General features: G+C 73.4%; 62 protein-coding genes (1 of these 62 cut by a window edge). 37 read left to right on the forward strand and 25 right to left on the reverse strand.

What is annotated here, in order from left to right; all coding sequences use genetic code 11:
• Window positions 1–51 precede the first annotated feature (51 nt).
• A complete protein-coding gene (locus AB0G28_RS33590) occupies window positions 52–1,257 on the reverse strand; it encodes an MFS transporter (RefSeq protein WP_361098418.1) in 1,206 nt (401 codons plus the stop codon).
• 81 nt (window positions 1,258–1,338) lie between these two features.
• On the opposite strand from AB0G28_RS33590, the gene AB0G28_RS33595 reads away from it, so the two are divergent.
• Window positions 1,339–2,754 carry a PLP-dependent aminotransferase family protein gene (locus tag AB0G28_RS33595; RefSeq protein WP_361098421.1) on the forward strand — a complete coding sequence of 472 codons (1,416 nt, stop codon included), beginning with the start codon at window positions 1,339–1,341 and terminating at the stop codon, window positions 2,752–2,754.
• Here AB0G28_RS33595 and AB0G28_RS33600 read toward each other — a convergent pair.
• Both AB0G28_RS33600 and AB0G28_RS33605 read right to left on the reverse strand, forming a co-directional pair.
• Window positions 2,682–4,115, reverse strand: a complete 1,434-nt coding sequence (locus AB0G28_RS33600; protein ID WP_361098425.1) for an MFS transporter — start codon at window positions 4,113–4,115, stop codon at window positions 2,682–2,684. The genes AB0G28_RS33595 and AB0G28_RS33600 overlap by 73 nt on opposite strands.
• Before the next feature lie 65 nt (window positions 4,116–4,180).
• Complete coding sequence (locus AB0G28_RS33605; RefSeq protein ID WP_361098428.1) at window positions 4,181–4,642, reverse strand: SRPBCC family protein; 462 nt, start codon at window positions 4,640–4,642, stop codon at window positions 4,181–4,183.
• A gap of 135 nt (window positions 4,643–4,777) precedes the next feature.
• Between AB0G28_RS33605 and AB0G28_RS33610 the strand changes: the two genes are divergently transcribed.
• Together AB0G28_RS33610 and AB0G28_RS33615 are read left to right on the forward strand one after the other, a co-directional pair.
• A complete protein-coding gene (locus AB0G28_RS33610; RefSeq protein ID WP_361098431.1) occupies window positions 4,778–5,293 on the forward strand; it encodes a bifunctional nuclease family protein in 516 nt (171 codons plus the stop codon).
• Window positions 5,294–5,364: 71 nt separating this feature from the next.
• Window positions 5,365–6,330 carry a sigma-70 family RNA polymerase sigma factor gene (locus AB0G28_RS33615; protein ID WP_361098434.1) on the forward strand — a complete coding sequence of 322 codons (966 nt, stop codon included), beginning with the start codon at window positions 5,365–5,367 and terminating at the stop codon, window positions 6,328–6,330.
• On the opposite strand, the gene AB0G28_RS33620 is transcribed toward AB0G28_RS33615, so the two are convergent.
• Entirely contained in the window at window positions 6,294–6,773 is a 480-nt protein-coding gene (locus tag AB0G28_RS33620; RefSeq protein WP_361098437.1) for a DUF2087 domain-containing protein, read from the reverse strand. The genes AB0G28_RS33615 and AB0G28_RS33620 overlap by 37 nt on opposite strands.
• Before the next feature lie 91 nt (window positions 6,774–6,864).
• Between AB0G28_RS33620 and AB0G28_RS33625 the strand changes: the two genes are divergently transcribed.
• The 5 genes from AB0G28_RS33625 to AB0G28_RS33645 are packed head-to-tail and all read left to right on the forward strand — an operon-like array spanning window position 6,865 to window position 12,492.
• Complete coding sequence (locus tag AB0G28_RS33625) at window positions 6,865–8,502, forward strand: fatty acyl-AMP ligase (protein WP_361098440.1); 1,638 nt, start codon at window positions 6,865–6,867, stop codon at window positions 8,500–8,502.
• Window positions 8,495–8,752, forward strand: coding sequence for an acyl carrier protein (locus AB0G28_RS33630; RefSeq protein WP_361098443.1), 258 nt, complete (start codon window positions 8,495–8,497; stop codon window positions 8,750–8,752). Before AB0G28_RS33625 ends, AB0G28_RS33630 begins: the two co-directional genes overlap by 8 nt.
• A gap of 1 nt (window position 8,753) precedes the next feature.
• Complete coding sequence (locus AB0G28_RS33635; RefSeq protein ID WP_361098446.1) at window positions 8,754–9,071, forward strand: hypothetical protein; 318 nt, start codon at window positions 8,754–8,756, stop codon at window positions 9,069–9,071.
• Window positions 9,071–12,124: a WXG100 family type VII secretion target gene (locus tag AB0G28_RS33640; protein ID WP_361098449.1), complete on the forward strand. Its 3,054-nt coding sequence runs from the start codon at window positions 9,071–9,073 to the stop codon at window positions 12,122–12,124. Before AB0G28_RS33635 ends, AB0G28_RS33640 begins: the two co-directional genes overlap by 1 nt.
• 8 nt (window positions 12,125–12,132) lie before the next feature.
• A complete protein-coding gene (locus AB0G28_RS33645; RefSeq protein WP_361098452.1) occupies window positions 12,133–12,492 on the forward strand; it encodes a hypothetical protein in 360 nt (119 codons plus the stop codon).
• 9 nt (window positions 12,493–12,501) lie between these two features.
• On the opposite strand, the gene AB0G28_RS33650 is transcribed toward AB0G28_RS33645, so the two are convergent.
• On the reverse strand, window positions 12,502–13,305 hold the full coding sequence (locus AB0G28_RS33650; protein ID WP_361098455.1) for a class I SAM-dependent methyltransferase: 804 nt from the start codon (window positions 13,303–13,305) through the stop codon (window positions 12,502–12,504).
• Window positions 13,306–13,331: 26 nt separating this feature from the next.
• Between AB0G28_RS33650 and AB0G28_RS33655 the strand changes: the two genes are divergently transcribed.
• From AB0G28_RS33655 to ligD (AB0G28_RS33680), 6 genes are all read left to right on the forward strand, one after another.
• A complete protein-coding gene (locus AB0G28_RS33655) occupies window positions 13,332–14,918 on the forward strand; it encodes a glycoside hydrolase family 13 protein (protein ID WP_361098459.1) in 1,587 nt (528 codons plus the stop codon).
• Between the two features lie 64 nt (window positions 14,919–14,982).
• Complete coding sequence (locus AB0G28_RS33660) at window positions 14,983–15,171, forward strand: hypothetical protein (protein ID WP_361098462.1); 189 nt, start codon at window positions 14,983–14,985, stop codon at window positions 15,169–15,171.
• Window positions 15,171–15,356, forward strand: coding sequence for a hypothetical protein (locus AB0G28_RS33665; protein WP_361098465.1), 186 nt, complete (start codon window positions 15,171–15,173; stop codon window positions 15,354–15,356). The genes AB0G28_RS33660 and AB0G28_RS33665 overlap by 1 nt, the downstream gene beginning before the upstream one ends.
• Before the next feature lie 58 nt (window positions 15,357–15,414).
• A complete protein-coding gene (locus AB0G28_RS33670; RefSeq protein ID WP_361098468.1) occupies window positions 15,415–15,969 on the forward strand; it encodes a hemerythrin domain-containing protein in 555 nt (184 codons plus the stop codon).
• A gap of 6 nt (window positions 15,970–15,975) precedes the next feature.
• The gene (locus AB0G28_RS33675; RefSeq protein WP_361098471.1) at window positions 15,976–16,113 is read left to right on the forward strand and encodes a hypothetical protein; all 138 of its coding nucleotides are present in this window, start codon (window positions 15,976–15,978) and stop codon (window positions 16,111–16,113) included.
• A 17-nt stretch (window positions 16,114–16,130) separates the two neighbouring features.
• Window positions 16,131–17,711: a non-homologous end-joining DNA ligase gene (gene ligD, locus AB0G28_RS33680; RefSeq protein ID WP_361098474.1), complete on the forward strand. Its 1,581-nt coding sequence runs from the start codon at window positions 16,131–16,133 to the stop codon at window positions 17,709–17,711.
• Window positions 17,712–17,714: 3 nt separating this feature from the next.
• Here ligD (AB0G28_RS33680) and AB0G28_RS33685 read toward each other — a convergent pair whose 3' ends face one another.
• Window positions 17,715–18,656, reverse strand: a complete 942-nt coding sequence (locus AB0G28_RS33685; RefSeq protein WP_361098478.1) for a PfkB family carbohydrate kinase — start codon at window positions 18,654–18,656, stop codon at window positions 17,715–17,717.
• A gap of 106 nt (window positions 18,657–18,762) precedes the next feature.
• Here AB0G28_RS33685 and AB0G28_RS33690 point away from each other — a divergent pair, with 106 nt between their 5' ends.
• The 3 genes from AB0G28_RS33690 (at window position 18,763) to AB0G28_RS33700 (ending at window position 21,797) form a co-directional block, all read left to right on the forward strand.
• Window positions 18,763–20,382 (forward strand): RecQ family ATP-dependent DNA helicase, encoded by a 1,620-nt coding sequence (locus tag AB0G28_RS33690; RefSeq protein WP_361098481.1) that lies wholly within the window; start codon window positions 18,763–18,765, stop codon window positions 20,380–20,382.
• 141 nt (window positions 20,383–20,523) lie between these two features.
• A complete protein-coding gene (locus AB0G28_RS33695; RefSeq protein ID WP_361098484.1) occupies window positions 20,524–21,444 on the forward strand; it encodes an ANTAR domain-containing protein in 921 nt (306 codons plus the stop codon).
• Complete coding sequence (locus AB0G28_RS33700) at window positions 21,402–21,797, forward strand: STAS domain-containing protein (protein ID WP_361098487.1); 396 nt, start codon at window positions 21,402–21,404, stop codon at window positions 21,795–21,797. Before AB0G28_RS33695 ends, AB0G28_RS33700 begins: the two co-directional genes overlap by 43 nt.
• A 206-nt stretch (window positions 21,798–22,003) precedes the next feature.
• Here AB0G28_RS33700 and AB0G28_RS33705 read toward each other — a convergent pair whose 3' ends face one another.
• Window positions 22,004–23,407 (reverse strand): PP2C family protein-serine/threonine phosphatase, encoded by a 1,404-nt coding sequence (locus AB0G28_RS33705; protein ID WP_361098490.1) that lies wholly within the window; start codon window positions 23,405–23,407, stop codon window positions 22,004–22,006.
• Between the two features lie 5 nt (window positions 23,408–23,412).
• Window positions 23,413–24,150: a GAF and ANTAR domain-containing protein gene (locus AB0G28_RS33710; protein WP_361098493.1), complete on the reverse strand. Its 738-nt coding sequence runs from the start codon at window positions 24,148–24,150 to the stop codon at window positions 23,413–23,415.
• 104 nt (window positions 24,151–24,254) lie between these two features.
• Here AB0G28_RS33710 and AB0G28_RS33715 point away from each other — a divergent pair, with 104 nt between their 5' ends.
• From AB0G28_RS33715 to AB0G28_RS33735, 5 genes are all read left to right on the forward strand, one after another.
• Window positions 24,255–25,001 (forward strand): GAF and ANTAR domain-containing protein, encoded by a 747-nt coding sequence (locus AB0G28_RS33715; RefSeq protein ID WP_361098496.1) that lies wholly within the window; start codon window positions 24,255–24,257, stop codon window positions 24,999–25,001.
• A gap of 9 nt (window positions 25,002–25,010) precedes the next feature.
• A complete protein-coding gene (ligD, locus tag AB0G28_RS33720) occupies window positions 25,011–25,931 on the forward strand; it encodes a non-homologous end-joining DNA ligase (protein WP_361098499.1) in 921 nt (306 codons plus the stop codon).
• Window positions 25,932–26,206: 275 nt separating this feature from the next.
• Window positions 26,207–26,626 (forward strand): DUF6292 family protein, encoded by a 420-nt coding sequence (locus AB0G28_RS33725; protein WP_361098502.1) that lies wholly within the window; start codon window positions 26,207–26,209, stop codon window positions 26,624–26,626.
• Window positions 26,627–26,673: 47 nt separating this feature from the next.
• Window positions 26,674–27,117 carry a hypothetical protein gene (locus AB0G28_RS33730; RefSeq protein WP_361098505.1) on the forward strand — a complete coding sequence of 148 codons (444 nt, stop codon included), beginning with the start codon at window positions 26,674–26,676 and terminating at the stop codon, window positions 27,115–27,117.
• A gap of 176 nt (window positions 27,118–27,293) precedes the next feature.
• Window positions 27,294–27,632: a DoxX family protein gene (locus AB0G28_RS33735; protein WP_361098508.1), complete on the forward strand. Its 339-nt coding sequence runs from the start codon at window positions 27,294–27,296 to the stop codon at window positions 27,630–27,632.
• Here AB0G28_RS33735 and AB0G28_RS33740 read toward each other — a convergent pair.
• Window positions 27,593–28,456, reverse strand: a complete 864-nt coding sequence (locus AB0G28_RS33740) for an alpha/beta hydrolase (RefSeq protein WP_361098511.1) — start codon at window positions 28,454–28,456, stop codon at window positions 27,593–27,595. The genes AB0G28_RS33735 and AB0G28_RS33740 overlap by 40 nt on opposite strands.
• A gap of 10 nt (window positions 28,457–28,466) precedes the next feature.
• Window positions 28,467–29,489 (reverse strand): alpha/beta hydrolase-fold protein, encoded by a 1,023-nt coding sequence (locus tag AB0G28_RS33745; RefSeq protein WP_361098514.1) that lies wholly within the window; start codon window positions 29,487–29,489, stop codon window positions 28,467–28,469.
• A gap of 76 nt (window positions 29,490–29,565) precedes the next feature.
• On the opposite strand from AB0G28_RS33745, the gene AB0G28_RS33750 reads away from it, so the two are divergent.
• Both AB0G28_RS33750 and AB0G28_RS33755 read left to right on the forward strand, forming a co-directional pair.
• Window positions 29,566–30,489 (forward strand): DUF3800 domain-containing protein, encoded by a 924-nt coding sequence (locus tag AB0G28_RS33750; protein ID WP_361098517.1) that lies wholly within the window; start codon window positions 29,566–29,568, stop codon window positions 30,487–30,489.
• Window positions 30,489–31,394: an NAD-dependent protein deacetylase gene (locus tag AB0G28_RS33755; RefSeq protein WP_361098520.1), complete on the forward strand. Its 906-nt coding sequence runs from the start codon at window positions 30,489–30,491 to the stop codon at window positions 31,392–31,394. Before AB0G28_RS33750 ends, AB0G28_RS33755 begins: the two co-directional genes overlap by 1 nt.
• Here the strand turns inward: AB0G28_RS33755 and AB0G28_RS33760 are convergent.
• From AB0G28_RS33760 to AB0G28_RS33770, 3 genes are all read right to left on the reverse strand, one after another.
• Window positions 31,366–31,932 (reverse strand): TIGR03086 family metal-binding protein, encoded by a 567-nt coding sequence (locus tag AB0G28_RS33760; protein WP_361098523.1) that lies wholly within the window; start codon window positions 31,930–31,932, stop codon window positions 31,366–31,368. The two genes, AB0G28_RS33755 and AB0G28_RS33760, sit on opposite strands and share 29 nt — an antisense overlap.
• A gap of 204 nt (window positions 31,933–32,136) precedes the next feature.
• Window positions 32,137–32,592 (reverse strand): group II truncated hemoglobin, encoded by a 456-nt coding sequence (locus tag AB0G28_RS33765; protein WP_361098526.1) that lies wholly within the window; start codon window positions 32,590–32,592, stop codon window positions 32,137–32,139.
• A gap of 32 nt (window positions 32,593–32,624) precedes the next feature.
• Window positions 32,625–33,563, reverse strand: coding sequence for an NAD(P)/FAD-dependent oxidoreductase (locus AB0G28_RS33770; RefSeq protein WP_361098529.1), 939 nt, complete (start codon window positions 33,561–33,563; stop codon window positions 32,625–32,627).
• Window positions 33,564–33,641: 78 nt separating this feature from the next.
• On the opposite strand from AB0G28_RS33770, the gene AB0G28_RS33775 reads away from it, so the two are divergent.
• Window positions 33,642–34,229 (forward strand): XRE family transcriptional regulator, encoded by a 588-nt coding sequence (locus AB0G28_RS33775; protein WP_361098534.1) that lies wholly within the window; start codon window positions 33,642–33,644, stop codon window positions 34,227–34,229.
• Here the strand turns inward: AB0G28_RS33775 and AB0G28_RS33780 are convergent.
• Window positions 34,226–34,819 (reverse strand): hypothetical protein, encoded by a 594-nt coding sequence (locus AB0G28_RS33780; RefSeq protein ID WP_361098537.1) that lies wholly within the window; start codon window positions 34,817–34,819, stop codon window positions 34,226–34,228. The genes AB0G28_RS33775 and AB0G28_RS33780 overlap by 4 nt on opposite strands.
• 31 nt (window positions 34,820–34,850) lie before the next feature.
• Complete coding sequence (locus AB0G28_RS33785) at window positions 34,851–35,339, reverse strand: N-acetyltransferase family protein (protein WP_361098540.1); 489 nt, start codon at window positions 35,337–35,339, stop codon at window positions 34,851–34,853.
• A gap of 18 nt (window positions 35,340–35,357) precedes the next feature.
• On the opposite strand from AB0G28_RS33785, the gene AB0G28_RS33790 reads away from it, so the two are divergent.
• The 6 genes from AB0G28_RS33790 (at window position 35,358) to dmpG (ending at window position 42,280) form a co-directional block, all read left to right on the forward strand.
• Complete coding sequence (locus tag AB0G28_RS33790; protein ID WP_361098543.1) at window positions 35,358–35,948, forward strand: cupin domain-containing protein; 591 nt, start codon at window positions 35,358–35,360, stop codon at window positions 35,946–35,948.
• Window positions 35,949–36,147: 199 nt separating this feature from the next.
• The gene (tuf, locus tag AB0G28_RS33795) at window positions 36,148–37,335 is read left to right on the forward strand and encodes an elongation factor Tu (RefSeq protein WP_361098546.1); all 1,188 of its coding nucleotides are present in this window, start codon (window positions 36,148–36,150) and stop codon (window positions 37,333–37,335) included.
• Window positions 37,336–37,544: 209 nt separating this feature from the next.
• Window positions 37,545–39,038 (forward strand): glycoside hydrolase family 28 protein, encoded by a 1,494-nt coding sequence (locus tag AB0G28_RS33800; RefSeq protein ID WP_361098676.1) that lies wholly within the window; start codon window positions 37,545–37,547, stop codon window positions 39,036–39,038.
• A gap of 140 nt (window positions 39,039–39,178) precedes the next feature.
• On the forward strand, window positions 39,179–40,321 hold the full coding sequence (locus AB0G28_RS33805; RefSeq protein WP_361098549.1) for an MFS transporter: 1,143 nt from the start codon (window positions 39,179–39,181) through the stop codon (window positions 40,319–40,321).
• A 37-nt stretch (window positions 40,322–40,358) separates the two neighbouring features.
• Window positions 40,359–41,258: an acetaldehyde dehydrogenase (acetylating) gene (locus tag AB0G28_RS33810; RefSeq protein WP_361098552.1), complete on the forward strand. Its 900-nt coding sequence runs from the start codon at window positions 40,359–40,361 to the stop codon at window positions 41,256–41,258.
• Complete coding sequence (dmpG, locus tag AB0G28_RS33815) at window positions 41,255–42,280, forward strand: 4-hydroxy-2-oxovalerate aldolase (protein ID WP_361098555.1); 1,026 nt, start codon at window positions 41,255–41,257, stop codon at window positions 42,278–42,280. The genes AB0G28_RS33810 and dmpG overlap by 4 nt, the downstream gene beginning before the upstream one ends.
• Here the strand turns inward: dmpG and pip are convergent.
• Together pip and AB0G28_RS33825 are read right to left on the reverse strand one after the other, a co-directional pair.
• Complete coding sequence (pip, locus tag AB0G28_RS33820; RefSeq protein ID WP_361098558.1) at window positions 42,243–43,226, reverse strand: prolyl aminopeptidase; 984 nt, start codon at window positions 43,224–43,226, stop codon at window positions 42,243–42,245. The two genes, dmpG and pip, sit on opposite strands and share 38 nt — an antisense overlap.
• A gap of 48 nt (window positions 43,227–43,274) precedes the next feature.
• Window positions 43,275–44,789, reverse strand: a complete 1,515-nt coding sequence (locus tag AB0G28_RS33825) for an FAD-dependent monooxygenase (protein ID WP_361098561.1) — start codon at window positions 44,787–44,789, stop codon at window positions 43,275–43,277.
• 63 nt (window positions 44,790–44,852) lie between these two features.
• Between AB0G28_RS33825 and AB0G28_RS33830 the strand changes: the two genes are divergently transcribed.
• Window positions 44,853–45,485 (forward strand): TetR/AcrR family transcriptional regulator, encoded by a 633-nt coding sequence (locus AB0G28_RS33830; protein WP_361098564.1) that lies wholly within the window; start codon window positions 44,853–44,855, stop codon window positions 45,483–45,485.
• Between the two features lie 424 nt (window positions 45,486–45,909).
• Here AB0G28_RS33830 and AB0G28_RS33835 read toward each other — a convergent pair whose 3' ends face one another.
• Window positions 45,910–46,797, reverse strand: coding sequence for a LysR family transcriptional regulator ArgP (locus AB0G28_RS33835; protein WP_361098567.1), 888 nt, complete (start codon window positions 46,795–46,797; stop codon window positions 45,910–45,912).
• A 67-nt stretch (window positions 46,798–46,864) separates the two neighbouring features.
• On the opposite strand from AB0G28_RS33835, the gene AB0G28_RS33840 reads away from it, so the two are divergent.
• Window positions 46,865–47,467, forward strand: coding sequence for a LysE family transporter (locus AB0G28_RS33840; RefSeq protein ID WP_361098570.1), 603 nt, complete (start codon window positions 46,865–46,867; stop codon window positions 47,465–47,467).
• A gap of 14 nt (window positions 47,468–47,481) precedes the next feature.
• Here AB0G28_RS33840 and AB0G28_RS33845 read toward each other — a convergent pair whose 3' ends face one another.
• From AB0G28_RS33845 to AB0G28_RS33875, 7 genes are read right to left on the reverse strand one after another with little or no spacing between them, the layout of a single operon-like run.
• Window positions 47,482–47,961 (reverse strand): methylated-DNA--[protein]-cysteine S-methyltransferase, encoded by a 480-nt coding sequence (locus AB0G28_RS33845; RefSeq protein ID WP_361098573.1) that lies wholly within the window; start codon window positions 47,959–47,961, stop codon window positions 47,482–47,484.
• On the reverse strand, window positions 47,961–48,350 hold the full coding sequence (locus AB0G28_RS33850) for a hypothetical protein (RefSeq protein ID WP_361098576.1): 390 nt from the start codon (window positions 48,348–48,350) through the stop codon (window positions 47,961–47,963). The genes AB0G28_RS33845 and AB0G28_RS33850 overlap by 1 nt, the downstream gene beginning before the upstream one ends.
• Complete coding sequence (locus AB0G28_RS33855) at window positions 48,347–49,060, reverse strand: 2OG-Fe(II) oxygenase (protein ID WP_361098579.1); 714 nt, start codon at window positions 49,058–49,060, stop codon at window positions 48,347–48,349. Before AB0G28_RS33855 ends, AB0G28_RS33850 begins: the two co-directional genes overlap by 4 nt.
• A complete protein-coding gene (locus tag AB0G28_RS33860) occupies window positions 49,057–49,650 on the reverse strand; it encodes a methylated-DNA--[protein]-cysteine S-methyltransferase (protein ID WP_361098582.1) in 594 nt (197 codons plus the stop codon). The genes AB0G28_RS33855 and AB0G28_RS33860 overlap by 4 nt, the downstream gene beginning before the upstream one ends.
• The gene (locus AB0G28_RS33865) at window positions 49,647–50,123 is read right to left on the reverse strand and encodes a sigma-70 family RNA polymerase sigma factor (RefSeq protein ID WP_361098585.1); all 477 of its coding nucleotides are present in this window, start codon (window positions 50,121–50,123) and stop codon (window positions 49,647–49,649) included. The genes AB0G28_RS33860 and AB0G28_RS33865 overlap by 4 nt, the downstream gene beginning before the upstream one ends.
• A gap of 35 nt (window positions 50,124–50,158) precedes the next feature.
• The gene (locus tag AB0G28_RS33870; RefSeq protein WP_361098679.1) at window positions 50,159–50,923 is read right to left on the reverse strand and encodes a putative protein N(5)-glutamine methyltransferase; all 765 of its coding nucleotides are present in this window, start codon (window positions 50,921–50,923) and stop codon (window positions 50,159–50,161) included.
• Between the two features lie 13 nt (window positions 50,924–50,936).
• Entirely contained in the window at window positions 50,937–51,437 is a 501-nt protein-coding gene (locus AB0G28_RS33875; RefSeq protein ID WP_361098588.1) for a L,D-transpeptidase, read from the reverse strand.
• A 134-nt stretch (window positions 51,438–51,571) separates the two neighbouring features.
• On the opposite strand from AB0G28_RS33875, the gene AB0G28_RS33880 reads away from it, so the two are divergent.
• From AB0G28_RS33880 to AB0G28_RS33895, 4 genes are all read left to right on the forward strand, one after another.
• A complete protein-coding gene (locus tag AB0G28_RS33880) occupies window positions 51,572–52,126 on the forward strand; it encodes a copper resistance CopC family protein (RefSeq protein WP_361098591.1) in 555 nt (184 codons plus the stop codon).
• Between the two features lie 149 nt (window positions 52,127–52,275).
• A complete protein-coding gene (locus AB0G28_RS33885; protein ID WP_361098594.1) occupies window positions 52,276–53,484 on the forward strand; it encodes a cytochrome P450 in 1,209 nt (402 codons plus the stop codon).
• A gap of 31 nt (window positions 53,485–53,515) precedes the next feature.
• Window positions 53,516–53,905: a hypothetical protein gene (locus tag AB0G28_RS33890; protein ID WP_361098597.1), complete on the forward strand. Its 390-nt coding sequence runs from the start codon at window positions 53,516–53,518 to the stop codon at window positions 53,903–53,905.
• Window positions 53,906–53,908: 3 nt separating this feature from the next.
• Window positions 53,909–54,016: the 5' end (the start) of a response regulator transcription factor gene (locus AB0G28_RS33895; RefSeq protein ID WP_361098600.1), read on the forward strand. Its footprint extends 549 nt past the window's final position; 108 of the gene's 657 nt are visible here — the first part of the coding sequence; it begins with the start codon at window positions 53,909–53,911; its stop codon lies beyond the right edge, outside the window.

Consider the following 54,016-nt stretch of genomic DNA (forward strand, 5'->3'; position numbering starts at 1 on the left):
GCCACATTGGGGCGCTTGAGAGCCGGGCCGGGCTGGGCGGGACGGGCCGGGTCAGCGGGTGGCGGCGGCCCAGCGGACCGCGGGCCCCATCGCCCAGCCGGCGACCGCGAAGACCGCGCCCATGAGCAGCCAGCCCGGTAGGCCCCAGCCGATCACCACCGTGCTCAGCAGCACCGGCCCGATCGCGCGGGCCACCGATGTCCCCGTTCCGAAAAAGCCCTGGTACTGGCCCTGCTTGTCCGCGGGCGCGAGGGCGAAGCCGATCTCCCACGAGCCCGCCGACTGCAGCATCTCGCCCAGCACCTGCACCAGCGCACCCACGACGAGCACCCCGAAAGCCGTCCACGGCGAAGTGCCGGACGCCGAAAGCGCGAAAGCCACACAGGACGCGAGCAACAGCACCCCCGAGCGGCGGACCATCCGCGCCGCCGCGCCGAGGCTCGCCAGCCGGCCCGCTACGCGGACCTGGACCAGTACCACCACGACCGTGTTCAGCACGAACAACGCCGACACCGTCCAGCCCGGCGCGGCCGTCCGCTCGACTATCCACAAGGGAATCGCCACGCTCAGCAACGGCATGCGCAGCAACAGGATCGCGTTGAGCAGCGTCACCAGTGCGTACGGCCGGTCGCGCAGCACCGCCAGTTTCGGCTCGCCGGCCGCCGCCGAGGAGGCCGGGACTGCCGGAAGCGCAGACAGCAGCGCCGCCGTCACCACGAAGCTCGCCGCGTCGAGCGCGAAGACCGTCAGGTACGCCGGTGCCGTGTCGGCCGCCAGTGCCAGGCCGCCCAGTCCGGCGCCGACGGCGAGACCCGCGTTGCCCGCGGACTGCAGGTGCGCCCTGACCCGCGTCCGCCGCTCCGGGTCGGCGAGCGCGGCCAGCAGGGCCTGGCGCGCGGCCGCCAGCCCGGTCTGGCAGCTGCCGTAGATGCACGCCGCCAGGACGAACAGCGGCGGCGACCGGACCAGGAGGAAGGCCAGGATCGACGCGCCGGTCGCCAAGGCCAGCAGCACCGCCGAACCGCGGGCGCCGTGGCGGTCGGCGAGGTGGCCCAGCGGCACCCCGGCGACCGAGCCGACCGCCCAGCCGAGCGTGAGGCCGAGCCCGACCTGCGCCGGCGTCAGCCCGGCGATCCGCGTGAAGAACAGCACCGAACACGTCAGGAACGCGCCGTCGCCGAGCGAGCCCGCCAGCTGGGCGGCGGCGAGCAGCCGGCCGGGGTGCCGGGTCGCCGGGCGTTCGAGAGTCACCGTCATACCGAGGACGTTAGGACGGAACTTGGCCCTGTCCCAGATCCAATTCCGACCAGTCGTATTGGGCCAATGTAGAGTCCCGGGATGGACTTCCACGTCAGCCTGGCCGGGCGTGGCGACCTCAGCCTCCGGATCTACCGGCAGTTGCGCGACGCCGTGCTGGACGGCCGGCTGCGCGCGGGCGAGCGGCTGCCGCCGACGCGGGAGCTGGCTCGGCGGCTGGCCGTTTCGCGCAACACCGTCGCGGTCGCCTACGACCGCCTGACCGCGGACGGCTTCCTGACCGGACGCGTCGGCGCCGGGACGTACGTCTCCGCCGAGCTTCCCGCGCCGAAGCCCCGCAAGACCGCGTCGGCGGCGGGGCCACGGCCGAAAGCCGTGTGGCGCTCGCTGCCGCCCCCGGTCGCCGCCGCGGCTCGCGCGCCGGTGTACGACTTCCGCGTCGGCATCCCCGACGCCGCGCTGTTCCCGCTGGAAACCTGGCGGCGCCTGCTCGCGCGGGAGCTGCGGGACGCCGCCGGGTTCGCCCACTACGCCGACCCGGGCGGGCACCCGGGCCTGCGCGCGGCGATCGCCCGGCACGTCGGCGTCTCCCGTTCGGTGCGCGCGGAGGCGGACGACGTGCTCGTCACCCAAGGCGCGCAGCAGGCCCTGGACCTGTTGTGCCGGGTGCTCCTCGAGCCCGGCGACCGGGTGGCCGTCGAGGAGCCGGGGTACCGGCTGGCGAAGCTGCTGTTCGCTTCGCACGGCGCCGAAGTCGTCGAAGTCCCGGTGGACGGCGAAGGCCTCGACGTCGCTTCGCTGCCCGCGCGGACGAAGCTGGTGTACGTCACGCCGTCGCACCAGTTCCCGCTCGGCACGCCGATGTCCCTCGCGCGGCGCACGGCGCTGCTGGAGTGGGCCGGACGCGTGGACGCGGTCGTCGTCGAGGACGACTACGACAGCGAGTTCCGGTTCTCCGACCGTCCCCTGGAACCGTTGCAGAGCCTGGACCGCGCCGGGCGGGTCGCCTACGTCGGGTCGTTCTCCAAGACGCTGCTTCCCATGCTGCGCCTGGGTTTCCTGGTCGCGCCGCCGTCGCTGCGGGACGCCTTGCGCCACGCGCGGCAGCTCTCCGACTGGCACGGCGATCTGCCCGCTCAGGCCGCACTCGCCCGGTTCGTCGACGAAGGCCTGTTCGCCCGTCACCTCCGCCGCGCGACGAAGGTGTACGCGGACCGCCACGAGCGGATCACGGCGACGCTGGAATGCGCCTTCGCGGGCCGGCTGCGGCTGGTGCCCTCGGCGGCGGGCCTGCACCTGTGCGCACTCGCGGAGGAGGACGTCGACCTGGAGCCGGTCGCCACCCGTGCGGCGGCCGCCGGCGCGGCGGTCCAGACGCTGTCCGACCTCTGCGGCGGCTTCCCGCGGCCGGGCCTGGTCCTCGGCTACGGCTCGATCGCCTCGGACAACATCGGCGCCGGGCTCGCGGTACTGGACCGGGCCTGGGGCTCGACGTAGTGGTCCGTGCGGCGGCGCGCCGCGATCAGCAGGCCGCCCGCGAACGTGGCCACCGCGGTGGCGAGGACGACGAGCCAGCCGCGCCGGAAGCCGGCCAGGTCGGGCGTCCCCGCGAAGACCGCGACCAGCACCGCCGTGCCCAGGACCGCCCCGATCTGCCGCATCGTGTTGACCATCGACGATCCCGCTCCCCAGCGCGCCGCCGGCAGGACCGTGCCGACCACGCCCGACAGGCTCGGCAGGATCAGCCCGACGCCGATGCCGGTCAGCAGCTGCCCGGGCAGCATCGCCCCGGCGTAGTCGGGTGTGGACCCCATGCGCAGCAACCAGATCAGCACGCCCGCCCCGAACGAGACGCCGCCGAGGGCGACCAGCGGGCCCGGGCCGACGCGGTGCGCGAACCGGCCGCCGAGGATCGACACCGGCACCACCATCAGCGGTCCCGGCGCCAGGGACAGCCCGGCGACGAGGATCGGATCGTGCCAGATCGAGGTCAGGAACAGCACGTTGCCGAACAGCATCGCCGCGAAGCCGGCCGCGAAGACGCCGGTGGTCAGGCAGGCCAGCCACAGCGTCGGGACGCGCAGCGCGGGCAGGTCCAGCACCGGCACCGCGTGCCTCGCCGAGCGCAGCGGCACCCACGCCAGCGCGACCACGGCGACCGCGAACGCCGGCAGGACTTCGACGGCGCCCCAGCCGTGGTCGGGCGCCTCCACCAGCGCGTAGGCCAGAGAACCCACGCCGATCAGCAGCCCGGCGGCGCCGAGCAGGTCCGGGACGCCGGTGGTGGTGTCCCGCGACTCGCGCAGCACCCGCGGACCGGCCAGCAGCGTCACCGCGCAGACCGGCAGGTTCACCAGGAACACCCAGCGCCAGGAGGCTTCGACGAGCAGGCCGCCGACGGGCGGCCCGAGCGCCGCGGCCGCCGCGCCCACCGACGCCCAGACGCCGACGGCCAGTGGCCGCCGGTGTGGCGGGAACGCCGTCAGCAGCAGCGCCAGTGACGTCGGCATGACGAGCGCGGCACCGACCGCCTGCAGCGCGCGGAAGGCGATCAGCACGCCGATGTCCGGGGCGGCCGCGCAGAGCGCCGAAGCGACCGTGAAGAGGGCGACCCCGAGCAGGAACAGCCGCTTGCGGCCGTACCGGTCGGCCAGCCGCCCGGCCGGGGCGAGGCAGGCGGCGAACAGCACCGTGTAGCCGTTGAGCACCCACGACAGCGTGGCGAGGCCGTCGCCGGGGAACGCGGCCCGGATGCCGGGGAAGGCGATCGTGACGATGAACGTGTCGAGGCTCGCGAGGAACGCGGCCGTCGAGACGACCAGCAGCACGAGCCCCGGCTTCGGCGCGGTGTCGGTCATGATCCTCCTAGGTTCGAAAAAGCAACCTAGCTGGAAATGAGCGTCTCAACAAGAGACTGACCAGCTCACGCCTCCGCGCGGGCCTTGAGTGCCGCCAGGGTGTGTTCGATCGACCGGGCGTTGTAGCCGGGCCGGTCGGCGCGGCCGGTCACGCGCGGGCCCATGAACTTCCGGACCACCCAGCTGCCGATCCGGTACCAGTTCTCGGTGACCAGGCAGCCGGCCGCGCTCGGTGCCAGCACGTACTCCCACCGCGAAACCCGCGATCCGAACGGCGTCCGCACGTCGAAGGCGAACCGGCGGTCCGGTTCGAACGCGACCACCCGCACCCTTGTCCACCAGTTCAGCTCGCCGTTGCGGTTGCGGCCGCGGAACCGCGCGCCGAGCGCCGGGCCGGTGCCGTCCAGCCAGCGGCCGCCGACGTTCTCCGGGCTCAGCTCGCCCATCCGCGGCAGGTCGGTGACCCACGACCACACCGCGGCGGGCTCGGCCGGCACGTCGATGCTGCGGGAAATCGTCGGCTTCACGTCGTGATGGTGACAGCGGCGCGCCCGGCGGGGCCAGGAATCCCGGAGCATCGGGCAGCCGGGGAGAACCCACAGGTTACGGCCGGGCCGTTCTGGGTACTTCGCGCGCGGAGGAGTCTCGACACGGAGGGTGCGGTGGTCAGCGTGATCCCGATCGAGGTCGTGGGCATGGCCGTTCCGGTGCCGGGTGAGGCACCGTTGATGCTCCTTCGCGAGCCCGAGGGCGCCCGCCGCTGGCTGGCGATCATGATCGGGTACGGCGAAGCCGAGGCCCTCGTCCGGGCGCGGGAGCAGATCACGCAGCCGCGTCCGGGCACGATCGAGCTGCTCGGCGACGTGCTCGCGGCGTTCGGCCAGGGCCTCGCCGCGGTCGAGCTGACCGAGGTGCGGGACGGGATCTTCTACGCCGAGCTCGTCCTCGCCTCCGGCACCCGCGTGTCGGCCCGCCCCAGCGACGCGGTCGCGCTCGGCCTGCGCCAGGGCGCGCCGATCAGCGTCGCCGAAGAGGTGCTCGACGTCGCGTCCGTGCAGCTCGAGGTCGAGCAGGAAGCCGAAGGGCCGGCCGCCGACGTGCTGGACGCCGACGCCGAGGTCGCCCGGTTCCGCGCCGAGCTCGACGAGCTGCGGCCGGAGGACTTCGGCGACCACTAGGAGTTCTCTCCCCGCCGATGAATCCCGGCCGCGGCGCCGGTACAACCATCGGGACGGCCGGAGGGAGAACGATGCAGGACTTCGCCGCGCGCACCGAGCCGCACCGGCGTGAGCTGCTGGCGCACTGCTACCGCATGCTGGGCTCGGTGCACGAGGCCGAGGACCTGGTGCAGGAGACCCTGGTGCGGGCCTGGAAGGCGTGGGCGGGCTACGACCCGGCCCGCGCCTCGGTGCGCACCTGGCTGTACCGGATCGCGACCAACGCGTGCCTGACGGCGCTGGAAGGGCGGGCGCGGCGGCCGTTGCCGTCCGGGCTCGGCGGCCCGGCGGGCGACCCGGGCGCGCCGCTGACGCCGTCGTTCGAAATCCCCTGGCTGCAGCCGTTCCCGGACGCCCGGCTGGACGACCCCGGCCTGCGCCTGGCCCGCCGCGGCACCCTGCGGCTGGCGTTGCTGGCGGCGATGCAGACGCTGCCGCCGAAGCAGCGCGCGGTGCTGATCCTGCGCGACGTCCTCGAGTTCAGCGCGGCGGAGGTGGCCGGATTCCTCGACACGACACCCGCGGCCGTCAACAGCGCCCTGCAGCGCGCCCGCGCCGGCCTCGGCGGCCTGTCGGCGGACGAAGTGGCCGAACCGGACGACACCGCGGTGGAAGCGGTCCTGGACCGGTACGTGCGGGCGTTCGAACGGGCCGACGTCGCGGGCCTGGTCGAGCTGCTGACCGACGACGTCGTGATGGAGATGCCGCCGGTGCCGCTGTGGTTCCGCGGCCGGGACGGCTACGGCCGGTTCCTGGAGCGCCTCTTCGCCCTGCGCGGCCCCGGCTGGCGGATGACGCGCACGGCGGCCAACGGCCAGCCCGCGCTGGTGGCGTACTGCCGCGACGACGCCGGGGTGCACCGGTTGCACACCCTCCAGGTGTTCACCGTGACGGGGTCGCGGGTCGCGCACAACGTCGTCTTCGCCGATCCCGCCGTGCTGGCGGCGTTCGACCTCCCGGCTCAGCCGGCGGCGCGGGCTTCCGACGGACGGCCGTAGGCGCCGCCGTCGTTGCTGCGCTGCAGCAGGCCTTCGTCGACGAGGTAGCGGCGCAGCGTCGCGTGGTCGTCGTGGACCATCGACAGCTTCTCCCGGACGTCCTGCTCGGTGTAGAGCCGGCCGGGCTCGAACCGCTCGGCGAGGTGGGCGAGCAGCAGCTGCCGCCGCTTGCCCGAGTGCGGGATCGTGACGAGCCTGCCGCGGCTGAACAACGCGTCGAGCGGGTCCACCGGCGCTTTGGCGAGCGCGTCGCGGAACACCTCGGGCACGGCCCGGTAGTGGTCGTCGTCCAGAGTGACGAGTCCCGCGTCGACCAGCCGTTTCGCGAGCTTGGCCGGGACATCGGCGGCCGGGAGCCCGGCGGGCGCGGCGCAGATGCGGGCGAACAGGTGCAGGCGATCGGCGTCCGCGAGGGCGGAGACCAGCGCTTCCGGTGCGGCCATGGTGCCCGACCGTACCGCTGGTGCTGCCCGGGGTGCACCCGGTTTCGCGCACCGGGCGAACGGTTCCCGGGCGGGCCGGTAGGTTGCCACCGTGCCTCGTCCGCCCGTGACCGTGCCCGAGGAGGTGCTGCGCGCCTCGATCGTGGAGCGGCTGTTCGCACGCGAGGACGACGAGCGTCCGCTGTTCACCCACCAGGACCACAGCCGCGGCGCCGAGCACACGGTGACGTGGGCCGGGTTCGCCGCCCGCGTCCGGGTCGTGGCGGGCAGCCTCCGCCGGATCGCGGAGCCGGGGGAGCGGATCGCGATCCTCGCGGGCCAGGAACTGGCGTATCCGCTGGCCTTCTTCGGCGCGCTGGCCGCCGGCCTCGTCGCGGTCCCGTTGATGGCGCCCGCGAACGCCGCGCAGGCCGAGCGGCTCACCGGCGTCCTCGCCGACTCGGGCGCGCGCGTGTGGCTGACGTCGTCGGCCGCGGCGGCGCGCGTCCGCGAGTTCGGCGACCCGCTGGTGGTCGAGGAGCTGACCGGCCCGGGCGTGGACCCGGTGCCGGTGTCGCCGGAAAGCCCGGCCTACCTCCAGTACACGTCGGGCTCGACCCGCGAACCGGCCGGCGCGGTGGTCCCGCACCGGGCGATCGTCGCGGCCTGCTGGCAGGGCAGCCGCGCCTACGCCGTCGACGAGGGCACGACCTGCGCGGGCTGGATCCCGTTCTTCCACGACATGGGCCTGATCCAGCTGCTGTGCCTGCCGGTCTTCGCCGGCGCGCGGTCGGTGTTCATGGCCCCGGCCGAGTTCGTGCACCGGCCGCACCGGTGGCTGCGGCAGCTGGCGGACCACCCCGCGGTGTTCACCGCCGCCCCGAACTTCGCCTACGACCTGGCGGCCGACGCCGGCCCCGGTGACGGCGACCTCGACCTCTCGGACGTGCGGGTCGCGCTCAACGGCAGCGAGCCCGTCCGGCCGCGGACGGTCGAGCGCTTCCAGGAAGTCTTCGGCCCGTACGGGTTCCGGCGCGAGGCCCACCGGCCGTCCTACGGCCTCGCCGAAGCCACCGTGTACGTCGCGAGCGCGGGGCCGGAAGGTCCGCGCAGTGCGGTGTTCGACCGCGACGCCCTCGCGCAGGGCCGCGCGGTCGAAGTGGCGGGCGGGCAGGAACTCGTTTCGGTGGGCCGTCCCGTCGGGCAGCTCGTGCGGATCGTCCACGACGGGCGGGAACAGCCCGAGGGCCTGGCCGGCGAGATCTGGGTGCACGGCCCGAACGTCGCGACCGGCTACTGGGGCCGCGGCGACGCCGGCGCGTTCGGCGCCACGCTCGACGGCCTCGGCGGGTGGCTGCGCACCGGTGACCTCGGCGTCGTGCACCGCGGCGACCTCTACGTCACCGGGCGGCTCAAGGACCTCATCGTCATCGACGGCCGCAACTTCCACCCGCAGGACATCGAAGCCGCGGCCGGGGAGGCCCACCCCGCGGTCCGCCGCGACCGCGTGGCCGCGTTCGGGGTCGCCGACGAACGCGGCGAGGGCGCGGTGGTGGTGGCCGAATGGGCGCGCGGAGCCGACGCCGACACCAAGGACGTCACGCGGGCGGTGCTGCGCGCGGTGTCGCGGGAACACGACCTCACGCTGCGTGCGGTACATCTGGTCCCTTCCGGCGGACTTCCGCGCACTTCGAGCGGCAAGGTCGCCCGGTCGGCCGCCAAGGCACGTTATGGTGGCGCCCGTGGGTGATCACCGTGCCGAGGTCACGAAGGTCGTCAGCGAGACCTTCCGGCTCGACCCGGCCCTCGTCGGGCCCGACGCCACCCTGGAAGAGCTGGGCATCGACTCGAAGGGCCGGATCCGCCTGCTGGCGGCACTGGAGATCTACTTCCGCGTGACGATCGACCTGGACGAGCTCGATCGGTTCACCGACGTGGCATCCGTGGCCGATGTGCTCGCGGACGCACTGGGAACCGGCGGATCCGAGGAGAGGCGCTGAGATGAGCAGCGGGGGGTACACCGCGACGACGGAAGCGTTGTCGACGGCGGCCAAGACCATCGGCGACCTGGCGGAGCACCTGCTGGACGACAACCCGGACCTGCAGAACTCCCAGGTGACGGCCGAGAAGTTCGGCCGGGCGCACACCGCGCACGGGGAAAAGTACGCCACGGGCGCGAAAGCGCTGTGGGCCGCGGTCTCCGCGTACAGCAGCACGCTGGGTTCGTTCGGCTCGAACGTCGGCACCGCCGGGAAGAGCTACGGCGCCAACGAAGACGACCAGGTCGGCGCGATCACGAACGCCGGGGGCTCGCTCTGATGGCCGAGAAGAAGAAGTGGTCCGACGTCAAGGCGATCCTGGACGACCCGAGCGTCCCCGCCGGGCAGAAGAGCGCGCTGATCAGCAGCTGGCTGCGGGAAAACCCGCCACCGCCGCCGTTCCTGGCCGACCAGGAACCGGACGACATCAAGCAGAAGCGGCAGGAAGCCGACAAGTACGCGCGCGCCTTCAACGCCAACCCGCTGTTCGCCGGCCAGTCCGTCGACGAGGCCTACGACAAGGCCAAGAAGAGCGGGGACCAGAACAGCTACAACGAGGACCAGGAAAAGAAGGCCGTCGACGAGGGCAAGGCCAAGCTCGACGGCACGCAGCCGCCGTCGGCGGAAGGCAGCACCGGGACCAAGACGTCCGACGAGATCTTCGACGCCGCCGCGCCCGCGTTGAAGCTGTTCGAGACGTTCGGGTCGCTGCTGGCGAAGATCCCGGCCGACTGCCGCGGCAACACCCGCGCGCTCGACCTCGACAAGGACATCCGCCAGCCGTTCGACGAGCAGCGCGGCATCAGCTTCAAGGACTTCGTCGACGACGCCGCGCACTTCAAGCGCGGATCGGAGACCGTGGACCGGACGGTCCAGGACACCGGATCCCAGCTGGGCAGCCTTTTCCGGACCTGGAGCGGCGCCGGTGCCGACGCGGCGTCCGACACCTACAACGAGAAGATCCAGCCGAAGGCGGCGAAGCTGTCGCAGACGCTCGGCAACGTGGGCGAAGCGACGCTGCACACCGCGACCACGGTGTTCGAGCTCTGCAAGGGCAAGGCCGACGCGGTCATCGGCATGTACACCGACCTGGTCGGCAAGGCCGACTACACGATGGCGCAGAAGGTCGTCGCCGTCGCCAACGGCGAGCACGGCAGCAAGGAGGACCTGGCCCAGATCGCGGGCTGGATGGACCTCAACTTCGGCACGAACCTGGTCAAGACCCTCAACGACCAAGGCTGCTGCGACGGCGACGAGATCGAGAAAGCCGGCCGGGACCTGGCCAAGCAGTGGGTGCAGAACCAGTTCAACCCCGACATGTGGGACCGGCTGTACCAGGGGTTCGCGAAGACCTGCAAGGACACGAAGGACCTCGTCGACCAGGCCTACGACGCGCTCGACAAGGTCATGGGCTCGGTGCGCAACGAGTTCGAGGGCGTGACGCTGCCGGGTGGCCCGGGCACGGGCGGCGCGGGTACCGGTGGTGCCGGCGGCGGGCCGGGTGCGGGTTCGCCCGGCGGCCCGGGTGCCGGTGGTGCGGGCGGTGGTGCGGGTGCGGGTGCGCCCGGTGGTCCGGGCACCGGTGCCGGCTCGGGTCCGGGTGCCGAGGGCGGTTCGGGTGCGGGCGGTGGTTCCGGGACCGGAGGTCCGGGAACCGGGGGTTCCGGTGCCGGGATTCCCGGTTCGGGTGCGGGTGGTGGCTCGGGTTCCGGTGGTACGCCGCCGCCGATTCCGGATGTGGACACGCCGTCGGGGGCGGGATCGGCGGGCGGTTCCGGCGCGGGTGGCGGTTCGGGTTCCGGTGGCGGTTCGGGTTCCGGTGGTACGCCGCCGCCGATTCCGGATGTGGACACTTCATCCGGGGCGGGAGCCTCGGGCGGTTCTTCGGGCGGCTCACCGGGTGGCGGTCAGGAAGCCGCGGAGGCCGAAGCGGCGAAACAGAAGGCCGCGGAGGAGGCCGAAGCCGCGAAGCAGAAGGCCGCGGACGCGTTGAAGTCGCTCGACGGTCCCCCGATCCAGACCGAGTCGGGCGCGGGTGCGGGTGGCGGCTCGAGTTCCGGCGGCGGCTCGATGCCGTCGATCCCGGACGTGGACACCCCGTCCGGTGCGGGGGCGGGACTCGGTGACGCGCCGTCGTCCGGGGGTGCCGGTTCCGGCGGCTCGGGTGACCAGGAAGCGGCGGCGGAGGCGGCGAAGCAGAAGGCGGCGGACGCGTTGGCGTCGCTCGACGGCGACCCGATCAAGACCGAATCCGGCGAGGGGCTCGGCGACACCGGCACCGACGACGGCAAGCAGGCCGCGGAGCACGCCGCCGAGGACGCCAAGAAGAAGGCCGAGGAGGCACTTCAGGGCCTCGACGGCGACAAGGACGGGAAGCCCGACGGCCTGCTCGGCGAGGACGGCGACGAACCCGACACGCTCAAGGTCAAGCAGGGCGACAAGACCTTCGAGATGACCGAGCCCGGCCACGACGGCAAGATGGACATCAAGGTCGGCGACGGGCCCGGCGACCCGAAGGACTTCAAGCTCGACTGGTCCGCCGACGGTCCACAAGGGACGGACGACGTCCACCACCCCGGGCCCGACGGCAAGATCCACATCGAAGACGGGGACCTGAAGATCACCGCCGAACGGCCGGACGGTCCGAACGGCCCGACGGTCGTGACCGTCGACGACGGCACCGGCACCCCGACGACCTACACCCTCGGCGAGGACGACAAGCCGTCGGACGTCCTCGGCGACACGCCCGGGAAGCGCGACGACGACCTGCCCACCCACCGCGGCACCCTCGAGGACCTCGGCACGGAGGGCTCGCACGACGGCGGCGATTCCGGATCGCACAGCGGCGAGAGCACGGGACGCCACAGCGGCGGCGAGGGTTCGCACGGTGGCGGCGAGGGTTCGCCCGGCGGAGGCAGTGGCGGGTCGCACCACGGCGGATCCGGCGCGAGCGGGTTCGGCGCGGCCGCGTTCGGCGGCGGTTCGCCCGGCGCCCCCACGGCAGTCGGGTTCGACCCGTCCGGTGCCGGGCTCGGGGACGCGCCGACGTCCGGCGGCGCCCACACCGGGGTCGGACTCGCCCAGCCGCAGCCGGCGGCCGCGTTCGCGCCCACCGGCGCGACCACCGGTCCGAGCGGCCAGCCGATGTCCGGGATGCCGGGCATGGGCGCCATGGGCGGGGGCGCGCACGGTGGCGGCGGGGGAGACACCGAACGCCGGTCCCCGGCCTACCGGATCGAAGGCGCGGTGTTCGACAACCTCGGCGAGCCCGGCCGCCGGATCATCGGCTCCCTGAACGACGACGAAGACCCGGCACCCACCCGGACCCGGTAGGAGGACGCATGACCGACATCGCCGGGATCAAGGCGGAGCTGGACGGCCTCGTCCGCGAACAGGCCGATCGCCGTGCCCTGCGGGAACACCAGGGCGAGGAGATCAAGGCCCGGTCGCACGAGTACATGACCAAGCAGGTCCAGGCGGCCGAACGCTACGTCATGCACCGCCGCGAACTCGCGCAGCGCAAGACCAAGTCCGGCTGGAGCACCGACCGGACGCACGCCGAGCCGCCGTCGGCCTTCGACGACCCCGTGGAGTTCCCCAGCGGCGGCGAAGCACGCCCGGCCCGGGGCGAGTCGCCCCGGCACGCCCGGCGTCACCGCGCGGCCGAGGAGGTCGACGAGTTCGAGAACAATCCGTGGTGAACACGAGCGTCACGGCCGCCAGAGGTCGACGGCGATCTCGCGCAGCCGCTCGGTGAACGTCCCGTCCGGGCTCGCCCGGTGCAGCAGCCGCCGGAGGTCGCTCTCGAACTCCGCGCGGCGGTCGCCGAACTGGGACGGCGTCGAGCTGGACAGCGAGAAGACCGCGGCGACGACCTCGTCGGCGGTGCGGCCGATCACCCACCCCGGGACCTCGAAGCGCCGTGGGCCCCGGAAGCCCGCCGCGCGGTAGCTCGCCGTTTCGGCGCCGGGCGTCCACCGCGGGGCGGAACTCCGTCCGGCGCGGCGCACCGGGCCCAGGTACTCCCGCACCAGCTCGGCGATTTCGTCGTGCGGGACGGATCCGTCGACGCCTTCGTGCGTCGTCGCGTGCACGTGGGCGCAGAACCCGCCGGGCGCCACCATTCCGCGCACCGCCGTGGCGACGCGGGCCTGGTCGAACCAGTGGAACGACTGGGCGAAGGTGATCAGCCGGAACCGGCCGAGCCCGGCGGGCAGCTCCTCCGCGCGCCGGTGCACCCACCGGCAGTTCGGGATCCCCGCCGCCCGGCGGCTCGCTTCGCCGAGCATGTCCGCGTCGGCGTCGAGCCCGACCGCCTCCTCGAAGAACCCCGCCAGCGGCAGGGTCAGCGACCCGGGTCCGCAGCCGACGTCGAGCAGGCGTCCCGAGCCGTCCAGCCCGAGCTCGGCGGCGAACGCGGTCGCCAGCCCGGGCGGGTATGCCGCCCGGCCGCGTGCGTAGTACTCCGCGCTGCCCGAATAGAGGGACGGGTCCCATTCCCACGTGTCGGTCACGCCCTGAGCGTAGATACTCGGGTGTCATGGATTCCGCGAACTGGTGGCGCGACGCCGTGGTCTACGAGGTTTACGTACGCAGCTTCGCCGACGCGGACGGCGACGGCACCGGAGATCTCGCCGGCCTGCGCTCCCGGCTCGGCTATCTGGCCGAGCTCGGCGTCGACGCCGTGTGGACCACGCCGTGGTACCGCTCGCCGATGGTCGACGGGGGCTACGACGTCGAGGACCACCGGTCCGCCGATCCGCTGTTCGGCACCGACGCCGACGCGCTCGCGCTGATCGCCGAAGCGCACCGGCTCGGGCTGCGGGTGCTGATCGACGTCGTGCCGAACCACACCTCCGACCGGCACCCGTGGTTCCGGGCCGCGCTGGCCGCCGGGCCCGGCTCGCCGGAACGCGCGCGCTACCACTTCCGGCCCGGCCGCGGCCCGGACGGCGAACGGCCGCCGACCGACTGGCGCAGCGTCTTCGGCGGGCCCGCCTGGACCCGGGCGGGCGACGGCGAGTGGTACCTGCACCTGTTCGCCCCGGAACAGCCGGACCTGAACTGGGACCATCCCGGGGTCCGCGCCGAATTCGAGGACCTGCTGCGGTTCTGGTTCGCCCGCGGGGTCGACGGCGTCCGCATCGACGTCGCCCACGGCCTGCTCAAGGACCCGGCGTTCCCCGACCTCGGCGTCGACGACGAGGGGATCGTCCGGCCGCCGGACCGCAGCCGGCACCCGCACTGGGACCGCGACGGCGTGCACGACGTCTACCGCTCGTGGCGGGCCGTCGCCGGCGAGTTCGGCCCGGACCGGGTGTTCGTCGCCGAGGCGTGGGTCGACCGGCCCGATCGCCTCGCGCGGTACGTCCGCCCGGACGAGCTGCACACCGCGTTCAACTTCGACTTCCTGCGCTGTGCCTGGGATGCCGGCGCGCTGCGCGGGGTGATCGACTCGACCCTCGAGGCACTGGAGGCGGTCGGCGCGCCCGCGACGTGGGTGCTGTCCAACCACGACGTCGTCCGGCCCGTGACGCGGTTCGCCGGTGACCTCGCCCTGGGCAGGCGGCGGGCGCGGGCCGCGCTGCTGCTGATGCTCGCCCTGCCCGGTGGCGCCTACCTGTACCAGGGCGAGGAACTGGGCCTGGAGGAGGTGGAAGACCTGCCCGAGGCGGTGCTCGCCGACCCGACGTGGGAACGGTCCGGCCGCACCCGGCGCGGCCGCGACGGCTGCCGGGTACCGCTGCCGTGGTCGGGGACCGAGCCGCCGTTCGGGTTCACCGGCGGCGACGCGCGCACGTGGCTGCCGCAACCGGCCCGGTGGCGGCCGATGACCGCGCAGGCCCAGGCGGCCGATCCGGACTCGATGCTCTGCCTGACCCGGACCGCCCTCGCCACGCGGCGGGAGCACCCGGCGCTGGGGGACGGGACGATGACGTGGACGCCCGCGCCGGACGGCGTCCTGTCCTTCACCCGCGAACCGGGGTTCGGGTGCGTGGTGAACCTGGCGGCCGAGCCGTGCGAGCTGCCGGACGGCGCGCGGGTGCTGCTGGCGAGCGGGCCGCTCGACGGCGGCCGGGTGCCGCCGGACACCGCGGTGTGGCTCGCCGGGAACGAGGTGGTGTGAAACCCGGGGAAGCGGGGTATCCGGTCGCGTTCGTTCCGCCGCCGACCGAGCCGGAGGTCTTCCGATGCCCGCGCGAACCGCACCGCCGCCCGCCACCGACGTCGTCGGCCTGGCGCTGAAAGTCCTTGCGGCCCAAGGCCTGAGCCGCCCGGCCGCGCACGCCGCCCTGGTTTCGATGGCGCAGGAGAGAGGCCTCCCGGTGGCCCGCTGCGCGGCGCTGGTGGTGGCCGCGGTCGACGGAAGGGCGAGCTGATGGCCGTCATCCGGGGGATTCCGCGGGCCACGAACGAGGACACCGCTTCGGTGGGCGGCGGTGTGCTGCTCGCCGTCGGGCTGGTCGTCGCGTTCTTCACCTGGTGGTCGTGGTGGACGGTGGCGGGCCTCGCGCTGGCGGGCGCGGGGGCGCTGTGGCTCACAGTGGCGAACCGGGACGACTAACGCGTCCGCGACGGGGAAAGCCTCCTCCGACGACCACCGATCGAGGAGGAGATTCTCCATGGCGGAGAAGGACGAGGACGTCATCGAGCTGCTGCAGCGGCAGCACCGGGAGATCCGCGAGCTGTTCGCCGCGCTGGACACCGCGGAAGGCGACCGGAGGCAGGAGCTGTTCCACGACCTCGTGCGGCTGCTGGCGGTGCACGAGACCGCGGAGGAAATGGTCGTGCACCCGGAGATCCGCGACCTGGAGCCCGCGGCGGAGCCCGTCGTCGAGGCCCGGCTGGGCGAGGAGCACCGGGCCAAGGAGCTGCTGACCACCCTGCAGAAGATGGGCCCCGACGCCGACGGGTTCGACACCCTGCTCGTGCAGCTGCGGGACGACGTGCTCGCGCACGCCGAGCACGAAGAGCGCGAGGAGTTCCCGCTCCTGCGGGCCCACCGCCCGCCGGAGCGGCTGCGGGCCATGGCCGCGACGGCCAAGGTGGCCGAGGCGGTGGCGCCGACCCGGCCGCACCCCGGCGTGGAGAGCGCGAAGGCGAACCTCCTGCTGGGCCCGCCGGCGGCGATCATGGACCGGGCACGCGACCTCATCCGCGGCGCGCTGGGGAGCTGACCGGCGATGACCGAGCCGGACGACGGCGAGCCCGTCGACCCCGAGGAGTTCGCGGAGGAGGCCGGGCCGGACCCGACCCCGCAGGAAGTGGCCGAATACGAGGAGCTGGTGAAGAAGAACCCGCCCTGGTCGGCGCCGGACTGACTGGGTACTCCCTTCGCATGGCAGAAGGCTCGGCCCGCAAACTGCGGCGCTACCAGGAGATGCGCGACTTCGGCCGCACGGCCGAGCCGGCGGGCGGGACCGCGGCCGGCCCGGACGGCCACCGGTTCGTGGTGCAGCGGCACCGGGCGCGCCGGCTGCACTACGACTTCCGGCTGGAGCTCGGCGGTGTGCTGGTCAGCTGGGCGGTGCCGAAGGGGCCCACGCTGGACCCGAAGGCCCGGCGGCTGGCCGTGCACGTCGAAGATCACCCGATCGAGTACGCCGACTTCGAGGGTGTCATCCCGCGCGGCGAGTACGGCGGCGGGGACGTCATCGTCTGGGACCGCGGCGTCTGGCAGCCGGTCGACGCCGATCCGGCGCGGGCGATCGAGGACGGGACCCTGCACTTCGACCTCGACGGCGAGAAGCTGGCCGGGCGGTTCGTCCTGGTCCGCACCCGCCGCGACGGCGGGGACAAGGAGCAGTGGTTCCTGCTGCACAAGGACGACGAACACGCCCGGGCCGGCTGGGACGCCGAGGAGCACCCGCGCTCGGTGAAGAGCGGCCGCACGAACGACGAGGTCGCGGCCGCGCCGACGGCGCTGTGGCACGGCGACCGGCCGGCCGCCGACGCCGAAGAGACCGTGGGGTTCCCGGCGGCGTCCGAAGACGAGCTGGCCGCGCTGGCCGCGCTCGGCGCCAAGGGGCGGTGGTCGGTCGCGGGCCGGGAGCTGGCCCTGACCAACCTGGACAAGGTGCTCTTCCCGGCGGACGGCGGTGAGCCCGTCACGAAGCGGGACCTGATCCGCTACTACGTCACCGTCGGGCCGGCCATGCTGCCGTACCTGGCCGGCCGTCCCCTCAACACGCACCGGTTCCCCCAGGGCGTCACCGAGCCGGGTTTCTGGCAGAAGGAGGTCCCGCGGCACGCCCCGGACTGGCTGACGACGTGGCGCAACGAGCGTGCCGATCCGGGGGAGACCCAGCGGTACGTCGTGGCCGACAGCGTCGCCACGTTGGCGTGGCTGGCGAACTACGGCGCGCTGGAGCTGCACGCCTGGACCTCCCGCGCCGCCGACGTCGACCACCCGACGTGGGTGCTGTTCGACATCGACCCGGGGCCCGAGACGACGTTCGACGAGGTGCTGCAGCTGGCGCGGCTGCACCGCACCGCCCTGGAACACTTCGGCCTGACCGGGCGGCCCAAGGTGACCGGTCAGCGCGGGATCCAGGTGTGGGTGCCGATCGCGCCGCACTGCACCTTCGAGCAGACCCGCACGTGGGCGGAGACGGTGTCCAAGACGATCGGGCGCGTCCTGCCGGAGCTGGTCAGCTGGGCCTGGACCAAGGACAAACGCCGCGGCCGCGCCCGGCTCGACTACACGCAGAACGTGCTCAACAAGACCCTGGTCGCGCCCTACAGCGTCCGTCCCCGGGCCGGCGCGCCGGTGTCGGTGCCGCTGGAATGGGACGAGCTGGACGACCCGGAACTGGCCCCGGACCGGTGGACGATCCGCGACGTCCCGGACCGGCTGGCGACCCGCGGCGACCCGTTCGCGGCCCTGCTGGGGCTCGAGCAGAAGCTGCCCGGCCTGTAGGCCTCAGGCGTCGACGGTTTCCAGCCGGCGGGGCTGGAGCCGGTCGAGCTCCGCGCGGGACAGGTGCGGGCGGCCACCGGCGTGCTCGGTGACCGACGCGGCGGCCGCCACCGCCAGGCTCGCCGCCGTTTCCAGCGGGCGACGGCGGGTGAGCGCCGCGGTCAGGGTCGCCACCAGCGCGTCCCCCGCGCCGGTCGGGTCGACGACCCGCGTCTCGACGTGCGGCACGAACCACGTGCCTTCCGGCCCGGCGAAGAGATTCCCCTGCCCCGACACTTCCAGCACGGCCAGCGACGGCCCGCGGCGCCGCAGTTCCGCGGCGGCCCGGGCGGCCGACGCGACGTCGTCCACCGGCTGCCCGGTGAGGAGCTCGGTTTCGTGGCCGTCGGCACGCACGACGTCGGCGAGGGCGAGCAGGTCCCCGGCGAGCGCGTCGTCCTGCGGTGCCCCGTCCAGCACCACGCGGGTGCCGGCCGTGTGCGCCAGCCGGGCCGCCAGCAGGGCCGCCGGGGCCGGCTGCTGCAGCTGCACGATCACCGACGCCGCGGCCGAAATCGGGGCGGACGCGGCGAAGACGTCGGTCTCGGTGAGCAGCGTCTCCGCCGGGACGTGCTCGAGGTAGCGGCGACGGCCCTGGTCGTCGACGACGTCGACGAGCAGCGCGGTCTCGGCGCCGGTGCGGCGGACCACGTGCGAGGTGCCGATCCGGTCGCCGCGGGCCTGTGCCAGCAGCGCGTCGCCGGTGCGGTCCCGGCCGACGACGCCGACCAGGGACACCGACACGCCGAGCTGGCCCAGCGCCACGGCCTGGTTGGCGCCCTTCCCGCCGAGCAGCTCCTGCCGGTGCCGGACCGGCGCCGAGGAGTCGGCATCGGGCGCGTCCGGGACCTCGATCACCAGGTCGCGGGCGATCTGCCCGGCGACGACGACTTCGCTGAACACCACCGGCGCCTCCTCGGATCCACCGGCTGGCTACCCCGCACCGGGCGGCGGGTAAACCGCTCGTTCGGGTCGGTGGTTGCCGGGCGCCGTGCGGGGTAGCCCTGCCGCCATGAGCGACGACGGGAAGGTGGCCGAGCTGCGCCGGCTGGCCGCGGAGCGGTTCGGCTGGGCCGAGCTGTCCGCCGAGCAGGCCGAGGCGATGAGCGCGGCGGCCGGCGGGCGGGACGTGCTGGTGGTGCTGCCCACCGGGGCCGGCAAGTCGGCGATCTACCAGGTGCCCGCGCTGGTGCTGCCGGGCCCGGCGGTGATCGTGTCGCCGCTGCTGGCGCTGCAGCGCGACCAGATCGAGGGCCTGGACGCCGCGGCCGTCCCGGACGCCGTGGCGCTCGACTCGAGGCAGTCCGCCGCGGACCGGGAAAGCGTGTGGGAGGCGATCCGGCGGGGCTCGGCGGAGTACATCTTCCTGTCGCCGGAACAGCTCGCGAAGGACGAGGTCGTCACCGGGCTGGCCGAGGCGGGCGTTTCGCTGTTCGCCGTCGACGAGGCGCACTGCGTTTCGGCGTGGGGGCACGACTTCCGGCCCGACTACCTGCGCCTGGCCCCGGTCGCCGAGCGGCTCGGACGGCCGCCGGTGCTGGCCCTGACCGCCACCGCGGCGGCACCGGTCCGCGACGACATCGTCGCCGCGCTGGGCCTGCGGGACCCGGTGCGGGTGATCGCGAGCTTCGACCGGCCGAACCTGCACCTGGCGGTGGCCAGGTTCACCGGCGACGGCGAGAAGCGCGCGGCCGTCGTGGACCGGGTCATCGCCCTGTCCGGCAGCGGGCTGGTCTACACCGCGAGCCGCCGCGAGGCCGAGGACTACGCCGCGGAGCTGGCGGCCCGCGGTGTCCGCGCCTTCGCCTACCACGGCGGGATGAAGGCAGCCGAGCGTGATCGCGTGCACCGGCTGTTCGCCGCGGGCGAGACCGACGTCGTCGTGGCGACGTCCGCGTTCGGCATGGGCATCGACAAACCGGACGTGCGGTTCGTGGTGCACGCGTCGGTCCCGGACTCCGTCGACACCTACTACCAGCAGATCGGCCGCGCGGGCCGGGACGGCGAGCCCGCCGAGGTGTTGCTCTGCTACCGGCCGGAAGACCTGGCGCGGCAACGGTTCCTGACCCGGTCGGCGCCGCCGGAGGCGGAGCTGCACGCGGTCGTCGAGGCACTGCGGGGCGGCCCGCTGAACCGGCGGCAGCTCGCCGAGGCGGTGCCCGGCCCGCCCGCGCGGCGGACCCGCGCCCTCGGCCTGCTCGAGCGGTGCGGCGACGTGCTGACCGGACCGGACGGCCGGTTCGCGCTGACCGGCGCCGACCCCGGCGCCGTCGTCGGGCGGGCACTCGAGGCGGCGGACCGCGCGGCCGAGCTGGTCCGCTCGCGGGTGGAGATGATCCGCGCCTACGCGGAGACCACGGACTGCCGCCGCCGGTACCTGCTTGGCTACTTCGGCGAGGAGCTCGGTGCGCCGTGCGGGCACTGCGACACCTGCGAAGCCGGCACGGCGGCCGCGGAACCGCCGCACGCGGGGGAATTCCGCGCGGAGAGCGTGGTCCGGCACGCCGAGTGGGGCCGCGGCGTGGTCATGACCGTCGAGGAGGACAAGCTCACCGTGCTCTTCGACGACGTCGGCTACCGCACGCTGTCGCTGCCGGTGGTGCGCGAACAGGACCTGCTCGAGCGCTGCTGACCCCGGTCGGGTCAGCGCGTTGCGCCGGACGGGCGTGCCGTTACTGCTTCCGCGTGGCAGGTCCCACAAAGCGGCCCGTTGACGCGGGCGAGAGACCGGGACTTGCGGTAAATCAAGAGGACCCAGACCGGTGGAGGAACGGTGACCGAGACACTGATGAACGCGGCGGACCGCTGGAGACCGCTGACGGAGTTGCTGCAGGCCCTGCTCGAGCGGATCACCGGCGAGCTGCCCGGGTGCCTCGGCGCGGGCCTGACGGTCAGCCACGGCGGCCGGCCGCTGCACGTGCTGGCGACCGCGGGGATCGCCGAACAGCTGGTGCCCGTCCAGCTGGCGCGCGGCGGCCCGGTCGTCGTCGCCGACGAGAGCGGCGAGCCGGTCACCACGGACGACCTCTTCGGCGACGGGCGCTGGCCCGGCCTGACCCGCGACGCCGTGATCGCCGCCGCTCCGGAGCGGGCCGACCTCGTCGCGGCCGTCCGAGGCGCGGTCGCCCTGCCCGGGTTCTGGGACGACAGCGGGGCTTTCGTGCTTTCGGTCCCGCTCGACCGGCCGCCCGGCGCCGAAACCCTGGCGGTCCTGCGGCGCTACGCGAAGCTGACCGAGATGACCCTGGTGGTCGCCGCGGCCGCGACCGCGGGCGACCCCGACCAGATGCTGGAGCTGCTGGCGTCCCGGGCCGCGATCGAGCAGGCGAAGGGGGCGATCATGGCGGTCCGGCGGTGCCCGCCGGAGGAGGCCTGGCAGACGTTGCGGCGGGCCAGCCAGGAGTTCAACGTCAAGGTCCGCGAGCTGGCGGTCGCCCTGGTCGAGTACCTCGGCGGCGGCGCGGCGGACCGGCCGGAGGGCACCCGCGAGATCCGCCCGGCGCCCCCGCCCACCACGCGGCGGAACGGCTCTGGTCGGCGTTCACGACGAGCTAGGCGTTTCCCGATCGGGTGGTTGGGTACCTCACCACCCGTCCTTGATCACCTCACTGTGTCGCCGGCCCGGCCCGGCGCGGAAGGCCTGCCGAACCCGTGTCCCCCACCTCCCCGGTCCCCGGCCGGTCCGCGCCGCTGACGGCGCGCCGGACGGCGTACCGCCCCGGTCTCCTGGTCCTGACGTTCGCCGGCGAGATCGACGCGCTGACCCTCCCGATCCTCGAGCGCGAGCTGCGCGCGGCACCACCGGGCACGACGATCGTGGACCTCACGCAGGTGGCGTTCGTCGGCCTGGCCGGAGCCCGAGCCCTGGCGGCGGCGGCCGAGCGGGCGGGCACCGAGGGACGGCGGTTCGGGGTCGTCGCGAACAGCCGCACCCTCGCCCGCCTGTTCCGGATCACCGGCCTGGCGGCGGTGGTGCCGATGTTCGCGTCACTGTCGGACGCGCTGCGGGAGCTGCTGTCGGCCGGGGTGCAGGACGCCGCCTGCTGACCCGGGTACCCGGCGGCGGACCGGCTCGCCCGAAACTGTCGGACCCCTGCGGTAACGTGAAATCCGGGGGTCCCCCTGGCCGGTGACCCCTCGTCGGCGCCGCCCGGGGTTCCGGCAAAGTCGATTTCAGAGGCCTCCACGTCGTGAACGGCACGCTGAGGCATGTCCTGCGCCCCCAGACCTCCCGCCGCCAAGGGGACCGCACCTCAGGAAAGCCACCTGGCGACCAGCACGGCCGCATCCTGCCGCGGCTCCCCGCCGCTGTGGGCCAGAACCGCGCGGGTCAGCCGCCGGGCGATCTCCGGGGGCAGCTCGCCGGCGTCGTCACCCAGGTGCCGGGCGATCCGGTCCCCGCCGAACGGCTCGTCCGCCCGGTCCCGGGTTTCGGCGGCGCCGCGGGAGTGCAGGGCGAGCAGATCACCCGGTTCGAGCCGGACCTCGGCGGTCGGCGGCGGCTCGCCCGCGGCGAACCGCGGGCGAGCCGGAGCGGTCGCCGGGAGGACCTCGCCGCCGCGGACCAGCAGCGGGCCGGGGCTTCCGGCGTTCAGCCAGCGCAGCGTGCCGGAGTCCAGGTCCAGCTCGGCGACCACGCCGGTGACGGCGGGGATGCCGGGCACGGCCGCCAGCTCGGCGCCGACCGCCGCGAACTGGTCCCCGAGCGGGGCGCCGTCGTGCCGCGCCGCGCGGTAGGCGGACAGGGCGTTGACGACGGCGATGTTCGCACTGCCGGAACGCGGCCCGGCCTCGAACAGCGCCAGCTGCGCCCGCTGTTCCGAAAGCGCGTAGTCGAACACGGTGCCGCACAGCTCGTACGCCGGCTGGATGCTCGCGCCGACGACGATGCTCTCGGTGGCGCCGGTCAGCGGCGGCAGGCTCTGCCACAGCAGCTCGGCGGGGGAACCGCGGTGCCTTCGCCGCCGTCGGCTGTCCAGGCCGTCGCCGTACTGGGTCGTGATGGTGACCAGGTGCCCGAGCAGCGCGGCCAGCCAGCGGCACTGCTCCCGCAGCACCGGGTCCTCCGGGTCGGCGTCGTCGCCCGGGACGATCTCCAGCACCCCGAGCCGCTCCACGCCGTCGAGCAGCACCGTCCACAAGGTGCCGTCCCGCGCGACCGTGGTCCCGGCGTGGCGGAACACGTCCCCGCCCACGGTCGTCTCGATGTCGAGCTCCGCCGCGCCCGGCCGCAGCGGCACGAGCGTGCGCTGGTCGTAGTCGGCGAGGTAGACGCCGATGGTCAGGTCGAGCGCGCGCCCCGCCTCGGCGACGATGGCGGGGAGCCGCTCCGGCGGGGCGCGGTGGGCGCCTTCGAGCAGGTCGACGAGCGCTTTCAGCGGGCCGTGCAACGGTTTCGCGTCGCGGACGGAGTGGCTGTAGGGAGCGCGGGCCGGCCCGGCCACCTCGTCGAGCCGCTCGTTGACGGCGTGGGCGAGCATGTCGCGGTCGACGCGGGGCAGCGCGGTCAGCCCGTTGAGGTAGGCGTCGAGCTCCAGCAGGCCCAGGCTGCCGCCGAGCGCGAAGTACCGCATCCACAGCTGCTCCAGCGTCAGGTCGCTGCGGGCGAAGCAGGCGGCGATCAGCCGCCGCTGTTCCTCCTCGGGCAGGAAGCGCATCCGGCTCACCGGTCCGACGACGCCGGGGCGAGCAGGTCGGCGGCGGCCTCGGCGGTGCCGCGGCCGCCGGCGCGCGCCAGGGACAGCAGGCGGTCGAAGGCGGTCTCCTCGTCGACGCCGTCCCGGCCCATGAGGAAACCCTTGGCCAGCGCGATCAGGTCACGCTCGCGGAGGGTCTGCTTGAACTGCTCGCTGAACCGGCTCGCCCGCTCGTAGGCGCGGGTGTTGGCGACCAGGACCGCCGCGCGCCCGGCGAACGTCGCCAGCGTCCGCTCGTCGGTGGGCCCGAACGCGCCGGGCGCCGTCGCGTAGACCTTGATGGCGCCGTGGCAGCCGTCCTCGGTGGTCATCGGCGCGGTGAGCACCGACCGCAGCCCCGAGCCGGCGACCGCCGCGCACCACCGGGTCCAGCGCCGTTCGGCCGTGACGTCGTCGATCCGCTGCGGCGAGCACTCGGCCAGCGCGGCCATGCAGGGACCTTCGCCCAGTTCGTACTGCAGCGTGTCGGCCTCGCGCACGAGGGGGCTCGACGCACTCGTCGTGGCGAAGCCGCCGTCGGCGTCGATGAGGGTCACCCCCGCTCCCGCCGCGGCGGTGATGGTCGCGCCGGCCAGCGACACGATCAATTCCAGGACCGAATCCACGCTTTCGCGCGACAGCAGCAGCCCGGACATCCGCGCGGCGACCGCGGCCAGCTCGCCGTCCAGCGGCAGTCCGCCCGGCGCGCCCTGTTCCGACGACATGGCCGGGGATTACCAACCGGCCGCCCCCGGCAAACCTGCCCGTACATGGCCGGGTGGGAATTGGGTACCCGGCAGCTCTGCGTGCCCGAGCGGGAGGAGGAGACATGGACCGGCGGGAACCCACCGCGACGGCTTCGCCGCTGTTCGACGACGTCACCGGGGCACTGGAGGCCTTGACCGCCGTCCTCCGGGAGGAGGACGACTTCCGGATCCTGCTGCGGCACGTGTGCCTGCAGGTCCGGCAGGCCGTTCCCGGGGTCGCCGAGGCGTCCGTGACCCTGGTGACCGGGGAGGTGCCGCACACGGCGTCCGCGACGAGCGGGGCCGTGGGCGACCTCGACGGCGAGCAGTACCGGCTCGGCGACGGCCCCTGCCTCGAGGCGATCCGCAGCGGCAAGATCGTCCGCACGTCGATCGCCGACGCGGCCGAGAACTGGCCGGAGTTCGCCCGCGGCGCGGAGGAGGCCGGGTTCGGGAGCTTCCTCGCCGCGCCGCTCGTGGCCGACCCGCGGTTCTCCGGCGCGGTCAACTGCTACGGCCGGCAGGACGACGGCTTCGAGGAGATCGAGGGCCGGCTGCTCGAGCTCTACACCGCCGCGGTCGAGGCCGTCCTCCGCGTGTACCACCGGTACCTGCGGGCGCGGGAGACCGCCGACCACCTCCGGACGGCGCTGACCTCGCGCGCGGTCATCGACCAGGCCAAGGGCATGCTGATGGCGATCCGCCAGATCGACGCCGACGACGCGTTCGCCCTGCTGGTCGAGCAGTCGCAGCGCGAGAACACGAAGCTGCGCGAAGTCGCGGAGCGGTTCGTCGAACGGGTGGTCTCCGGCCACGTCGCGCCGCGGTAACGTGGCCCCGTGGCGGGGAGCCGGATCACGGTGCGGGTCGGTGCGCGGCAGCTGACCCTGTCGAACCTCGAAAAGGTGCTCTACCCGCGGCACGGGTTCACCAAGGGCGAGGTGCTCGACTACTACACGCGGATCGCGCCGGTGCTGCTCCCGCACATCCGCGACCGGGCGATGACGTTCGTGCGGTTCCCCGACGGCGTCGCCGGTGGCTCGTTCTTCGAAAAGGACGTCTCCCGGCACGCCCCGGACTGGGTCCGCACCGCGCACCTGGCCGTCGGCGGCCGCGGCAAGGACACCGAGATCGTCGCGTACCCGTTGATCAACGACCTGCCCGAGCTCGTGTGGGCGGCCAACCTCGCCGCGCTCGAACTGCACGTCCACCAGTGGACGGTCGGCCCCGGCGACGAGCGGAGCACCCCGGACCGGCTGGTGTTCGACCTCGACCCGGGCCCGGGCGCGACGGTGGTCGACTGCTGCCGGGTCGCCGAACGGCTCTACGACGTCCTCGTCGCGGACGGGCTCACCCCGGTGGCGAAGACGAGCGGCTCGAAGGGCATGCAGCTGTACGCGGGCGTGGTGACGGCCGACGGCGGTGAGCCGTCGCGGTACGCGAAGGCGCTGGCCGAGCGGCTCGCCGCGGAAACGCCGGACCTCGTCGTGGCGCGGATGACGAAGAACCTGCGCCCGGGCAAGGTCTTCATCGACTGGAGCCAGAACAACCCGGTCAAGACCACCGTGGCGCCGTACTCGCTTCGCGGGCGCGACGAGCCGACGGTGTCGACCCCGGTCACGTGGGACGAGGTGCGCGCCTGCCGGCACGTCACGCACCTCCGGTTCACCGCCGAAGACGTACTGGCGCGCGTCGAGCGGCTCGGAGATCTCTTCGCCGGGCTGGAGGCGTCCCGCGTCGCGATTCCGGCAATCGGCTGAACTTTCCGGCGCGCCGTTTTCGCGGTGTACCCGGCCGGGTTTCGCGGAAATTGCGGAAAAACGGTGTCACCTGGGGATTTGATCGTCCACAGTGGAGCATGCACGTGCAGATGCCCATGTGTCGCCGCACGATCCCCGCTCGACGGAAATCCCGTGGTGGGCCGGCGTCGGTGATCTCGGTACGGTCTACGCACGAATCACGGCGGCCGCCGTGCGGTGGAAGACAATGCTATCGCGGCCGTCACCGTATTGTCGAACTTGGCGAAAGGAAACGGGTGTCCGGCCTGATCGACACCGATCACGAGTTCTGGTTCCAGCGCGGCCTGCGCGCGTACCTGGGCGAGGTGGCCAGGGCACTCGGCCTCGGCCTCGAGTCCTGCACCGTGGACGTGGACGTCCCGGTGTCGGCGTACCTGGCGGTCGACTGGCGGCTGCGCCGGTTCCCCGACCGCGACGTGGCGCTGCTGTGGGACGAGGTGCACGGCTGGGCGGTCGCGGTCGAGGCGGCCTGCGGCGAGGAGATGATCGTGCTGGCCTACCTCGGCGGGGCGGACATCCTGCCGGAGCCGCACGTGATCGTGCGGTTCCTGGGCACGCTGCGGGCCGGTACCCGGGTGCCGGACGGGCCGGGTTCGCCCGTGCTGCGCCGCGCCGGCCGCCACCAGGAGCTCCTGCCGCTGCTGCCGGCCCGCTGACCGGGCCGTTCGCCGGAACTGCCGGTGGGGTGTGCTGGGGTCGGGCCATGACTTCTTCGGTCCTGAACGCCCCACCGGCCCGCATCCGCCGTGCGGACGTCGTGGTCATGGAGCAGAGCACTGCGGACGCACTGCCGGCGATCCAGGCACGCTGGCCGGCGTTCGAACGGCGGGTGGGCTTGCGCGGGCGCAAGATGTTCGCCCGCGTCGACGAGCGAGCGGGCACCTACACGGTTTGCACGCCGGTCAAGCCCGGCGACCGGCCCGGCGAACTCGGCCTGCGGACCGGCGTGCTGCGGGGTGGCTGGTACCTGCGGGGGAACCTGGTCGGCGACCCGCCGGAGATCTTCGAGCGCAGCGGCGCCGGGATGGCCGAACTGCGGGCTGTCGCCCCGATCGACGGGACCCGGCCGCTCGTCGAGTACTACCGCAGGCACGACCACGTCGAGCTGTGGATGCCCGTGTGCCCGGCCGGCGAGGAGTCCGGATGACTTCCCCGCGTGGCCGGCCTCGCCTTGCCGGTAGTCGGCGCGTGCCGGACGGATGCCGTCGCCCGGCCCGTGACCGGCGTCACTCCGCGGGCTGTCACATCGGCCGGGACCGCGGAGTCGTGCAGGTGACGGACCCCCGAGCCCCGGGCGTCCGCGAACCCTGCGAGGAGTCCCCGATGTCCACCGCCTACTTGATCGTCACCATCGCCGCCGCGGCCTTCGTCGGGTTTTCGGCCGTTTCGGTGTTCGCCCGCGCCAAGTGGGTCGTCGAGCCCATCACCGAGTACGGCGTGCCGCGGTCGTGGTGGCCGTGGCTCGGCACGGCCAAGGCCGCCGGTGCCGCCGGCCTCGTCGCCGGGTTGTTCGTGCCGCCGCTCGGGGTCGCCGCGGCGATCGGGCTGGTGCTGTACTTCACCGGCGCCGTCGTCACCGTGGCCCGGGCGCGGTCGTACGGGCACCTCGTGTTCCCGGTGCTCTACCTGGCACCGGTGGTCGCTTCGCTCGCCTTGCTGTGACCGGCGAGCCAGGTGAGGGCGTCGGCGGCGTGGCTCAGCACGGACAGGTGCCCGTCGCCGGGCGTGGCCCGGTACTCGGCGTCCGGGCACCGCCGGGCGAGCCACGCGCTGTGCGTGGCCGGGATCATCCGGTCCTGCTCGCCGTGCACCAGCAGGACGGGCGCGCTGATCCGCCCGGGATCGGCGCCCCACGGCGTGACGGCGGCGAGGTCGTCGTCGATCAGGCCGCCGATCCCGTCCGCGAGCGCCGCACGGACGACTTCGTCCAGCCACGACCACGACCCCTTCAGCGCGGCGAAGTCGGCGGCGGTGAAGACGTCGGGATCGAACTCGGCGGAGGCTTCGTACTTCTCTTTCGCCGCACGGCCTTCGGTGGCCGCGCGCAGCGAAGCGGCGCTCGCGGCGGCCATCCCGGCGAACCAGTCGAGCCCCTCGGCGCCGAACGGCGCGACCGCGGCGAGGCAGGCGACGGCGACGACCCGCTCCGGGAGCAGGGCGGCGCAGGCGAGGGCGTGCGAAGTGCCGCCGGAGTGCCCCATGAGGGCGAACTCGCCGATGCCGAGCGCGTCGGCGACCGCCCGCACGCACTCGGCGGCGTTCGCGACGGTCCGCCCCGGCACCGGCGTGGAGGTCCGGTAGCCCGGCCGGTCGAAGGACACCCAGCGCACGCCGAGCTCCCGCGCGAGCGGCAGCAACGGCCCGGGCGGCTCGCCGGTGTTCGGCGAGCCGTGGTGCCAGAAGACGGTCAGCCGGGCGGGGCCGCCGGTGTCGTAGACGTGCAGGTTGCGTCCGCCGGGCAGGGCCAGATCCGTCTCGGTAACCACCCGGCCGAGCCTAGCGGGCCAGCCGCTCCGCCAGCCAGGCCAGCGAAAGCGGGTAGCGGTAGTCGATCCCGCCGTGGCCGGCGTCGAACAGCTCGAAGTGGATCCGCTCCTCCGGCAGGCCCGCCCGCACCGCTTCCGCCCGGAAGGCCTCGGCGCCGAGGTCGAGGAACCACTCGTCGCTCGTGCCCGCGTCGATCCACGCCGCGCGCAGCGACCGGACGGCCTCGGCGTGGCCCGCGACCATCCGGACCGGGTCCCAGTCCAGCCAGCGCTGCCACTGCTCGGGCCGCAACGCCCCGGTCAGCGGGTCGAACGGCAGCTCCGGCGTCCCGTCCTCCCGGGCCGAAAAGCACGCCGAGACCCCGAGCAGCATCAGCAGGGTCGAGTCCTCGGGCCGGGTGAACGCCGGACGGCTCCGGAAGTCCGCCCACCACGCCTGGATGTCCTGGTCGTGGTCGCGCAGCGCGCGGGCGGCCTTGCCGAAGTCCGGGACGTAGCACAGCTCGTACAACGCGTCTCCCGCGTGCGTTGCCAGCGCGCCGAACAGGTCCGGCCGCAGCATCGGCGTGATCATCGCGCCGAACCCGCCCGAGGACTTCCCGGCGATCGCGCGGGATTCGCGGTCCGGCAGCGTCCGGTAGTGCTCGTCCACCCAGGGCACGATCTCGTCGCACAGGTAGGAGTGGTAGCGGCCGGTGCCCGGCGAATCGACGAACTGCGAGCCGCCGTACGCGGTCCACGCGTCGACGTAGACCACGACGCACCCCGGTGCGCCGTCGGCGAAGACGGCGTCGGCCGTCTCCACGAACGGCTGCCGGAACGGCATGCGGTTGGCCCACATCGTCAGGTGCCCGGTGTAGCCCTGGATGACGTAGACCGCCGGGTACCGCTCGTCGCCGTCGTCGTAGCCGGGTGGGACGTACACCCACAGCGGCCGCTCGTGCGGGTCGCCGAGCGGATTGCCGCGCAGCAGCGCGGAGTTCACGGTGTGCCGGTCGAGCCGGCCGGCGAGTTCGCCGTCCCAGGGCAGCATGCGGCCAGTCAACCACGCCCCGCCGCGGCCGGTAATCCGTTCGCCGCCGCCGGTCCGGTCTGGCACGATCGAGGACGTGCGCCCGGTCGAGATCGCCTGCGACGAGTCGGGCTCGGAGGGCGAGAACCTGCTCGGCGGCGAAACGGACGTCTTCGCCCACGCCGGCGTGCGGATGCCGCTGCCCGCGGCGGAGGCCTGCGTGCGAGAGATCCGCGAGCGCATCGGCTCGCCCGCGGAGGAGTACAAGGCGAACCACCTGCTGCGCGCCAAGCATCGAGCGGTGCTCGAATGGCTGCTCGAGCCCGGCGGCCCGCTCGCCGGCCGCGGCCACGTGCACCTGACCGACAAGACGTTCTTCGCCGTGCGGGCCGCGGTCACGTTGCTGGACGAAGAGGGCACGGAGGCGTCGGCCCGCATCCTCCACCGCGCGGGCCCGGCCGCGTTCGGCGCCGCCCGCTGGGAGTTCTTCCTGACGGCGTTCACCAGCGTGCTGCGGCTGAAGCCCCGGCGCGGCGTGACGACGTCGCCGGGGGAGTTCTTCGCGCTGGCAGGGGAACTCGCCCGGGTCCCCGGCGAAGCCGGCGAGATCGTCGGCCGGTTCCGCGGTGCCGAAGAGCGCGTGGCCGCCTACCGGGCCCGGCTGGCGAGCGACCCGGGCCTGGTGCCCGTGCTGGACCCGCTGGTGCCGGCGGTGGTCCACACGGTCCGCCACTGGAGCGCGGACGGCACCCCGGTAGCCCTGGTGCACGACGAGCAGCTGGCCCTCACCGCCGAGCGCGTGCTCCAGCTCAAGGCAACGCTGGGCCACCGCCTGGCGGGCGTGCGGTTCGTCGACTCGAGGTCCGACGCCCGCGTGCAGATCGCCGACTTCCTCGCCGGCGTGGCCCGCCGCATCGCCTCCGACCGGCTGAACACCCGCGGCGACGCCCGGTTGACCGCCCTGCTCGAGTCGTTCGTGGACGCGGAGTCGGTCTGGGACGGCCCCCGTACCCTGGGGTAGTGCGCACCCGGCCCACCCTCACCTGGACGTCGGCGGACGCGCCGCTGCCGCGGACGTCCAGCCTCGACGAGCTGACCGGCGTCGTCGCGCGCGGCCGGGTCGCCGTGCTCAGCGGCGCGGGGCTGTCCACCGAGTCCGGGATCCCCGACTACCGCGGCGAAACCGGCAGCCTGCGCCGGCACACGCCGATGACCTACGACGAGTTCGTCACCAGCGCCGCGGGACGGCAGCGGTACTGGGCGCGCAGCCACCTCGGCTGGCGCACCATCGCCCGCGCCGACCCCAACGACGGCCACCGCGCGGTGACCGCCCTGCGCGACGGGGGTTACGTCGGCGGCGTCATCACGCAGAACGTCGACGGCCTGCACCGGGCGGCGGGCACCGCGGACGCCGTCGAGCTGCACGGCAGCCTCGACCGCGTGATCTGCCTGGACTGCCGCCGCACCAGCCCGCGCGCGGACCTGGAACGGCGGCTGCGGGCGGCGAACCCGGGCTTCGAGGGCACGGCGAGCCGGATCAACCCGGACGGCGATGTCGAGCTGCCCGAGGACGTCGTCCGCGGGTTCCGGCCGGTGCCGTGCGAGGCGTGCGAAGGCGTGCTGAAGCCGGACGTCGTCTTCTTCGGCGAGAACGTGCCGCGGCCCCGCGTCGAGCAGTGCTACCGGCTGGTCGACGACGCGGCGGCGCTGCTGGTGCTGGGCTCGTCCCTGACGGTGATGTCCGGCCTGCGGTTCGTCCGCCACGCGGCGAACGCGGGCAAGCCGGTGGCGATCCTCAACCACGGCGAGACCCGCGGCGACCGTTACGCGTCGCTCCGGGTCGACCTGCCGCTGGGGCGGGCGCTGACCGAGCTGGCCGCGCGGCTGGGGTGCGAGCTCAGCGAGGATCGCGGCCGAACCGCGTGAGCACCCGGTCCTGCCGGGACGCGCCGGGCGCCGCGGGCGGCGGGTCGGCGAAGAACGTCGGGCCCAATGACAGCCCGGCGAATATCTCGTCGTAACTCTCGTCGATCCACACGACCAGGCCCGGATCGAGGGTCTCGTCGGCTCCGAGCGCGCGGGCGAGGTCCCAGGTGTGGATGGTGCTGTCGGTCGTGCGGACGGCCAGGGCGCGACGGCCGGTGAGCTTGCCGAGCGGGTAGTCCACCACCTGGTCCATGGCGCCTTCCTCGGCGAAGGCGTCCGTGAGGGCCCGGACCGACGCGGTGAACGCGGCGACGGGGTCGTCTCCGAGGGCGTCGGCGTCCCGCTGGGCCAGGAAGTCCGCCCGGGTGGCGCCGTGGAGGAGCCCGACGTAGTTGAGATTGCCGCGGGTCATGTGGTTGGCCAGGGCCCGGACGTCCCATTCGGTGCACGGCGTCGGCGCGCCCCAGCCGTCCGGCGCGACCGCGCGGAGGTGGTGTTCGAAACCCTTGCTGGCCAGGAGGAACCGGTCGAGGAGCATGACGGCCAGTCTGGCCCCGGCCCGCCCGGCGACGCTCGCGGGAATCGGACAGCGTGACAACCGGGGGCTCCGGCACCCGGACCCCCGAAAGAATGTCGTGGACGAGCCGGCCCGGGCGGGTGGGGGGAACCCGTCCGGGCCGGCTCTGGCGACGGACCTCCACAGCCGGTCGTCGCCAGCAAGACGCGGTGGCCGCCCCGAGTGTTACAGCGGCTGCAGCCCGGTCCACGACCAGCGGGGCACGGCCAGCCCGGCGGGGACTCCGTCGGCCGGGCCCGGGTAGGTGAGCACCTCGGCCACCGCCCACTCCATGTAGGCCCGCAGCGCGGCGCGGAACTCCGGGTCGGCGGGCAGGCCGGCGTCGTCCGCGGCCTGGACGAAGCAGGCCACGAACCGGCGGCCGAGGTCGCTCATGTCGCCGTTGCCGGCGTGCATCCGGAGCACCGCCGAGTGGTCGCCGCACTCCTGGGAGAACCGTGGCGGGCCGCCCATGACCTCGGCCCAGTACCGGGCGAGCCGGTCGACGTGCTGCGGGTGCTGTCCCGGGTGCGAGAACGGGTGGTTCAGCTCCGGATCGGCCAGGCAGCGCTCGTGGTGGGCGGCGGCCAGCGCGCGGAACGCGGGGTCGCCGCCGGCGAATTCGTACAGCGTCGGGCGCATCCGCCGAGCCTGGCACGCCGCGTCCCCGGACGCTAGCGCGCCCCGGCGGCCGCGCGTTCCGCCGCGGGGGAGAAGCCCGCGAAGCCGTCGACCGCCCGCCGGACGTCTTCGGTGACGAGGTCGTGGTTCAGCGCGCCGGCGGCGGCCGCGCCCTGGGCCGCGGCGATGATCACCGTCGCCCGCGCGTCCACGACGTTCCCGGCCGCCCACACGCCCGGCACACCGGTCTTCCCGGACGGGTCGACGTCGCCTTCGACGTAGCCGAGCCCACGCAGCAGTTCGTCGTGCGGCACGGTCCGGGTGCGGAGGAACAGTGCCGTCCGCGGCACGAACCGGGCGCCGAGTTCGACACCGGTGAGGCGGCCGCCTTCCCGCCGCACGGCGGTCACGGTGCCGTCGACGACGCGGATTCCGCGCGCGTCGAGCCGTTCACGGTCCTCTTCGGACACCGGCTCGGTGTGCGCGAAGTAGACGACGTCCGGCGACCACTGGCGGACCAGCAGCGCGTGCTCGACACTCGCGGGTTCGGTGCCGAGCACGCCGAGCGGCTGGTCCCGCAGTTCGTAGCCGTGGCAGTAGGGGCAGGTCATCGCGTCGGTGCCCCAACTTTCCCGCAGGCCCGGGAGGTCCGGCAGGTCGTCGTGGACGCCGGTGGCGACCAGGACGCGCCGGGCGGTCAGCTCGCGGCCGCTCGCCAGCCGGGCGGAGAACCCCGGTTCGAGCGCGGTCACGTGGTCTTCGACGAGCTCCACGCCGTAGCCGCGCAGTTCCTCGCGGCCGATGTCCAGGAGCTCGGACGGCGGCAGGCCGTCGCGGGAGAGGAAGCCGTGCATGTGCGCGGCGGGGGCGTTGCGCGGCGCGCGGGCGTCGACGACCAGGACGCGTCGCCGAGCCCGGCCCAGCATCAGCGCGGCGCTGAGCCCGGCCGCGCCACCACCCACCACCAGGACGTCATAGTTGTTTTCGGTCATGCCGCCACGATGGACGCGGCTTCGCGATTCCGACAACAAATGTTGCCGTTTCCGGGACAGCCGGGTTTCCTGGAGGGCATGACGGACGCGATCACCCAGGCCCTGGCCGAGGTCGGCCCCCGGCTCAAGCGGGTCCGCACGCAGCGGCGGGTCACGCTGGCCGACCTGTCGGCGGCGACGGGCATTTCGAAGAGCACGCTGTCGCGGCTGGAGTCCGGCCAGCGGAAGCCGAGCCTGGAGCTGCTGCTGCCGATCGCCCAGGCTCACCAGGTGCCGCTGGACGAGCTGGTCGGCGCCCCGGAGGTCGGCGACCCCCGGGTCCGCCTGACCGCCCGCCGCATCCCCCGTCACAACGGCGCGGCGATGACGGTGCTGCCGCTGACCCGCCAGCCGGGCGCGCCCCAGGCGTTCAAGATGATCCTCGAACCGGAGACGGGCGAGCCCGACCCGAAGGTCCACGAGGGGTACGAGTGGCTGTACGTCCTGTCGGGCCGGCTGCGCCTGATCCTGGCCGACCGCGACCTGACACTGGGCCCGGGCGAGGCGGCGGAGTTCGACACGCGCCTCCCGCACTGGTTCGGCGCGGTCGACGGCCGGCCGGCGGAGATCCTCAGCCTGTTCGGCAAACAGGGGGAGCGGCTGCACCTGCGGGCGAAGTCCCGTTAGGGCAGCGCGTTCTCCGCGGCGTGGTCGTCGCCCGCGCGGTCGAACGTCAGGTGCAGCTGCACCGTGGCCACCGCACCCACCAGCCAGCCGAGGCCGAACCCCGTGATCACGTACCACGTAGGTGACCGGGCGATCCACAGGAAAACTCCGGCGGTCAAGGCGCCGAGGAGCGCAAGTGCGGCGACCCCCGCGAAAGCGAGCCGGGTCGGGTGCATCGCGTTCCAGCCGGTCGGCGTGAACCACCGCCTGCGGGCGGTCTCCGGTCCGAGTGCGCGGTCCCGCCAGCTTTCCCATTGCAGATGCCCGGAAAGCCGGGAACTCAGGGATTCGCGGACGTAGCGCCGGATCAGCTTGAGGTGGAAGTCGTGCAGGATGCAGCGATTGCCGAGCATGTACGACACGAGCGGAACCACGAGCAGCAAGGCGACGTTCGTGGCGGCCGCGATCGCCAAACTGGTGATGGCGCCTGCGGAGGCGATCTGCAGGGCGAAAACGTTCCATTGGATGGTCGCCCGCCGTTCGGCCTCGCTCCGGAGCGCCGCGTACTCGGCGAGCAGGATCTCGGTGGAGTGGTCCGGGTGGTCGTCCACCGGCCCATCATCCCGCACCCGCGCCCGGCCGTCAGCCCAGTTCGCGCTGCATCAGCAGGGTGTCGAGCCAGCGGTCGTGCTTGAAGCCCACGCGCCGCAGCACTCCGGCGTCGGTGAAGCCCGCCGCTCGGTGCAGGTTGCGGGACGCCGGGCTGCCCGAGTCGACGATGACCGCGATCGCCTGCCGCGCTCCGGCGGCTCCGCAGCGCTTCACCAGCTCGTCCAGCAGGCGCCTCCCGTGGCCGCGGCCGATTGCGGCGGGGGCCAGGTAGATCGTCGTCTCCACCGAGTACCGGTACGCCGGCTTCGGCCGCCAGGGTGCGGCCAGCGCGTAGCCGAGGACCTCGCCTTCTTCGGCGAGGACGAGGAACGGCCACGCGCTCTCGCGGATCTTCGCGCGCCACTGCTCCGCCGTCGGCGGCGTGGTCTCGAAGGTGACGACGGAGTCGGTGACGTACGGCGCGAAGACCGCCGCGACGCCTTCGGCGTCGGCCTCCGTTGCTTCCGCTATAGTGGACATAATCGGTATTATAGAGGAATGATCGATCCGGTGTTGCTCGGCCGCCACCTGCACGACCTGCGTGCGGGGCGTGGGCTCGCGTTGAGCGCCCTCGCCGGGGACGCCGGCGTCAGCGTCAGCATGCTGTCGGCCATCGAGCGCGGCGAGAAGACGCCGACGGTCGTGGTGCTGTCCCGGATCGCCGACGGCCTCGGGCTGCCGGTCTCCCGGCTGCTGGCCGACCTCGAGACCGACCGCGTCATCGTCCGCCGCGCCGCCGATCAGGACCACGTCGCCGAACCCGGCGGCTGGCACCGCACGGTGCTGACGCCGGTCGTGCCCGGCGTCAACTTCGAATGGATCCGCACGACTTTGCCACCCGGCTGCGACGCGGGTGATTTTCCCGCCTACGCACCGGGTTCCCACGAGTTCGTCGCCGTCGAGTCGGGCGAGCTGTGCCTGGGTGTCGGCGGCGCCGAGTACGTCCTGACGGCGGGCGATTCGGTCTACTTTCCCGCCGACGCCACGCATTCCTACGCGAACCGCACGGGAAACCCGTGTGTGTACCACGTCGCGGCGCTGATCATGCGGCCGCGGGAAAACCGGATGACACCGCCCCGGAAGGCGTGACACCCTTCCGGTCATGTTCCCCGTGTCCGACAGCGCGACGCTCGCAGGCCTGTCCCTGCCGAGCGCCGTTTCGGCACGGCTGACCGGCGCTCGAAGCTGACCCTTCCCCGATTTCCCCCGCCCTGGGCGCGAAACCGCCGGGGGAGGGTCGACGCGCTCCGCCGGTTTCGCGCATTCTTCTTCCAGCGCAGGGAAAACCATGACCAAGCAACACTACGTGCGGACCAAGCCGCACCTGAACATCGGCACGATGGGCCACGTCGACCACGGCAAGACCACCCTCACCGCGGCCATCACCAAGGTCCTGGCCGAGCAGGGTGGGACCAACCGCTACGTCGCCTTCGACCGCATCGACCGCGCGCCGGAGGAGATCGAGCGCGGCATCACCATCAACATCGCGCACGTCGAGTACGAGACGCCGACCCGGCACTACGCGCACGTCGACATGCCGGGCCACGCCGACTACGTCAAGAACATGATCACCGGCGCGGCCCAGCTGGACGGCGCCGTGCTCGTGGTTTCGGCGCAGGACGGCGCCATGCCGCAGACCCGCGAGCACGTTGTCCTCGCACGCCGGATCGGCGTCGAGCACCTCGTCGTCGCGCTCAACAAGGCCGACCTCGCCGACGACGAGGACCTGCTCGACCTGGTCGAGCTCGAGGTCCGCGAGCTGCTGACGCGCTACGGGTTCGACGGCGACGCCGTGCCCGTGGTCCGCGTCTCCGGCCTGCGCGCCCTCGAGGGCGACCCGCTGTGGACGCGGCGGATCCTCGACCTCCTGGAAGCCGTCGACGAGCACGTGCCGATCCCGCCGCGGCGGCTCGACCTGCCGTTCCTGATGCCGATCGAGAACGTCCTCACCATCACCGGCCGCGGCACCGTCGTGACCGGCGCGGTGGAGCAGGGCACCCTCGCCGTCGGCGACGCGGTCGAGGTGATCGGGCTCGGCCCGGCGGTGACCAGCGTGGCCACCGGGCTCGAGACGTTCGGCAAGCCGATGGACCGCGCCGAGGCGGGTGACAACGCCGCGGTGCTGCTGCGCGGGGTGAAGCGCGGCGAGGTCCGCCGCGGCCAGGTCGTCTGCCTGCCGGGCAGCGTCCGGCCGCACACGCGGTTCCGCGCGGACGTCCACGTGCTGTCGGCCGCCGAGGGCGGCAGGCGGACGCCGTTCGCGGCGAACTACCGGCCGCAGTTCCACTTCCGCACCAGCGACGTCGTCGGGGTGGTCGCCCTCGCCGAAGGCGTCACGGTCGTCCGGCCGGGCGACGAAGCGGAGCTGACGGTCGAGCTGGGCCAGCCGGTCGCGATGAGCCCCGGCCTCGGGTTCGCGATGCGCGAGGGCCGGCTGACGGTCGCCGCGGGCACCGTCCGGGAAGTGCTGGACTGAAGTTCGGGCTCGTCCCCGCCTACGGGCGGGGACGAGCTTGACTCATCCGATCATTTGCTCTTAGCTGAAGACGCATCCCGATCCGCCGTCGGAAGCACCTTGACGTGCTTTCGCCAGGGCGAAATAAGGGAGTTGTCGTGGGAAGACCGTTGAGCCGCCGCCGTGCCGTCGCCTGGGGAGCCGCAGGCGCTGCGGGTGCGGCACTGCCATTGGTCGGATCTCCGGCCGCCGCGGCTGAGGAATTCGCGGGCCAGCCGGGCCGCTTCTTCGACGTCACGAAGTTCGGCGCGAAAGGCGACGGGCGCACCATCGACACGGCCGCGATCAACCGCGCGATCGACGCGGCCGCCGCACGCGGCGGGACCGTGTACTTCCCGGCCGGGACGTACGCGAGCTATTCGATCCACCTCAAGAGCAACATCGCGCTGTACCTCGCGGCGAACGCGACGATCCTCGGCGCCGCCCCGGCCGGCGGCCAGGGCTACGACCCCGCCGAACCGGGCGCGGGCAACCCGTACCAGGACTTCGGGCACAGCCACTGGCACAACAGCCTGATCTGGGGCGAGAACCTGGAGAACGTCACCATCGAGGGGCCGGGCAAGATCGACGGCAAGGGCCTGGTGGCCGGCGGGAGCGCGGAATCCGCGCCGCTCAACGGGAACAAGGCGATCGCGCTCAAGCTGTGCCGCAACGTCGCGATCCGCGACATCACGATCGTCAACGGCGGTCACTTCGGCATCCTCCCCACCGGCGTCGACAACTTCCGCATCGACGGCGTCGTGATCGACACCAACCGCGACGGCATCAACGTCGACTGCTGCAAGAACGTCCGGATCGCCAACACGACGGTGAACTCGCCCAACGACGACGCCATCGTGCTCAAGAGCACGTACGCGCTGAACCAGGTGCGCGACACCGAAAACGTCACCATCGACAACTGTTTCGTCAGCGGCTACGACCTCGGCACGCTCGTGGACGGCACCTTCAAGACGGCGGCGTCGTACGGCCGCACCGGCCGCGTCAAGTTCGGCACCGAGTCCAACGGCGGCTTCCGCAACATCGCGATTTCGAACGTGGTCTTCGAGCATTGCCGCGGCCTGGCACTGGAAACGGTCGACGGCGGCTGGCTGGAGGACGTCACGATCGGCAACCTGACGATGCGCAACGTCCAGATGCCGCTGTTCCTCCGGCTGGGCGCGCGGATGCGCGGGCCGGCGGGGATCCCGGTCGGCTTCCTGCGCCGGGTGAGCATCAGCGGCGTCACGACGATCGACGCGGATCCGCGTTACCCGTCGTGCTTCGCCGGGATCCCGGGGCACCCCATCGAAGACGTGAAGGTGAGCAACATCCGCCACCACCTGGCGGGCGGCCTCACCCCGGGCGACGCCGTGCAGAACCCGCCGGAGCTGGAAACCGCGTACCCGGAGCCGTCGATGTTCGGCACGCTCCCGGCGTACGGCTTCTTCGTGCGCCACGCCAGGGGAATCAGCTGGGACAACGTGGACGTGCGGTTCGGCAAGCCGGACACGCGCCCGGCGTTCGTCCTGCGGGACGTGGCCGACGCGGACGTCCACCACTGCCGGGCCGACAAGGTCGCGGGGACACCGACGTTCGTGCTCGACGGCGTGGACGACTTCCGCGTCAGCGACGGCCGCCCGGTGGACCAGGCCCGGGTGGAGCACGCGGACCACCAGGAGCTGTAGGGAGTTCCGGCCGGGCCCCGGCGCCGCCGCGGGACCCGGCCGGACCGGTCCTGGCGGGAATCCGACGTCACCCGCCGTGGCGATCAAGCTGTCGCGAACCTGCCAGCCGGCGTGCTCCGCCGCCGGTTCACTGGGGCCTCATGAACGCCCCTTCGCCCCGGTGGCCCGCCGTTTTCGCGGTGAACGCCGGGATCTTCGCCATCGTCACCACCGAGATCCTGCCGATCGGCCTCCTGATGCCGATCGCGGCCGGGTTCGGCGTCTCGGCCGGGACCGCCGGCTGGACCATGACCGTGCCCGGGTTCGTCGCCGCCGTCGCCGCGCCGGCGGTCACGGTCGCGACCGGGCGGGCCGACCGGCGGCTGATGCTGGCCGTCCTCATGGTCCTGCTCGCGGCCGCCGGGTTCCTCGCCGCGGCCGCGCCGGCGTTCTGGGTACTGCTGACCGCCCGGTTCCTCGTCGGGCTCGTCATCGGCGGCTTCTGGTCGATCGGCGCGGGCCTGGCGCCCCGGCTCGTCGGCCCGGCGGCCGCCGGGCGGGCGACCGCGGTGATCTTCTCCGCCGTCCCGCTCGGCTCGGTGTTGGGCGTTCCGCTCGGCACCCTGCTCGGGCAGTTCGCGGGCTGGCGGAGTGCCTTCCTCCTGCTCGGCGTCCTGAGCCTCGCCACCGCCGCCGCCCTGCTCGTCTGCACCCCGCCGCTGCCGCCGGCGGCGGTCACCCGGCTGAGTGTCCTGAGCGGACTGCTGCGTCGTCCCGGAGTCCGCAGTGGACTGATCGTGACGTTCCTCGTCGTGCTGGCCCACTTCGGCACCTACACCTACGTCACCCCGCTGCTGCGGGACGTCGTCCGGCCGGACGTGCTCAGCGCCTACCTGCTGGCCTACGGTGCCGCCGGGATCGCGGGCACCTTCCTGGCGGGGCGGAACCGGTCCGCCTTCGCCGTGGCGGCGGCGCTGATCGCGGGGGCGGTCTTCGTCCTGCCGCACACCGGCCCGGTCGGCGCCCTCGTGACGCTCGTGGTGTGGGGCGCCGCCTACGGCGCGGTGCCGGTCTGCTCCCAGGCGTGGTACGCCCGCGCGGCGCCGGACGCGCCCGAGGCGGCGACCGTCCTGTTCACGGCGTCCTTCCAGGCGACGCTCTCCGCCGGGGCGCTGGCCGGCGGGTTCGTGGTGGACGCGGTGTCGGTGCCGGCCGTCATGACCTGCGGGGGAGTGGCCGCCGCCGTCGCCGCGCTGGCCGTCCGGGGCACGGGCCGCGTGCGTTCCGGTGAACGGAACGCCTGACTGTCGCCGGCCGCGGCGGCGGTGCGACGGTCGGGACATGGCTCCCGTGATGGCGGCGATCGTCGGCCCCGGCAACATCGGCACCGATTTGCTGGCGAAGCTGCGACGCAGTGAAGTACTCGAAGTCGGTTACGTGGTCGGGGTGGTCGAGTCCGACGGGCTCGAACGCGCCCGCGCCCAGGGCATCCCAGCCTCCGCGGAAGGCGTCGACTGGCTGTTGCGCCAGGACCCGCTGCCGGAGCTGGTGTTCGAGGCGACGTCGGCGAAGGCGCACGCCGCGAACGCGCCGCGGTACGAGGAAGCGGGCATCCAGGCGATCGACCTGACACCCGCGCACCTCGGCCCGATGGTGTGCCCGCCGGTGAACCTCGGCGCGCACCTCGAAGCCCCGAACGTCTCGATGATCACCTGCGGCGGGCAGGCCACGATCCCGATGGTGCACGCCGTTTCCCGGGTGGTCCCGGTGCCGTACGCGGAGATCGTCGCCTCGGTGGCTTCCCGCAGCGCCGGGCTGGGGACGCGGGCGAACATCGACGAGTTCACGCGCACGACGTCGCAGGCGGTGGCCGAGATCGGCGGAGCGGGCCGCGGCAAGGCGATCATCATCCTCAACCCGGTCGAGCCGCCGATGATCATGCGGGACACGGTGTTCTGCGCGATCCCCCTCGACGCCGACCGCGAGGCGATCACCGCGTCGATCCACGAGATGGTCGACGAGGTGCGCAAGTACGTCCCCGGTTACACGCTGCGCGCGGATCCGCAGTTCGACGACGCGCGCGAGGACTGGGACGGCAACGCCCGGGTCGGGATCTTCCTCGAGGTCCGCGGCAACGGCGACTACCTGCCCGAGTACGCAGGCAACCTCGACATCATGACCGCCGCGGCCGCCCGCGTGGGCGAGCTGATGGCCCGCGCGAAGCAGGAGGTGTCCGCATGACCCGGCCGGAACTGCGGCACGACGTCCGCATCATCGACACGACGCTGCGCGACGGCAGTCACGCGATGGCGCACCGCTTCACCGAGCAGCAGGTGCGCGACACGGTACGCGCTCTCGACCGGGCCGGTGTCGAGGTGATCGAGGTGACCCACGGCGACGGCCTCGGCGGCTCGTCGTTCACCTACGGCTTTTCCGCCGTCGACGAACTGAAGCTGATCGCGGCGGCGCGCGAAGAGGCGAAGCAGGCGAAGATCGCGGTGCTGCTCGTGCCGGGCATCGGGACGGCCGAGGACCTCCAGCGCGCCTTCGACGCGGGGGCCGAGATGGTGCGCGTGGCGACGCATTGCACCGAGGCCGACGTGTCGCCGCAGCACTTCGGGCTGGCGCGGGAGCTCGGGATGGAGACCGCCGGGTTCCTCATGATGGCGCACCGGACGCCGCCGGAGGACCTGGCGAAGCAGGCCCGGATCATGGTGGACGCGGGCTGCCAGGCGGCGTACGTGACGGACTCGGCCGGCGCCCTGCTGATGCACGAGGCCCGCGCCCGCTTCGAAGCCCTGGTCGCCGAGGTCGGCGACACGGCGTGGGTCGGCTACCACGGGCACCAGAACCTCTCGCTCGGCGTGGCGAACTCCGTGCTGGCGTACGAAGCCGGCGTCCGCTACATCGACGGTTCGCTGTGCGCGCTCGGCGCGGGCGCGGGCAACTCGCCGACGGAGGTCCTCGCGGCGGTGTTCGACCGCCTCGAGATCGACACGGGCCTCGACGTCGCCGGCCTGCTCGACGCGGCCGAAGAGGTGGTCCGCCCGTACCTGCACCGGTGGCCGAAGATGGACCGCAACGCGATCGTCCAGGGCTGGGCCGGGGTCTACTCGAGCTTCCTGCTGCACGCCGAGCGGGCGGCGGAGCGCTACGGCGTCCCGGCGCAGGCGATCCTGCGCCGCTGCGGCGAGCTCGCCCTGGTCGGCGGCCAGGAGGACATGATCATCGACGTCGCCGTGCAGCTGGCGGCCGAGAAGTAGGCGCGGGCTGACGGGCGAACCGGTCCAGGGCAGCGAGCTTCCACGCGCGTTTGACGTCGCTTGCGTGGTGCCCGGACCGGTCGTCGACGAGCAGTTCGGCGCCCGGCCACGCTTCGGCCAGCTCCCACGCGGTCGTCACCGGGCAGCTGAGGTCGAGCCGGCCGTGGATCAGGACACCGGGGATGCCGGCCAGGCGGCCGGCGTCGCGGATCACCGCGCCCTCCTCGAGCCAGCCGGCGTGCGCGTAGTAGTGCGTGGTGAGCCGGACGAACGCCAGCAGCGCGTCGTCCGGCGGTCCACTGTGGAGTCCGGCGGGTGCGCCCGGTTCGAGCGAGAGAACCGTTTCCTCCCAGTTCATCCACGCGACGGCGGCGCTGTTTCGCCGGTCCGGGTCGGCCATCAGCCGGGCGTAGGCGCCGACCACGTCGTCTTCCCCGGCGCCGTCGCGGAAGCGCTGCCACGCTTCGGGGAAGAAGCGGCCGGCACCGCGGTACAGCCAGTCGACCTCGGACCGGCGTGTCGTGCTGATCGCGCTGACCACGATCTCCGTCACGCGGTGCGGGAAGCGCTCGGCGTACACGAGCGCGAGCGTCGTGCCCCACGAGCCGCCCGTCACCAGCCAGCGGTCGATGCCGAGGTGCTCCCGCAGCCGTTCGAGGTCGGCGACGAGGTGGCCGGTGGTGTTGTGCCGCAATGAGGTCGCGGGATCGGCCGCGTGCGGACGGCTCCGGCCGCAGCCGCGCTGGTCCAGCAGCACGACGCGGTAGCGGGCCGGGTCGAACATCCGTCGCATGCCCGGCGTGCAGCCCTGGCCGGGCCCGCCGTGCAGCACCACCGCCGGCTTGCCGTCCGGGTTGCCGCAGGTCTCCCAGTACACGTGGTGTCCGTCACCGACGTCGAGCAGGCCGTGGTCATAGGGCTCGATCGGCGGGTGGAGTTCGATCACCGGCCCATTCTGCCGGGGGTGCCGGGCATGCCCGGCACCCCCGGTGCGTCAGGCGGGTTCGCCGAACCACCGCCGTAGCGCCGCTTCGAGGCCGGCCGTCGAGCCGTCGTCGCTCGCCCAGGCGATGTGCCCGTCCGGGCGGATCAGGACGCCCGTCAAGGCCGGTTCGCTGTCGCACTTCGCGGTCAGCACCCGGACCCGGCCGGCCCAGCCGCTCGCCGTCTCGCGGACGGCGGCGTCCTCGGCGAGGTCCAGCACCAGCGCCTTGCCGTCCTGGAGGTGCTCGCCGAGGCGGGTGCCGTCGGCGAACGCGAAGTCCGGGGCCGCGCGGCCGGTGAGGTCGTGCTCGCCGTCGATCGGGTACCGGTGCAGGACGCCCGAGAGCTTCTTGGCCAGGTACGTCGCGCCGTCGCCGGTGAGCAGCAGGTCCGTGACCACCTGGCGCAGCGCCTTGGTCCGCACGTCGCTGCGCATCAGCGCGACCTGCGCCCGGGTCCACTCGAGGACCCACTCGCCGATCGGGTGCCGCTCGGTCGTGTAGGTGTCGAGCAGGCCGTCGGGCGCCCAGCCGTGGACGGTCGCGGCGAGCTTCCAGCCCAGGTTGACGGCGTCGCCGATGCCGAGGTTGAGACCCTGCCCGCCGAAGGGTGAGTGGACGTGCGCCGCGTCGCCGGCCAGGAGCACGCGGCCCTGGCGGTAGGTGCTCGCCTGGCGCGCGTTGTCCGTGAAGCGCGTCGCGCTGTGGACCTTCGTCACCCTGATGTCCGCCCCGGAGACCCGCCGGAAGCTGTCTTCGAGTTCCTGTGCGGTGATCGGCGCGTCGCGGTCAGCGGGCGGCCCGTCGAACTCGACGGTGAGCATCCGGCCGGGCGTCGGCCCGTGGACGTAAAGGCCGCCCGTGCCGTGCTGCCACCCGGCGGGCAGCGCGTCGGCACCGGTGAGCTCGGCCATCGCCTGCCGGCCGGTGATGGCGGGATCGGTGCCGGGGAACTCGAATCCCGCCAGCTTGCGGACCCGGCTCCGCCCGCCGTCGGCGCCGACGAGCCAACCGGCGTGCACGGGCTCGCCCTCGGAGAGGTGGACGGTCACGCCGTCGTCGCCGGCGTCGAACCCGGTGAGCTCGACGCCCCGCCGGACCTCGACGCCCAGCTCGGCGGCGCGTCCGGCCAGGATCGCCTCGACGTCCTGTTGCTGGATCACGACCACCCGGGCGGCGGGCCCGACGTCGCGGAAGGCGGGATCGTCGAAGTCGACCCCGCCCGAGGTGACCATGATCCCGGCGAAGTGCCCCACCGGAACGGCTTTCGGCCCGCCCCCGCCGCGGGATTCGAGGAACTTCTGGATCTGCGCGAAGTTCCGCTGCACGACCGCGTCCATCGCGGGCAGCAGACCTCGCCGGTAGAAGGCTTCGGCCGTGGTCAGGTTGACCGACCCGGCCTTGATCGTCTGGTCCGGCTCGGGCAGCCGTTCGACGACGAGCACGTCCACGCCCGCCAGCCGCAGTTCACAGGCCAGCATCAAGCCGACCGGTCCGCCCCCGGAGATCACCACATCCGTGTTCATGGCTCCGAGGATGCCGCAAAACTTTTACTGAGTCAAACTTTTGGTTCGGTCTATACTCGGCCCATGGCGGACCCTGGACTGCGCGAGCGCAAGAAGCAGGCGACCCGGCTGCTGATCTCGAACGTGGCCACGGCCCTGTTCGTCCAGCGCGGCTTCGACGAGGTGACGGTCGCCGAGGTCGCCGAAGCGGCAGGCGTCTCGAAGATGACGGTGTTCAACTACTTCCCCCGCAAGGAGGACCTGTTCCTCGACCGGCACGCGGACCGGCTGGCGGAGCTGGTCTCGGTGGTCCGTTCCCGGCCGGCGGGCACGTCGCCGTGCACGGCTCTGCGCCGCCACCAGCACGGACTGCTGGCCTCCGGCCACCCGCTGTCGGGCGCGATCGCGGGCGGTCCCGGGTTCTGGTCGGTGCTGACCTCGAGCCCCGCGCTGCTAGCGCGGTGGTACGAGCAGGAACGCGAGATCGCGGAGGCGCTGGCGGAGGTGCTCACCGAGGAGACGGGCGAAGCGTTCCGCTCCCGCATGGTGGCGGGCCTGCTGACGACGGCGATCACCACGGTGTTCGCCCACGCGATGAGCCGGGTCCTCGCGGGGGACGACGCCGCGGTGGTCCGGCGCGAGCAGGCCGCGGTGGTCGACCAGGCCTTCGACCTGGTGGAACACGGAGTGGACGGCTTCGGGGGCACACGGAGCTGAACCGACCGGCCTCGATGCACCGGCGGACGACGGTGCCGCGGCGGGCTCCGGTGGTGCGGCGAGGCCCCGGGTGGCGCGGCGGCGGGCCGGTGGTGCGGTGATGGGCGCTGGTGGTGGGGTGGCGGCCGCCGGTGGTGCGGTGATAGGTCCCGGTGGAGGGCTGGCGGGCGCTGATGGCGGGCCCGGTGCCGGGTGGTGGGCCCCGGTGCCGCGGTGAGGGCCCTGGCGGCGGGGTGGGGCCTGGCGGCAGTGGGGCCTTGCCGACGCCGTGGGGCTCCTGGTGGCGGGCCCTGGTGCCCGCAGCGGGGTCCTGGCATGGTGGCGGCCCTGCCGGCGGGGCCGCCGGCCCCGGTGTCGTGACCGTTGGCGACCTGCGGCCGGCACGGTTGTCAGTCCGGTGGCCGGGACTTTCCCGGGGCGCCGGTCAGCGGAGCGACTCCTTGGCGCCCCGGGCCACCGCCTCGGCCACGGCCGCGAGGGCCGGGGAGTCGAGCTTCCACTGCTGCCAGTGCAGGGGTACGTCGAGCGGCCGGTCCGGGGCCAGCTCCACCAGGGCGTCGCCGCGGGAAACGGCTTGGAGTTCCGGGACCATGCCCCAGCCGAAGCCGGCCGCGACGGCGTCTACAAAGGACTCCGAGGCCGGGATGTGGTGGCGGACCATGGTGAACGTGCGGCGGCGGGTGAGGCCGCGCAGGAAGCGGTCCTGGACGTCGTCCTTGCGGTCGAAGACGATCACCGGTGCCGAGGGGAGCTGCTGGGCGAGCGGGCCGGACGACAGCCACCGGGCGGCGAACGCCGGGCTGGCCATCGCGCGGTAGCGCATCCGGCCCAGGCGGTGGGACGTGCAGCCCTGCACCGGGTGCGGGGCCGCCGTGACCGCCGCCATCACCAAGCCTTCGCGCAGCAGCGCCGCCGTGTGGTCCTGGTCCTCTCGCTGCAGGTCGAAGCAGAGGCCGAGGTCTTCGGGGACCGCCGCCAGCGCCGGGAGGAACCAGGTGGCCAGCGAGTCGGCGTTCACCGCGATCGAGACCGTCCGGGTGGCCGGGGAGCCGAGGCCGAGTTCGGTCAGCGCGTCCTGCTCCAGCTGGGCCAGTGAACGCGCGAAGCGGGCGATGACCTTGCCCGACTCGGTCAACGTGACCGGTTTCGTGCGCAGCAGCAGGACGCGGCCGGTGCGCTGCTCCAGCGCTTTCACCCGCTGGCTGACCGCGGACGGCGTCACGTGCAGCACCGCGGCAGCGGCGTCGAAGCTTTGCTCGTCCACGACGGCGAGCAGCGTCTTGACCTGGTCGAGTGGCAGATCCGACATCACGAACGCTAATCTTACGTAAGAATCTTTAGCTGGAGTAACGTCACCGCGGCGACCTAGCGTGAACGTCGTGCTCGCTCTCCTCCTCGCCGGTTTCGGCACCGGCCTGTCGCTCATCGTCGCGATCGGCTCCCAGAACGCCTTCCTCCTGCAGCAAGGCCTGCGTGGGGCCGCGGTGGCCCCGCTGGTCGTCATCTGCGCGGTGTCCGACCTCGTCCTGATCGGGCTCGGCGTCAGCGGGATCGGGGCCGTCCTGAAGCAGTGGCCGACCGCGATCGGGGTCATCGCCGTCGGCGGCGGGCTGTTCCTGCTCGGCTACGGCGCACTCGCCGCGCGACGAGCGTTCCGGCCGTCGGTCATGACGATCGGCGAGGAACGCACGCCGCTGCGCAAGGCCGTCCTCGCGTGCGTGGCGTTCACCTGGCTCAACCCGCACGTCTACCTCGACACGGTCCTGCTGCTGGGCTCGGTGGCGGTCGCCCACGGCGACGGCCGCTGGCTGTTCGGCGTCGGCGCCGGAATCGCCAGCGCCGTCTGGTTCAGCGCGCTCGGGTTCGGGGCGCGGAGGCTCGCCGGGGTCTTCGCGAAGCCGGTGGCCTGGCGTGTCCTCGACGTCCTGATCGCCGTGACCATGACCGGCCTCGGCATGACGATGCTGCTCGGCCGCGTCTGATCACCTGTGTCCGATCACCACAGGCCCTCGCCCTCCGGCCGTTCCAGGTCCAGCAGGAACGCCTTGCGTTTCAGCCCGCCCGCGTACCCGGTGAGCTTGCCGCCCTTGCCGACCACGCGGTGGCACGCCACCAGGATGCTCAGCGGGTTGCGCCCGACCGCCGCGCCGACCTCGTGCGGCAGCCCGCCGACCGCCCGGGCGAGGTCGCCGTACGTCGCTGTCGAGCCGTAGGGGATCTTCGCGATCTCGGCCCAGACGGCGCGCTGGAACTCGTCGCCCTCGGCCCGCATCGGCACGTCGAACTCCGTGCGCTGTCCGGCGAAGTACTCCTTCAGCTGACGAACGGCTTCCGGGAACGCCGAATCCTCACGCGTGCCGAACGCGGTCCGGTCGGGCCGCGTCCAGTGGCCCGGGAAGTACAACCCGGTCACGACACCGCCGGAGCCGACGAGGGTGAGCGAGCCGATCGGGGAATCGATCTCGGTGTGGTCCATCATGCCTCCCAAGTAGTGCCGTCGGCCCGGGCGCCGCGCACGCCGGTGAGCCGGAAATCCGACAGTGAATCCAACAGCGCCGCGGTGAGGATCGTCCGATGTGGACTCCACGACGTCGACATCCGCAGCCGGCGCGCCATGCCGGCCCAGCCGGCCGGTGTCGCGCTGACCACCCAGATGTCCGGCTCCGGCGTCGCGAACCGCCTGGCCTGGCGCAGCCAGGACGCCGCCGTCTCCGGCCAGGCCACCGTCGCCAGCACCAAGCCGCCCCACGCCGCTGCGATCCGCGCGCCGTTCTCCCGCGAGGCCGGGTCCGCCGCCGTGCCGATGACGATGTGGCGGGCCTTGCCGATCAGCCCCACGATCGCCTCGAGCTCGAGGGTGGTCATGTCGCGTCGTGGAACACGAGGCCGAGCGTGTGCCGGCGGCCCGAGCGGACCGCCGAGACGCCGTGGCGCACCGGGGCCGCCGACCAGCCGCGGGCCGAGCGGACCGGCCTGTCGCGGGTCGTGAACACCAGGCCGTGGCCCTGCGGGATGAGGGTCGCCGTGCCGCGCGACTGGGCCCGCGGCCGCTGCTCCACCAACAGGAACTCGCCGCCGGTGTGGTCGGTGCCCGGGTCGTTGAGGTTGATCACGACCTGCAGCGGGAACACCTTGTCGCCGTAGAGGTCCCGGTGCAGCGCGTTCCAGCCGCCCGGCTCGTAGCGCAGCAGGATCGGCGTGGGCCGCCGCTGCCCGGCGTCGTGGCAGACCGCCAGCCACTCGTCCAAAGTGGACGGCCACTCCGCCTCGCGGCCGAGCCGGGCGTACCAGTCCCGCGCGATCGGCAGCAGCCGGAGGTAGAGCGCCTCGCGCAGCCGCTGGACGGGCTCGGGAAACGGCGCGGCGAAGTAGCGGTAGTCGCCGTGGTCCCCGAACCGGTGCTGACGCAGGTTCACCGTCGCCCGGAAGTGCGATGGCTCGTCCCACAGCGCGATCAGCCGGGCGCACTCGGCGGGCGTGAGCAGCCGCGGCAGGAGCGCGCAGCCGTAGTCGTCGACCTCCGCCGCCACCGCGTCCCAGTCGGCCTTGGCGACGCGCTTTTCGAACACGTTCACGCCGCCTCCATCGTCAGCAGGGTCCGCTTGGCTTCCTCGCCGCCCGCGTACTGGCCGTACGACCCGTCGGACCGCACGACCCGGTGGCACGGCACCACCACCGGCAACGGGTTGAGCGCGCACGCCGTGCCGACCGCCCGGACCGCCTTCGGGCTGCCCGCGGCCGCCGCGACCTGCGCGTAGCTCTCGGTGTGCCCGTAGGCGATCTCCGGCAGGTGCTCCAGTACGGACAGGCGGAACCCGCGGGCCAGCCGGAAGTCCAGCGGGACGTCGAAGGCGCGCCGCCCGCCGGTGAAGTACTCGTCGAGCTGCCGGACGACCGGGTCGAGCCGGGCGGGTGCCCGCAGGATCCGCGGGCTGATCGCCGTCGCCAGAGCCGCCAGTACGGCCTCGTGGTCCTGGCGGTCGAAGGCCACCTTGACCAGGCCTCGCTCGGTCGCGGCCAGCAGGAGCGACCCGACCGGGGTGTCGACGGTGCGGTAGGCGACGTCCAGCAGCCCTTCCCGGGAAGCGGCTTCGGTGAGCCGCTCGTGCAGGCGGTCCGGGAGGACTTCGTAGGACACCGGAAGCGACGCGATGATGTCGATCATGAGTGCGCTCCTTCCAAGGGGTAGGTGGCCCGCAGGGCTTTGATGCCGTCGGCGGCCGCCCGGCGGGCGGCGTCGGTGCTGCCCCCGGTGATCTCCGCGATCTCGCGGTAGGGCAGCCCGGCCAGGTAGTGGTAGGCGACGGCGGCCCGTTGCTTGTCCGGCAGCCTCGCCAGCGCCTCCCACAGGTCGCCGTCGCGGGTGTCGGCGTGGCCGGGCCGGTCGGGGATCTCACCGACCGGGACCGGGCCGCGTGCCTGGGCGCGGGTGACGTCGACGGCCTTGCGGTGCGCGATCGTGACGAGCCACGCCTGGACGTTCGCGTCGGCGGGCAGCCCGGGGTACGCCTTCAGGGCCGCCAGGAAGGTCTCCGACCAGGCGTCTTCGGCGTCGGCCGGGCCGAGCACGGCCCGGCACACCCGCAGGACCATCGGCCCGTGCTCGGCCACGATCTGCTCGAACGGTTTCACGATCACACCCTGTAGACGTCCGGGAGCGCCGGAACGTGAGATCAGATTTCCGCGGTGCCGGTCACGACGGTTGCGCCCCGCTCCTCGGACTCGTGCACCCCGGCCGTCAACCCGGCCGCGGCGAAGACCCGCTGCAGCACCGGCGCCTGCCGTTCACTCGATTCGATCAGCACGGTCCCGCCCGGCGCCAGCCAGCGCGGCGCGCCCGCGGCGACCCGGCGGGCGAGGTCGAGGCCGTCCGCGCCGCCGTCGAGTGCCACCAGGGGCTCGTGCAGCCGGGCCTCCGGCGGCATGGTCGCCACCGCCTCCGACGGGACATACGGCACGTTGGCCAGCAGGACGTCGACGCGGCCACGCAGGGCAGCCGGCAGAGCGTCGTAGAGATCGCCCTGGTGGACGTGAGCGCCCGGGAGGTTCACGCGAGCGCACTCGACGGCGACGGGTTCGACGTCGGTCGCGTGCAGCTCACGCGGCCGCACCGCCGCGGCGAACGCGGCACCGAGCGCGCCCGAGCCGCAGCAGAGGTCGAGAACCACCGGATCGGGTGGCGCGAGCGAGACGGCGACGTCGACCAGGAACTCCGTGCGGTGCCGGGGAACGAACACCCCGGGCCGCACGACGACGCGGAGGCCGTGGAACTCCGCCCAGCCGAGCAGGTGCTCCAGCGGGAGCCCGGCGACCCGGCGTGCCACCAGCGAGTCGAGCTCGGCGGGGGTCGAGGCGGCCGCGACGAGCAGGTCCGCCTCGTCCTCGGCGAACACGCAGCCCGCGGCGCGCAGCCGGGAGACGACGGCAGGTGTGTCCAGCAAGGGACCGAGCCTACAAGACCTGGACCGCGTCCCCGACGTTCAGCCCGTCGAAGAACGCCACCGAGTCGGCGCCGGTGAGGTGGACGCAGCCGTGCGAAGGCGCGTCCAGCGGCCCGGCGTGGAACGCGATACCGCCGGCCGCGAAGAACACCGAATTGGGCATGTCGGTGCCGTAGACGCTGCTGCGGTGCTCGCGGTCCTTCCACGCGACGTGGAACGACCCGGCCGGCGTCGCTTCCTCCGGCGTCCCGAACCCGGCCGGGACCGGGCCGTGCACGACCCGGCCGTCCCGCAGCAGCCAGGCCAGCCGCTGCGCCAGGCTCACGCAGGCACCGGTGGTGACGGCGCACGGCGGCGCGGGCGGCGGTGTGGTCGTGGGCGGCGCGGGGCGGCTCGTGGTGGTCAACGGGACCGGTTCCGCCATCGGGCTCGGCGTCGTCGTGTGCGGTGCCGCGCAGGCCGCCGTGACCAGCACCGAGCCGAGCAGGGTCGCCACCCCGGTTCCGCGCATCCCGCTCCCTCCTCGCCGGGGATCCTCCCCGAGAGCAGTACGGTCGAGCGGCCCCGGAGGTTGCGCCGGACAGGTACCCCGGCCGGCCGGGGCCGAACCGGAGGCGGGCCGGTGGGATAGGGCAGGATGTCCGAATGATCCTTCGTCGTGCGTCCGGAGCCGTGCTGGTCGCTCTCGCCGGGCTCGTCGTGTTCGCCGGGCCCGCCTCGGCCCACACCGAGCTCGTGTCGAGTTCGCCCGCTGAAGGCGCTTCGCTCGCGACGGCTCCGGCGCAGATCCAGCTGACCTTCGGCGAGCCGGTCACGCTGCCGCCGGACCCGCTCCGGGTCGTCGGCCGTGACGGCGCCCGGTGGCAGATCGGCACGCCGTCGGTGGCGGGCGGGGTCGTGACGGTGCCCGTGACCCCGGTGGGCGGCGCCCAGGCCTACTCGGCGACCTGGAAGGTCATCGCCAAGGACGGCGACAACGTCACCGGCATCCTGCACTTCACCCTCACCGCCCCGGCGACGGCGACGACGACGGCGGCCGGACCGACGGCGACGACATCGGCGACGCCCGCCGTGGCCGACCCCGCCGCCGTCGACACCACCACCGGCATCCCCGGCTGGGTGTGGGTCCTGGTCGCCGTCGCCGCCGTGCTCGCGGCGGGTGTCGTGCTGGTGCGCGTGCTGAAAGGCCCGAAGCGCTGATCCGTCCACTATGGACAGCCGGGCGACATTAGCCCGAAAGGGCAGCGTTTCCCCTGATCACGGCCACCCTCGGTACCGTGGACCGCAGGGGGACCGGGGGAATGGGCCGTCCGCGCCGACCGGCCGCGCCCCCGGGAGGAGAAATCCCGATGACCGCCACCACGGACACCCCGCGCCTGCCGTTCGACCGGCCGAACGTCCTCGAGATCGCGCCCCAGTTCGAGGTGCTGCGCCGCCAGGGGCCGGTGGTCGCGGTGACCACCCCCGCGGGCGACCCGGCCTGGCTGGTCACCGGGTTCGAGCAGGTCCGCGCCGTGTTCACCGACCCGAGGTTCGGCCGCTCGCACCCGGCCCCCGAGGAGGCGTCGGCGCTTTCCGAGGCGGCCATCCTCAGCCGCCCGCAGGGCGACCACGAGACCGAGCACACCCAGCACGCGCGGATGCGGCGGCTGCTCGTGCCCGCGTTCTCCGCCAACCGGATCCGCCGGCTCGCCGGTCACATTCAGGAGCTCGCCGATGGCTGCTTCGCCGCGATGGAGCGCGCCCGGCACCAGGACGAGCCGGTCGACCTGCACGAACACCTGTCGTTCCCGCTGCCCGTGCTGGTGATCTGCGAGCTGCTCGGCGTCCCGTACGAAGACCGTGACACCTTCCGCGTGCTGTCGGAGCGGATGGGCCGGATGGACATCGGCGACGGCGCGGACGCGGCGCTCGACGAGTTCGCCGCGTACATGGGCAAGCTCGCGGCGGCCAAACGGCGCGAGCCCGCCCAGGACGTCGTCTCCGACCTGGTCCGCGCCCAGGCCGACGACCCGGGCTTCGGTGACGACGACGTCGCCCGGCTCGCCGCCGGCCTGCTGTTCGCCGGCCACGAGACGACGTCCAACCGGATCGACCTCGGCGTGCTGTACCTGCTCACCGACCTCGCCCGGCGCGACGCGCTGGCCGCCGACCCCGAAGGCCGCGTGCACGGCGTGGTCGAGGAGATCCTGCGGCTGTCCGCGCCGAGCGGCCTCGGCGTGCTGCGCTACGCCCACGACGACGTCGAGCTCGGCGGCGTCACCATCGCCCGTGGTGACGCGGTGGTGCTGGCGCTCGGCGCCGCGAACCGGGATCCGGCCGTGTTCCCGGACTCGGCGACGTTCGACCCGGACCGCAAGCCGAACTCGCACATCAGCTTCGCCTACGGCGGCTGGTTCTGCATCGGCGCGAGCCTGGCCCGCACGGAACTGCGGATCGTGTTCGGTTCGCTGCTCCGCCGGTTTCCCGGGCTGCGCCTGGCCGTGCCGGTCGATGAACTCCGCGTCCGGACCAACCGTGTCACCGGGGGAGTGGACCGCGTGCCGGTCCTCTGGTAGACCATCGGCGTCCGCTAGTGGAGGAAAAGACGTGACCCTCTGGGAAAAGCTCGGGATGGACGACAAGCTCATCAAGGTGCTGAAGGAGATCCCGCCGGGACCCGACGCCGCCGAGTTCGGTCCCGCCTACGTCACGATCCACCAGTTGGCCGTCGAGCTGGACCAGCGGTTCCCCGAGGTGCGCACCCAGCTGGACGTGCCGCTGGGCGGCGGCGCGACCCGGCACGCGGGGCTCGTCGAGCTGCTCGGCAAGGAGCTGGTGGACAAGATCAAGCGCTACGGCGACGTCTACCCGATCGAGGCCGCGCAGCTGTCGTCGGTGCGGTTCCGTGAGCTGCGCCTTCGCGGTCCTGGTGGGCGGGACCTGGTCGGCGCGTCGAAGAAGGACCTGCCGCTGATCCGCCTGCGGCCGAAGGACTGAGTGGTGCTCGCCCCGCCGGTCCGGGTCCTCGTGGCCGACCGCGACCCGGCGGTGCGGGCCCGCGTGGGCACGATCCTCGGCGAGGCGGACGGCATCGAGGTGGTCGGTTCG

The sequence above is a fragment of the Amycolatopsis sp. NPDC021455 genome (genome assembly GCF_040640995.1).
Taxonomy (GTDB): Bacteria; Actinomycetota; Actinomycetes; order Mycobacteriales; family Pseudonocardiaceae; genus Amycolatopsis.

Bases quoted from the DNA above. Each gene is read 5' to 3' on its own strand.
- AB0G28_RS33590 (WP_361098418.1), bottom strand. From the start codon at position 1,257: ATGACGGTGACTCTCGAACGCCCGGCGACCCGGCACCCCGGCCGGCTG.
- AB0G28_RS33595 (WP_361098421.1), top strand. From the start codon at position 1,339: ATGGACTTCCACGTCAGCCTGGCCGGGCGTGGCGACCTCAGCCTCCGG.
- AB0G28_RS33600 (WP_361098425.1), bottom strand. From the start codon at position 4,115: ATGACCGACACCGCGCCGAAGCCGGGGCTCGTGCTGCTGGTCGTCTCG.
- AB0G28_RS33615 (WP_361098434.1), top strand. From the start codon at position 5,365: ATGCAGGACTTCGCCGCGCGCACCGAGCCGCACCGGCGTGAGCTGCTG.
- AB0G28_RS33620 (WP_361098437.1), bottom strand. From the start codon at position 6,773: ATGGCCGCACCGGAAGCGCTGGTCTCCGCCCTCGCGGACGCCGATCGC.
- AB0G28_RS33635 (WP_361098446.1), top strand. From the start codon at position 8,754: ATGAGCAGCGGGGGGTACACCGCGACGACGGAAGCGTTGTCGACGGCG.
- AB0G28_RS33640 (WP_361098449.1), top strand. From the start codon at position 9,071: ATGGCCGAGAAGAAGAAGTGGTCCGACGTCAAGGCGATCCTGGACGAC.
- AB0G28_RS33645 (WP_361098452.1), top strand. From the start codon at position 12,133: ATGACCGACATCGCCGGGATCAAGGCGGAGCTGGACGGCCTCGTCCGC.
- AB0G28_RS33655 (WP_361098459.1), top strand. From the start codon at position 13,332: ATGGATTCCGCGAACTGGTGGCGCGACGCCGTGGTCTACGAGGTTTAC.
- AB0G28_RS33660 (WP_361098462.1), top strand. From the start codon at position 14,983: ATGCCCGCGCGAACCGCACCGCCGCCCGCCACCGACGTCGTCGGCCTG.
- AB0G28_RS33665 (WP_361098465.1), top strand. From the start codon at position 15,171: ATGGCCGTCATCCGGGGGATTCCGCGGGCCACGAACGAGGACACCGCT.
- AB0G28_RS33670 (WP_361098468.1), top strand. From the start codon at position 15,415: ATGGCGGAGAAGGACGAGGACGTCATCGAGCTGCTGCAGCGGCAGCAC.
- AB0G28_RS33675 (WP_361098471.1), top strand. From the start codon at position 15,976: ATGACCGAGCCGGACGACGGCGAGCCCGTCGACCCCGAGGAGTTCGCG.
- ligD (WP_361098474.1), top strand. From the start codon at position 16,131: ATGGCAGAAGGCTCGGCCCGCAAACTGCGGCGCTACCAGGAGATGCGC.
- AB0G28_RS33690 (WP_361098481.1), top strand. From the start codon at position 18,763: ATGAGCGACGACGGGAAGGTGGCCGAGCTGCGCCGGCTGGCCGCGGAG.
- AB0G28_RS33705 (WP_361098490.1), bottom strand. From the start codon at position 23,407: ATGCGCTTCCTGCCCGAGGAGGAACAGCGGCGGCTGATCGCCGCCTGC.
- AB0G28_RS33710 (WP_361098493.1), bottom strand. From the start codon at position 24,150: ATGTCGTCGGAACAGGGCGCGCCGGGCGGACTGCCGCTGGACGGCGAG.
- AB0G28_RS33715 (WP_361098496.1), top strand. From the start codon at position 24,255: ATGGACCGGCGGGAACCCACCGCGACGGCTTCGCCGCTGTTCGACGAC.
- AB0G28_RS33730 (WP_361098505.1), top strand. From the start codon at position 26,674: ATGACTTCTTCGGTCCTGAACGCCCCACCGGCCCGCATCCGCCGTGCG.
- AB0G28_RS33735 (WP_361098508.1), top strand. From the start codon at position 27,294: ATGTCCACCGCCTACTTGATCGTCACCATCGCCGCCGCGGCCTTCGTC.
- AB0G28_RS33745 (WP_361098514.1), bottom strand. From the start codon at position 29,489: ATGCTGCCCTGGGACGGCGAACTCGCCGGCCGGCTCGACCGGCACACC.
- AB0G28_RS33760 (WP_361098523.1), bottom strand. From the start codon at position 31,932: ATGCTCCTCGACCGGTTCCTCCTGGCCAGCAAGGGTTTCGAACACCAC.
- AB0G28_RS33765 (WP_361098526.1), bottom strand. From the start codon at position 32,592: ATGCGCCCGACGCTGTACGAATTCGCCGGCGGCGACCCCGCGTTCCGC.
- AB0G28_RS33770 (WP_361098529.1), bottom strand. From the start codon at position 33,563: ATGACCGAAAACAACTATGACGTCCTGGTGGTGGGTGGTGGCGCGGCC.
- AB0G28_RS33775 (WP_361098534.1), top strand. From the start codon at position 33,642: ATGACGGACGCGATCACCCAGGCCCTGGCCGAGGTCGGCCCCCGGCTC.
- AB0G28_RS33785 (WP_361098540.1), bottom strand. From the start codon at position 35,339: ATGTCCACTATAGCGGAAGCAACGGAGGCCGACGCCGAAGGCGTCGCG.
- AB0G28_RS33790 (WP_361098543.1), top strand. From the start codon at position 35,358: ATGATCGATCCGGTGTTGCTCGGCCGCCACCTGCACGACCTGCGTGCG.
- tuf (WP_361098546.1), top strand. From the start codon at position 36,148: ATGACCAAGCAACACTACGTGCGGACCAAGCCGCACCTGAACATCGGC.
- AB0G28_RS33805 (WP_361098549.1), top strand. From the start codon at position 39,179: ATGAACGCCCCTTCGCCCCGGTGGCCCGCCGTTTTCGCGGTGAACGCC.
- AB0G28_RS33810 (WP_361098552.1), top strand. From the start codon at position 40,359: ATGGCTCCCGTGATGGCGGCGATCGTCGGCCCCGGCAACATCGGCACC.
- dmpG (WP_361098555.1), top strand. From the start codon at position 41,255: ATGACCCGGCCGGAACTGCGGCACGACGTCCGCATCATCGACACGACG.
- AB0G28_RS33825 (WP_361098561.1), bottom strand. From the start codon at position 44,789: ATGAACACGGATGTGGTGATCTCCGGGGGCGGACCGGTCGGCTTGATG.
- AB0G28_RS33830 (WP_361098564.1), top strand. From the start codon at position 44,853: ATGGCGGACCCTGGACTGCGCGAGCGCAAGAAGCAGGCGACCCGGCTG.
- AB0G28_RS33845 (WP_361098573.1), bottom strand. From the start codon at position 47,961: ATGGACCACACCGAGATCGATTCCCCGATCGGCTCGCTCACCCTCGTC.
- AB0G28_RS33850 (WP_361098576.1), bottom strand. From the start codon at position 48,350: ATGACCACCCTCGAGCTCGAGGCGATCGTGGGGCTGATCGGCAAGGCC.
- AB0G28_RS33860 (WP_361098582.1), bottom strand. From the start codon at position 49,650: ATGATCGACATCATCGCGTCGCTTCCGGTGTCCTACGAAGTCCTCCCG.
- AB0G28_RS33875 (WP_361098588.1), bottom strand. From the start codon at position 51,437: ATGCGCGGAACCGGGGTGGCGACCCTGCTCGGCTCGGTGCTGGTCACG.
- AB0G28_RS33880 (WP_361098591.1), top strand. From the start codon at position 51,572: ATGATCCTTCGTCGTGCGTCCGGAGCCGTGCTGGTCGCTCTCGCCGGG.
- AB0G28_RS33885 (WP_361098594.1), top strand. From the start codon at position 52,276: ATGACCGCCACCACGGACACCCCGCGCCTGCCGTTCGACCGGCCGAAC.